Origin of the sequence: Peptostreptococcus porci (assembly GCF_009695815.1) — a bacterium.
Lineage (GTDB): Bacteria > Bacillota > Clostridia > Peptostreptococcales > Peptostreptococcaceae > Peptostreptococcus > Peptostreptococcus porci.
In genome coordinates this window covers 288358-346028 of the sequence record NZ_VUNE01000002.1, presented here as the reverse complement: position 1 = coordinate 346028, position 57671 = coordinate 288358, and the positions used below count along the sequence as shown (strand labels likewise).

Below are 57671 nucleotides of genomic sequence, written 5' to 3'. Positions count from 1 at the left end.
AAGCAAAACAAGATTGATTATAGTTGGAGATGCTGACCAGCTACCTTCAGTAGGTGCTGGGAATGTGCTGGGAGATATAATTTCATCAGATATGATTGAGATTATCAGATTAAATGAAATCTTCCGTCAGGCTCAGGAAAGTGACATCGTTTTGAATGCTCATAGAATAAACAAGGGCAAGGATATTGTTGCAAATAAAGAAGGAACTGATTTCTTTTTCATTAATAGAACTGGAGATAGCGGAATATTGTCGGAAGTAAAGAGCTTGGTAAGTGGGCGATTGAATAGATACTATAACCTTGATTCACTAAAGGATATTCAAGTGTTGGCTCCGATGAGAAAGGGTGATGTGGGGGTTACGAATTTGAACTCAGAGCTTCAAGAGATACTTAATCCACGTAAAAATGAATGGAATGAATTGAAGCTTACGAAGAGAACATTTAGGGTTGGAGATAAAGTAATGCAGATCAAAAACAACTATTCCAAAGAATGGGAAAATGAAAGAGGTACTAATTCTGGCGAAGGTGTATATAATGGAGATATAGGCTATATTTACCATATTGATAAGAGTAGCAAGGAAATGTACATAGTTTTTGATGAATTTAAGATATATAAATACAGCTTTGATGAATTAGACGAAATTGAGCACTGTTTCTGTACAACTATTCACAAAAGTCAGGGAAGTGAGTTTCCTGCGATAATAATACCAATATCTTGGGGGCCACCAAAATTGATGAATAGAAATTTGATTTATACTGCAGTAACAAGAGCAAAAAATCTAGTGGTAATAGTTGGAGAAAAAAAATATCTCGATTACATGATATCTAATAATACTGTAAATGACAGATATACCAATCTTGGATATAGATTGAGGAAATATAGAACGAATAATATGCTAGAGCTTGATTATTAATTTATTGAAAAACTTTTGTTTGGGTGCTTTGTTATGAAATTTTATGATTTAGTAGATTATATTTTGAACATAATTTTACCAGAGAATTTAAATTGTTTTCTATGTGATTTGCCAATTAGCAAAAGCAATTCGTATTCAATATGTAAGAGCTGTTTTTGTAAATTGAACTATATTGAAAATGGGTGCAAAATATGTGGCAAGCCTATTAAATCAGGCAATGCAGAGTACTCAAGTAGGTATTCTGACGATGGAGAATATGATGAAGCACGACAGGGATGCGATTTTTGTAGAAAAAAATCATTTTTGTTTGATAGAAATATTTCTATATTGGAGTATAATGAAACTTCTTCAAGGATTGTGTTCAAATATAAATATGGTAAAAGAACTTTCCTAGCAAGGGTTATTTCTGATATGATGTGTGATATTTTAGATAAAAAATACAGCGATGTTTTGGCTAATGCTGATTTTGTTACATTTGTGCCACTTAGTAAGGAGAGGACAAAAGAGAGAGGATTTAATCAATCTGAGAAATTGGCGAAATATATTTGTAAAAGATATAATCTGGAAGCTGTGGAGCTTATTAAGAGAGTTAAGAATACTAAGAAGCTATACGGATTGAATAGTGCTGACAGAAAAAAAGTACTTAAGAATGCTTTTGTAATCAATCCTGATTACAGAAATAAGCTAAATGGGAAGAAAGTGGTTATAATCGATGATATTTTTACCTCTGGAAGTACAATGAATGAAATTAGCAAGGTTTTGAGGTTAAATGGTGTGTTTGAAATAATATCTATCACTTTTTTGACTGGTGAGTACAAAAAATAGAGTAAAAAATGTTGACATAAAAATGAAATGAATATACAATGAATAGGTAATTAGGTCTGTGATTGAAAGTCCAAGCCAGTCGCGGGCAAAAGGATCCACGTAAGCGCATATAAAAAATAATAAAATAAATGGGAGCGTGAGCATGGCGCGGCTTAGAAGTAAGACCTGCCGATTCATCGAGAGGATTAGTAGTTGATGGCGAAAGTTCCAGCAGGCGAGTGTGGGGTCAAAGATCAGGTCAGCTAAATACACAAAAAGAAGGGTTGGTATGAGAAGATATACTCCATATCGATCTTTTTTTGCGTTTTTATCGAAAAAATGTGAAAAAATGCCAATTATTCTCACTCGGATATGTTCAAAATAAATAATTTATGATAAAATAAACTATGTATGTAGACGAATTGGTATAATTAGTACAAAAAAATAAAAAAAGGAGACGAAGTATGGGGTTTTTAGATGGCCTATTTAATATGGCGGATAAAAAAGATTTGAAGCAATTTAATAAAGTCGTTGATATGATAGATAGTGTCGGACCTAAATATGAGGCGATGACTGATGAAGAATTACAAAATATGACATCAATCTTTAAAGAAAGATTGAAAAATGGTGAAACGTTGGACGATATTTTGGTCGATGCATTTGCTGTTGTAAGGGAAGCATCTACAAGAATTTTAGGGATGAAACACTTTAGAGTTCAGTTGATAGGTGGTATGGTGCTTCACCAAGGTAGAATTGCTGAAATGAAGACTGGGGAAGGTAAAACTTTGGTTGCGACTTGTCCAGTGTATTTAAATGCATTGGAAGGTAAAGGCGTTCACGTTGTTACAGTAAATGACTATTTGGCAAGACGTGACCGTGACCAGATGGCAAAGATTTACGAGTTTTTGGGATTGAGCGTTGGTGTTATCGTTCATGGACAGAATCCAAGAGAAAGAAAGCGTCAGTATGAGTGCGATATAACTTATGGGACAAATAACGAATATGGTTTTGATTACTTGAAGGACAATATGGTTATTCATGAAGAACAAATGGTTCAAAGAGGTCTAAATTTTGCCATAGTCGATGAGGTCGATTCAATATTGGTAGACGAGGCTAGAACACCACTTATTATTTCAGGACCTGGAGACAAGTCTACTCATCTATATTCTGATGCAAATGTATTTATTTTGACTTTAAATGATGATGATTACGAAAAAGAAGAAAAAGATAAGGCTGTTTCTCTTACAGAATCAGGTGTAAGGAAAGCAGAGATATATTTCAATGTCGACAATATCACAACAATGGAGCATACTGAATTATATCATCATATAAATCAGGCATTGAAGGCTCATACGATAATGAAAAAAGATGTCGACTACGTTGTAAAAGACGATGAAATAATCATAGTCGATGAGTTTACAGGAAGATTGATGTTTGGTAGAAGATATTCAGATGGTCTTCATCAAGCGATAGAAGCAAAGGAAGAAATTACTATTCAAAGAGAATCAAAGACTCTGGCTACGATTACATTCCAGAATTACTTTAGAATGTATAGTAAGCTATCGGGTATGACAGGTACTGCAAAGACAGAAGAAGAAGAGTTTAAATCAATTTATAAAATGGATGTTTTTCAGGTTCCAACAAACAAACCGTTATTGAGAAAGGATTTACCTGATTCAGTATATGCGAATCAGCTGGCGAAATTCAATGCAGTTGCCAGAGATATAGTTGAAAGACATGAAAGAAAACAGCCAGTTCTTGTTGGTACAGTTTCTATTGAAAAGTCTGAATTGCTTTCTAGTATCTTGTCTGATTACAATATTCCTCATGAGGTATTAAATGCGAAGTTCCATGAAAAGGAGGCAGAAATCGTCGCTCAGGCTGGTAGATTGGGAGCTGTTACGATAGCTACGAATATGGCTGGTAGAGGTACCGATATACTTTTGGGTGGTAATCCATCTTTTATGGCTCTTAAGGAAATGAAGAGATTAAACTTCACTGATGAGATGATAAATAGAGTAAACTCTGCAAATGAAACTGCTGGAGTAGAACAAAATGAAGAGTATGATGCAGCTAGACAAACATATAAGAAGCTTTATGAAGAGTACAAGGTTATAACTGACGCTGAACAGGAAGAAGTTTTAAAAGCAGGTGGTCTTTGTATTCTTGGTACAGAAAGACACGAATCTCGTAGAATTGACAACCAGCTAAGAGGGCGTGCAGGTCGTCAGGGTGATCCAGGTGAATCAAGATTCTATATTGGATTAGATGACGATTTAATGAGATTATTTGGAAGCGATAGAATTAAGGGTATTCTTGATAAGCTAGGTATGGATGATGAAACTCCTATTGAACATAGAATGTTGACTAAGTCGATCGAAAATGCTCAAAAGAAAGTCGAAGGTAAAAACTTCGGAATCAGAAAGCATGTCTTGGAATATGATGATGTTATGAACAAGCAGAGAGAAATTATATACAAGGAAAGAAGAAGAGTTTTATCTGGTGAAAATCTTCAAGATCAGATTGTAGGTATGATGAAGGATGTAATTACAAATAGTGCTATTTCACACACTAGTGAAAATGGTGATTTCAATGCTGATGCATTTAAACATCATATGTATAGTAGATACCTTCCTGCTGGAGTATTAGATGATATAGAATTGTCTTCAATGAATAATGATGAAGTGACAAATGCTGTGTTTGAAAAGGCTATGTCTTTATATAACGAAAAAGAAGAGTTCATTGGCTCAGAAAGAATGAGAGAAGTTGAAAGAATAATCCTTCTGCAGGCAGTTGATAATCATTGGATAGATCATATTGATGCAATGGACCAATTAAGACAGGGTATAGGTCTTAGGGCAATTGGACAAATCGATCCTGTTATTGCATATAAGATGGAAGGCTTCGAGATGTTTGATGAAATGAATCAGCTAATAGTTGAAGATACTATCTCTTACCTATTCAATATACAGGTAGAGGTTCCAGTAGAGAGAAAAGCAGTGGTAGATGTCGAAAAACTAGAATCTCCTGAAACTGAAGAATCTCATAAAGAAAAAGTGGGAACAAAAATAGCTGAAAAAACCGTTGGAAGAAATGATCCTTGTCCATGCGGAAGTGGTAAAAAATATAAAAACTGTCACGGAAAATAGTATTATTTAAAATAGTATAGTGTTTTGGGTGGAGATATGAGTATTCATATCTCCACAATTGAATGGAGGATTGTTATGGATTTAACTATGATTGCCGAGCTGATTTCAAATATCGACAACCCTGCTATCGTTTTTGATTCTGATGGTGGAATAGTCTGTAAAAATAAGCAATTTGAATATGTTTACGAGTATTTAGATGTAGACGAATTAGAAAGTTTGAGTCAAGTAAAAGTTGTAAGAGATAATTCGGAAAATCCAAAGATTAAGTACTTTAATATAGTTAATACGTATCTTCAGGGTACGGAGTATTTAATAAAAAATGAAAACGGTGAGAGATTCTATCTTTATATTTTTGAGAGAACCTTTATATTGGACGAGATGATATCCAATGTAATAGAGCATATAGATGAAATAGTAGTATTGTTTGATGAAAATGGAACACTTCGAAAAATGAACGGTATTTGTGACGAGCTTCTTCCTTTTAAAAGAAATGAAGTTCTTGGAAAAAATATCTCTGAATTGGTTATTGAAAATAAAGTTGAAAATCCTGTGATTACTGAAATGATCAACAAACGTACAAAGGTTTATAGAGATATCGTTTATTCAGACGGAAGAGTAATTTCTTATACGGCGGTTCCTATTATCGACAAGGATGGTATTTTAAAAGGTGGAGTTTTGACTGGAAGAGATGTTTCTAGGTTGATTAATTTGGCTAAAAAGCAAGAGAAAAAAGATCACTATACGATTGATTATATTAGCGAGAGTCCTCAGATAAAGAAAATAAAGTCGATAATTTCTAGAGTTGCACCATCTGATGCCCCAGTTTTTATCATTGGAGAATCAGGAGTCGGCAAAGAAATAATTGCAAATACAGTTTGGAACCAAAGCAAGAGAAGAGATAAAAGCTTCGTTGCTATCAATTGTGCGTCAATACCAGAGGATCTTATTGAATCGGAGCTATTTGGTTATGAAAAGGGGTCATTTACAGGTGCAAACAAAGATGGAAAAATGGGGTTGATTGAGGCTGCTGACGGTGGTACGATTTTCTTGGATGAAATTGGAGAGTTACCGTTGGAAACTCAGAAGAAATTGCTGAGGGTAATACAGGAAAACGCAATTTTGAGGATTGGAGCTATCAAACCTAAAAAGGTAGATGTCAGATATATTTGTGCAACAAATAAGACAAAGGAAGAGCTAAAAGATCCGAAGATTTTTAGACAGGATCTATATTATCGTTTGAATGTTATTCCTTTGATAATACCACCACTTAGAGAGAGAAAAGAGGACATACTATTGATCAGCGACTTCTATATTCAGCTTTTTAATAAAAGGTATAACAGGAAGATCATAATGACAAAGGATGCCGAAAAGTTGCTTTTGAAAAATAAGTGGGAGGGAAATATACGAGAATTAAAAAACGTTATTGAGAGACTGGTAATTCTATCTCCGCATGAAAATATTTATTCTGAGCAATTGGAGAGGATTTTGACACTTGGGAATATTGATAATATAGACCATGTTGACAATCTATATTCAAGTGAGAATAATGATGAGCTATCACGAAATTCCAATATTGGATTTGAGAGAGCGAGCGAAAGTATCGAAATAAATGATATTTATAGAGAAGAGGGGGAAAAAAATGCCGAAGCTGATGAATTTCCAACTGATTTTGGAGAAAGGATATTGTCTAGGATAAATAACAGTGAAAATATAACAATAGACTTGGCTCATCAGATAATAGAGGAAGAATTATTGAAAAATGCACTATGTAAATTTGGCAATATAAGCGATGCATCTAAATCGCTGGGAATAAATCCTTCGACTGTCTATAGAAAAATAAAAAAGGGATATATAAATTTAGATTAGGCATTCGGTTATTGCATTTAAAATATTTTAACAAAGTAGCCTTTTTGGCATGATTTTTGCTTGATAATAATTTGATTATATTTATTATAGTTAATTTTATCAAGGGGGAATTTAAAAATGAAAAAAGTAAGAAAAGTAAGTTCTATGGCAGCCATTTTTGGTGTTGCTGCGGTACTATTCGGTTCTCACGCTGGTGGAGGCTTTGCTACTGGTAATCAAGAAACTCAATACTATGTACAGTTTGGTTGGACTGCTCCACTCACAGCTGTATTAGCTATGTTACTTCTTACTCTTACAATGAGAGAAGTAATAGTTATGTACAATAATAATGATTGTAAGAATTATAAGGAATTATTTACTGAGCTATGGAGACCATACACAAAGCTGGAATTGCTTTGGGAGATATATTATTATTTGATGGTAATAATGGCTGTTAGTGCCGTTATTGCTGGTGCTACAGCAGTGCTACAGGCAATGGGCATTCCATATGCAATTTCTCTATTGTTGGTAGGAGCAGTTTTGCTTTTCCTAACGATATATGGTGTTATTGTGGTTTCAAGTGCTGCTGGAGCAATGTCAATCGTAATTTTGATTTGCTGTTTGTTGATATTTATAACAGGTATAAAGTTGAGATCAACTGAAATCGGTACGATTTTACAGAACAAAGAATTTTGGGGTCCAAGCTTTTCAAAGCCTTTTATTCTTATATTTACATATGCTGGTTTCCAGTCAGTTGTTATACCATCGTTGGCAGCTAGTTCAAGAGGATTGTTGAAGAACGAAAAAGAAGCTACTGCTTCTATGGCTTTGTCATTTGTTATGAATGCAGTTGCTCTATGTTTGGCAGTTACAATGTTACTTGGTTGGTATCATGAAATAAAGGCCGCTGATCAGCTGACTTTGCCGACTCTTTATGTTGCAATGCAAACTGGAAATACAGCAATATCTGTGGCATATAAGGTTTCGCTATTCCTATGCTTGATTTCTACTGGTGTTACAACTATATTTGGATTGGTAAACAGATTTGAAGATACTCCAAAGCTAATGTCAATTAAATCTCAAAGAACGAGAAGAGCATTGGTGGCTGTGTTGATAATGGTTGTATGTATGATAATATCATTGACAGGACTTACTAATATCGTTAAATATGGATATGGATACTGCGGATATCTTGGGATCGTTGCAATTGTCATACCTTTCCTTACTATTGGGGTTTACAAGAACAGAAAGTTCAAGAGAGAACATCCTGATCATAAATGGGAAGTTGCCAGAAATGAAGAGTCTGATGCGGAACTAGAATAGTTATTTTTGCAAAATGCAAAAATTTGCAAAATGCAAAATTGATAGTTTTTTATTAATGTGAATTGATAGAAAAGGTTTGCAAAATATATTTAATTGTTTGATAAAAAATAAATAAAAAAATAATGAAAAAAGGATGGATATTTGATAATAATCTATCCTTTTTATTTTTTGCAAAATGCAAAAAAAATAAATGTTAAAATTGCTTCTCAAATTATTATTTGCACCGACAAGAAAAAAATAAATTTTATTTGACTAGAAAAAATTCTATTTATTTTCTATATACGATATAAATATCAAAAATACGAACAAAAAAAAGAAAAATTCAGATAATTGACTGAATTCTAATTAATGTTAAAAAGTTGCTTAATTATCAAAATACAAAAAATAGGTATTTTTTATTCCGGAAAAAATAGTAAATTTTTTGTGGTTATTACAAAATTTTCTGAATTTAATGCGAAAAAAATATAGCAATTTTTTTATTTATTTAAAAAAGTTGGCACGTGATTTGCTTATATAATAGTGTATAAAAATTTTAGTGATTTTTACAAAATTATTTTTTAAATGATACTAGGAGGTAGAGTTATGTCAAATACAGGATTACCGTTAAAGGGTATAAGAGTTATTGAGTATGCAAACTTTGTTGCAGCTCCAATATGTGGTAGAGTACTTGCTGATTGGGGGGCAGAAGTAATTAAGATCGAACCTAGCTTCGGGGATTCAATGAGAATAGTCGGTATTCAATGGTGTTTCCCAGCGACTGAGGAAGAAAATCCGATGTTTGAGATAGAAAACTCAGGAAAGAAAGATATAGTAATAGATACAAACACTAAAGAGGGTGTTGAAATAATTTATAAATTATTGGAAGGCGCTGATGTCTTCTTAACTAATACTAGACAGAAAGCCTTAGATAAGAGTGGATTAAACTACGAAGAAGTAAAGAAGAGAGCTCCTCATATTATATATGCTCATCTATTAGGATACGGAGATAAGGGACCTGCAAAGGATAATCCAGCATTCGACTATACTGCATATTTTGCAAGAGGTGGTGTAGCTGCAAGTTTGATGGAAAAAGGAACTTCTCCTGCTAACCCAGTTGCTGGTCTTGGTGATCACTATGCTGGTATGAGTTTGGCTGGTGGTATTATGGCAGCTCTATATAAGAGAAAAGAAACTGGTTTGGGTGAAAGGGTAACAGTATCATTGTTCCATACTGCTGTATTTGGTATGGGTATTATGGTATCAGCTGCTCACTATGGTTACGAAATGCCTATAACTCGTCGTCAACCACCTAACCCATTAAATACAACTTTCAAGTGTGCTGATGATAAGTGGATACAGATAGCATTCTTCCAGTATGACAAATGGTTCCCAGGATTCTGTAATACAGTAATTGAAAGACCTGATCTAATTGGTGGAAAGTATTCTACTTTGAGAAGTGCAGTTAACTATGTAGAAGAATTCGTTGAAATGATGGAAAAGGAATTTATTAAGAGACCGATTGACGAGTGGTGTGAAAGACTTCAGGCTGCTGGTATACCATATGAAAAACTTGCAACTCCATCTGACGTTTTGGTTGACCCTCAATGCTGGGAAAATGATTATCTAATCAAACATACATATGAAAACGGACATGAAGGTGTGATATTCAGTACTCCAGTTATGTTTACAGAAGCTCAGAAGGGTGACTATAGAAGAGCACCAAAGCTAGGTGAACATACAAAGGAAGTTATGGCTGAAATCGGAATCGATGAAAAGCAATATGACGAATTAAAGGAAAAAGGAATAATACTATAAGTTAGGAGGGGACTATCGTGGAAGAAGTAAAAAAAGATGCAAAACAATTAATTGCTGAATTATTGGATGCTCAATATCAAGCTGGATTTAAAGCCAAAGAAGAAGGTAGACCTGTGGGCTGGGCGACATCAGTTTTCCCACAAGAGCTGGCAGAAATATTTGATTTGGTTTTATTATATCCAGAAAACCATGCAGCAGGTGTTGCAGCAAAGAAAGAATCTCAAGAGCTTTGCGAACTATCTGAAGGTATAGGTTACTCAAATGACCTTTGTGCGTATGCTAGAACAAATTTTGGTCTTTTATTAAAGGGTCACTCAGATGCTCTTCCAATGCCAGAACCAGATTTCCTATGCTGCTGTAACAATATATGTGACGAAGTTGTTAAATGGTATGAAAGTATTGCCAGAGACCTTAATATACCTCTAATTATGATAGACACAGCATACAACTATGAATACGAAGTTAGTGATAATAGAATTAAGTACCTAAGAGGACAGTTTGAAGAAGCTATCAAGCAATTTGAAAAAATTTCTGGTAAACCATTTGATCCAAAGAGATTGGAAGAAGTCATGAGAATTTCTTCTGAAAACGGTAAGTTATGGAAGTATTCAATGAGTTTGCCTGAAGGTAACTTCCCATCTCCAATGAATGGCTTTGACTTGTTCAACTATATGGCAGCAATCGTTGCAGCTAGAGGAAAAAAAGAAACAACTGAAGCTTTCAAGCTTTTAATTGAAGAATTAAAGCAAAATGCCAAGGAAGGTAAGTCTTCTTTCAGAGGAGAAGAAAAATATAGAATAATGATGGAAGGTATACCATGCTGGCCTTATATAGGATTCAAGCTAAAATCAACTTCTAAAGCTGGTGTAAATATGACTGGTTCAGTATATCCACACGCTTGGGCTTTAGAATATGAGGTTAATGACCTAGATGGAATGGCTAGAGCATATAGTTCAATGTTCAACAATGTAAACATGGAAAGAATGGTTGAATATAGAGTTAACGCACTTAAGGGTGGAGACTGTGACGGTGCATTATACCATATGAACAGAAGTTGTAAGATGATGAGCTTTATTCAATATGAAATGGCCAGAAGAGTTTATGATCAAACTGGGCTACCTTATACTGGCTTTGACGGAGACCAAGCAGACCCTAGAAACTTTGCAAAGGCACAGTTTGAAACAAGATTAGAAGGTTTGGTAGAAGTAATGGCAGAAAGAAAAAATAAGGGAGGTGCTCAGTAATGACTCTAAATGAAGTATTAGAAAAATTAGAATATGTAGCAAATAATCCTAAAAAGATGTTGCAGGATTATATAAAAAGTGGGAAAAAGGTTGTAGGATGCTTCCCAATGTACACTCCTGAAGAAATTGCACACGCAGGCGGATTGGTTCCAATGTCAATGTGGGGTGGAAATACGAATATAGAAAGAGCAAAAGAATACTATCCAGCATTTGTCTGTTCAATAATCGCTGCAAATGTTGAATATGGATTAAAGGGAAGCTATGATGGAGTTTCAGCAGTAATGATTCCTTGTATGTGTGATACTTTAAGAAGTACAACTCAAAACTGGAAGTCAGGCGTTAAAATTCCTATGGTAGCATTTGCTCATCCTCACAACAGAAAAATTCAAGCTGGTGTTGATTATCTAGTTGAAGAATATGAGTCTGTAAAGAAAAGATTGGAAGATATTTGCGAATGTGAAATAACTGAAGATGCTATGTTAAAGAGTATAGATATCTACAACGAGCATAGAAAGGTTATGCAGGAATTCGTAGAATTAGTTCCAAACTATCTAAACACTATTACTCCTACAAAGAGAAACGCTGTTATAAAGAGTGGAAACTTTATGCTAAAGGAAGACCATACATTGCTAGTTAAAGAGCTAAATGAAATTCTTAAGTCAATGCCGAAGGAAGATTTCAAAGGCAAAAAAGTAATGACAACAGGCATAGTTCTTGATGATAAGGGATTCCTAGACGTTCTTGAAAAGAATAATCTAGCTGTTGCCTATGACAATGTAGGTCAGGAAACTAGACAATTCTCTACATTGGTTCCAGAAGGAAATAGTGCTTTAGAAAGATTGGCATTGCAGTGGTCAAATATTGAGGGATGCTCATTGGCTTATGATCCACAGAGATTAAGAGGCAAAATAGTGGCTGATCATGTGAAGAGACTAGGTATTGATGGAGTAATCTATGGATTGATGAAATTCTGTGATCCAGAAGAATATGATTATCCTATTTTCAAGAAAGACATGGATGAAGCAGGTATTCCTCACTTATATATGGAAATTGAACAAGGAACAAGTAATATCGAGCAAATGAGAACAAGAATTCAGACATTTGCAGATATTATATCTTAATAATCAAATTTGGAGGTTGAGTAATGATATTTAAGAAAGAGCACGAATTAGTAAGAAAATCTATAAAGGATTTTTGCCAGCGTGAATTGTATGACACAGATTTAGCTGAAAAGATGGACAGAGAAGGCGTTGAAATGCCAAAAGAATTATTGGATAAACTTGCAAAGTATAAATTCTCTTGTCCAATAGTTCCTAGAGAATATGGTGGAGCAGGAGCAGACTATGTTTCTTATGCCATAATAATGGAAGAATTGTCAAGAGCTGATGCATCATGTGGTACTTATGTTACTGCAGGGGCTTCTCTAGTTGCGCTACCACTAATTAATTTCGGAACTGAAATGCAAAAAGAAAAATATCTTAAACCATTGGCAGAAGGTACAATGGTTGGTGCGTTCGGTCTTACAGAACCAGGTGCTGGTTCAGATGCTGGTGCAACACAAACTACGGCTGTATTAGAAGGAGACCACTATATACTAAATGGTAGAAAGTGTTGGATAACAAATGCTCCTTTCTGTGACTTTGCCATAGTTACAGCTGTTACTCAAAAAGGAATGGGAACAAAGGGAATCTCTACATTCATTATCGAAACAAAATGGGAAGGATTCTCACATGGAGCTCATGAAGATAAGATGGGTATCAGAGGAACTAGAACTGCAGATTTAATTTTCGAAAATATGAAGGTTCCAAAAGAAAACCTACTAGGAAAAGAAGGTAAGGGATTCAACGTTATGATGAACACACTAGAAGCTGGTAGAATAGGTGTTGCTGCTCAGGCTGTTGGTGTTGCTCAAAGTGCTTTAGATGAAGCTATTAAATATACAAAAGAAAGAGTACAGTTTGGTAGACCACTTGCTGCATTCCAAAATACTCAGTTTACAATAGCAGATATGGCTACAAAGGTTGAAGCTGCAAGATTATTGGTATATCAGGCAGCACAGCTAAAGGATAATGGTCAAAGTCCGGCAATTGCATCTTCTATGGCGAAATACTACGCTGCTGAAATAGCAAATGAAGTGGCTTACAAAGCTCTACAGTTACATGGTGGATACGGATACGTTAAGGATTATAGAATAGAGAGAATCTATCGTGATTCAAGAATTCTATCAATTTACGAAGGTACATCTCAAGTACAGCAGATGGTAATAGCAGGAAAATTATTAAAATAGAAGGTGGTGTGTGATTTGAAAATTATCGTATGTGTAAAACAAGTTCCAGATACAACTGAAGTAAAAATAGATAAGAAAACGAATACATTGATCAGAGAAGGTGTTCCGAGTATATTGAATCCAGATGATGCAAACGCATTGGAACAAGCTTTGGTATTAAAGGAAACTATGAGTGATGTCACAGTTACTGTTATATCAATGGGACCTCCTCAGGCAGATGTAATGCTTAGAGAATGTTTGGCAATGGGCGCTGATGAAGCGTTGCTACTAAGTGATAGAGCATTTGGTGGTTCAGATACATGGGCTACTTCAAACGCTATAGCAGCGGCTATAAGAAAAATTGGTGAATATGACATAATATTTGCTGGTAGACAGGCTATAGATGGGGATACAGCTCAGGTTGGACCTCAGATATCTGAAAAGCTTGGAATACCACAGGTTACATATGTTGAAGATATGGAAATAATTGGTGACAAGGTTAGAGTAAGAAGACAGCTAGAAGATGGTTACGAAATGATCGAAGCCAATATGCCAATATTGTTGACAGCCGTAAAAGAGCTTAACGAGCCAAGACATATGTACATCGACAAAATATTTGATGCGTATCAAAAAGAAATACCTGTACTTACAATAAATGATGTTGATATTACAACTGAAGAAGTTGGTTTGAAAGCATCACCTACAAGAGTATTTAGATCTTTCACTCCAGAAGTTAAGGGTCAGGGTGTTATTTTAGAAGGTACAGAAAAAGAAGTTGCTCAGAAACTAATAGGTGAGTTAAAGGGAGCACACATAATTTAACAAATATTTTAGGGAGAAGAATATTATGCAGATACAAGATATAAATCAATATAAAGACATATGGGTTTTTGCTGAGCAAAGACAAGGCAAAATTACACCCGTTGTAATTGAATTATTAGGTGAAGGAAAAAAATTAGCAAATGTTAAAGGAGTTAGCTTAAATGCTATACTACTTGGTAAGGACGTTAAAAACCTTGCTTCTGAATTGATAGCTTACGGTGCAGAGAAGGTTTATATTGCTGATGATGCACTATTAGAAAACTATACTACAGATGCGTATGCAAAGGTTATAGTTGATTCAATAAACGAAATAAAACCGGAGATAGTTCTACTGGGAGCTACTAACATAGGTAGAGACCTTGCTCCTAGAATTGCATCAAGATTAAATACTGGTTTGACAGCTGACTGTACAAAGCTAGAAATAGATGAAGAAGATGGAAAAATCAAACAGACTAGACCTGCATTTGGTGGTAATATAATGGCTACTATAATATGTCCAGATGTTAGACCTCAGATGTCTACAGTTAGACCTGGTGTTATGGATAAGGCTGAAAGAGATGATTCAAGAGTTGGTGAAGTAATAGAGCTTAACTATGATTTAAAGGAATCTGATATCAGAACAAAGGTTATTGAAATAGTTAAATCAGCTCATGAAAAAGTATCTTTAACTGATGCGAACATTATAGTTTCAGGTGGAAAAGGACTTGGAAATGCAGAAGGGTTTAAGGTGATTGAAGAATTGGCTAGCAAATTAGGTGGTGTTGTCGGTTCATCAAGAGCAGCTGTTGATGCAGGATGGATAGACAGAAGTCATCAGGTTGGACAGACTGGTGTAACAGTTAAACCGAATCTTTACGTAGCTTGTGGTATTTCAGGTGCTATTCAGCATTTGGCTGGTATGAAGGAATCTGATATAATAGTTGCTATAAACAAAGATCCAGATGCACCTATATTCAATGTTGCAGACTATGGAATAGTTGGAGACTTGTACAAAGTTATTCCAGAAATAATAGAAGCATTAGATTCAATCGAAAAATAGTTTGGATTTAATTCAAATTGGCATTGCAGCCATTATGGAAATAATGGCTGATGTCGGTTTGGAAAAATTTGTTGTTAATTTATTAATTGTTCTTGTATTTTTAAAAAGGGGGATAAAGATGAGAATTTTAGCATATCATGTTCAACCATATGAAGAAAAAGCTTTTGTAAACTGGGCCAAAAACAATGGTATAGAAGTTGTTTTGGAAAAAGGGTTGCTATCAGTAGATTCAGTCGATAAGGCGAAGGGATTTGATGGTGTAACAACTCAGCAGGTTATACCAGTTAAGGATGAAGAAATATTTAAAAAGCTAAAAGAATACGGAGTTTCTCAAATTTCTTCCAGAACTGCGGGAGTTGATATGTTTGACGGATTGTTGGCAAAGAATTATGGTGTTGCCATAACAAACGTACCGAGATATTCTCCAAATGCAATTGCTGAATTGGCTGTTTCTCATGCAATGCAGCTACTTAGAAATGTTAAACACATTAATTCAGCTATGAGAAATGGGGATTTTACATGGAATAAGGATCTTATTTCGAGAGAAATTAGAAATTGTACTGTAGGTATTGTCGGTACTGGTAAAATTGGTCTTACTGCTGCAAAACTGTTCAAGGGATTGGGAGCCAAGGTAATTGGATATGATAAGTTTATAAATGAAGAGGCAAAAGAAGTATTGGAGTATAAGGATACTTTGGATGACCTGTTAAAGGAATCGGATGTAGTTTCATTGCACTTACCTCTATTTGATGATACGTATCATCTAATCAATAAAGAAAACATAAAGCTTATGAAGGATGATGCGATTTTAGTAAATACTGGAAGAGGGGCTCTTGTCAACATAGATGATGTAATAGAGGCTCTTGAAAGTGGCAAGCTTTTTGGTGCAGGAATAGACGTTTTGGAATGTGAAACAATGTACGTTAATCAAAAAGTTGATGACGAAAAAATAAAAGGAACTGTAGTTGAAAAGCTGATGAGTATGGATAATGTTGTACTTACAGGGCATTTCGCTTTCTTTACTGAAACAGCAGTAGACAACCTAGTTTCCACTTCACTTGATAACATTAAAAATAGTGTCGAAACTGGTAAATTACAGAATTGTACAAATATGTAAATTTCAAATTATACCCTTTTGGAGGACTGTCAGAACGACAGTTCTCCTATTTTTTTCTCGATATTCAATAATATCAAATTTTGTAAAAAAATATGGTTTTATGGTATAATTAGTATCATTGATAAAAAAAAGAAAGTAGGTGTTTAAGTGCTTAATATTCAAGATTACAAAAATGAATTTGAGACTATAGGTGACAAGGTGAGAGAGCTGGGTGTTTCTCTTTGACCTGGATAGTTTAAGAGCCAGGCAATCAGATATAAATGCATTAATGGAGGATCAGAGTTTTTGGGAAGATAGTGAAAGGTCAAACAAATATCTTCAAGAAAATAAAGCTATTTCAAACCAGATAGAAGATTATGAGGTACTGTTTTCAATGTACGAGGAGATAGGAATATATATTGAACTGAGTATGGAGGCAGAATCGGAAGAACAGGATGATATTGAACGAAATTTGAAGGAACAAATCGAATCCACTCAAAAAAAACTAGATGAGATGACAATGAAGCTTCTATTTAAAGGTGAATATGATGACAATAATGCTATTTTGTCAATTAATTCAGGTACAGGAGGATTGGACGCTCAGGATTGGTCACAAATGATACTTAGAATGTATATCAGATGGGCTGAAGGAAGAGGTTTCACAGTAAAGCTATTGGATTTGATTTCTGACACTGAAGCTGGAATTAAAACTGCAACCCTATTAATCAAGGGGACTCACTCCTATGGTTATCTAAAAAGTGAGAAAGGTGTTCACAGATTGGTTAGGATATCGCCGTTTGATTCGTCTGGAAAAAGACACACATCTTTTGCATCAGTCGATGTAACACCTGAAATAGATGATGATGTAGAAATTGAAATAAATTCATCGGATTTAAAAATTGATACTTATAGAGCTTCTGGCGCAGGTGGTCAACACGTCAATACAACAGATTCTGCCGTGAGAATTACCCATTTACCAACTGGAGTTGTAGTACAGTGTCAAAATGAAAGAAGTCAGCATACGAATAGAGATGTTGCTATGAAATTACTTAAAGCAAAATTAATACAGCTAAAGGAAGAGGAAAAGAAAGAGAAAATTGAGGACCTACAGGGAAAATATAACCAGATAACATGGGGAAGTCAGATTAGATCGTATGTTTTTCAGCCATATAAGCTTGTAAAAGACCACAGGACAAATTTCGACAATACAAATGTCGATTCTGTGATGGATGGAGATTTGGACGGATTTATGTTTGAATATCTAAAGAGTTTGTGATTTTTTCACTTGTGGCTGTAATATAGATTTCATAGATGATATTTGTGGATGATAAACTAGAAAATCGATAATTTAAATAACAGTAAATCAATAATTTAAATAACAGTAAATCAATTTTAATGAACGGTAAATTTAAAAATGATTTGCTGTTTTTTATTGTGTTAAAGTATTACCAAATACTTATGCGATAATAATATTTAAAGAAAACTAAAAAAAGTTAAATTAACACCTATTTTTTTTACAAAAAAATAAATATAATGAGGAAGTAATTGACATGGATAATAGAGTGTGGTATTCTAATTTAGTGAGAATGATAAACAATTGCAGACGATGCAAAGGGGGATTATATGTACATAATAGTTTGTTTAACAATAGTAACATTGCTCAGCTATTTCCTGAGCGATTATATCAAAAAATACAGCATTAATACATACATTGTTGTTTCAACTCTGTCTCTTATGGCAATTATTCATGCTATTTTAATTTTAAATGGAAATTCAATAGAATATGTGGTTGGTCTGAAACAATTGATGAGAGCGATTGACTCTGGTGCAATGGGTGGAGCCGTATTTATTCTAGTTATGTATATGGGTGTCTTTGATATGAAAAAGGCATACCAGAGAAAGCTGAGGGTAATAAGAGCCGAATTATCAATAATAGGTTGTATTATTACGTTTCCTCATAATGTTCACTATTTGTTTTCATTTATAATGAATAGTGGAAGTATAGTAAAGGCAAGGGATTTTACTGTCTGGACAAATTTAATGATGTTTGCGGCAGCCATAATTGCAATTATAATTATGATTCCTTTGTTTATTACATCTTTTAGGTATTTTAGAAAGAAAATATCTGCGAAAGCATGGAAAAATTTGCAAGAGTACGCATATATTTTCTATGCAATGATTTTTATTCAGGTAATGATGGTTTACCTTGGAAGGCCATCAAGTCTTGTTAGAAATCTAAATTTGCTATTTTATTTCTTGATTTTCACTTCATATACTGTTCTTAAAATAAAAATGGTGTGTGAAAAGAGAAGATTAAAAATTGAAAAGTTGGCGGCAAATAAGTATTAGGGCATATTAGGTCAGATAGAATTGGAGAATTTTATGAGGGAAATTTTTATTAAGAAAAAAAAGGAAATTATTACTGGAGGAGCTTGCTTACTGGTAGTTCTAGTAATAGTTGCGGGTTCGAAGGTTAAGGCAAATCCGACACCTATTTCATCAAGTGCCGAAAAATCTAACACTAACGAAATATCTAGAAAACTCAATGATTCTCGATCTGATGCAAGCAAAAATTCAGATTCATCTAAGTCAAATAGTAGTGGCTCTGAAGGTGACACAGCATCTAAAGATCAGTCTAAGAGTGATAATGGCTCATCATCAAATCAAAATGGAGATGGGGCAAGTTCTGGATCAAAGTTTAAGGATGGGTCATTTTCTGGTAGTGCACAAGGATTTAAGGGTGACGTAAAGGTTAATGTAGTTGTTTCAGGTGGAAAAATAACAACTATAGATATTGTTGAAAATTCAGATGACGAAGAGTATTTCAGTAAAGCAAAGGCTTTGATTGATGAAATTATCAATACACAATCGACAGACGTAAATGTCGTGAGTGGTGCTACTTATAGTTCAAATGGAATTATAAATGCTGTTGCTAATGCCTTGAAATAGTGGAGGTAGAAAAATGAAGGCTAAGATTGATAAACTGATTTGCTCAGGGATTATTTTGTCGATTTTTGTAGGAATTACAGGTTATAGTACAGGAATGATCTATGGCAAATCAATCGATGATGAAAATTTGAATAAGTTAAAGAGCCAATTTGAAGAGGAACTTTCAAAAAACAATAGTGATGGGGAAAACTCCAGCGATACAAGTGGTTCAAATGATAGTGGCGATAAAAAGGATAGTAGTGATAGTAAAGGCGGAAATAGTAGCTCTAGTTCTAAAAATAGCAACTCTAGTAAGACAACGAAAACTCCGTCATCAAGTAGAACTAGCCGTCCTTCAGTAAGAAATTCAAATTCGGGTTCTGCAAGTTCACCGGTGAATACATCTATACCTAACAAGCTTAAAGATGGTACATATTATGGTGAGGCAAATGGTTATGCTGGACCAGTAAAGGTTAAAGTAGTTGTAAGTGGAGGAAAAATAAGCGATATATCAGTTGAATCTCACACTGAAACTCCAGGATATTATGAAAAAGGAGCAGGAGTTATATCAAGTATTCTTTCAGCTCAGAATACGAATGTGGACTCTGTGAGTGGTGCAACTTTTACAAGCAATGCAATAAAATCTGCGGTTTCTAGTGCACTGAGAAATGCAGGTGCAAGCTCTGGTGGAACAAGTGGATCTTCAAATAATAGCTCGGATAGTGAAAATCTAAAGAAACAGGTTTCTGATCTTCAAAAAGATAAAGAGTCATTGAAGAAGCAGCTAAATGATGCACTTAGTAATTCCAATGGAATTCCTGGAAAGCTAAAAGATGGTACATATCATGGAGAATCAAACGGCTATGCTGGACCAGTAAAGGTTAAGGTAGTTGTAAGTGGAGGAAAGATAAGCGATATATCAGTTGAATCTCATACTGAAACTCCGGGATATTATGAAAAAGGAGCAGGAGTTATATCGAGTATTCTTTCGGCTCAAAGTACGAAGGTAGATTCTGTCAGTGGAGCAACTCTTACAAGTGGTGCAATAAAATCAGCGGTTTCTAGTGCCTTGAGAAGTGCTGGAGCAAGCTCTGGAGGCGAAGACAACAGTGAAGAAAATAATAGGCTAAAAAGACAGGTATCTGAGCTTCAAAGTGAGAAGGAATCTTTGAGAAAGCAATTGAACGATGCTCTAAGTAATTCCGGTGATATTTCCAACAAGTTAAATGATGGAACATATGAAGGTTCTGGAAGAGGCTTCAAGGGAGATATAAGTGTATCCGTGAAGGTATCAAATGGTAGAATTGAGAGTATAGATGTGACAAATCACAGTGATGATGAGCCATATATAACAGATGCGAAGGCTGTATTATCAAGAATAGTTTCAAATCAGAGCGTTAAGGTGGATTCTGTAACAGGTGCTACATTTAGCTCAAATGGAATAAAGACTGCAGTAAAGAATGCCTTGAAAAAGGCAGGCTCTTCTGGAGATAATTCCGAATTAATAGAAAAGATTGATGCGTTAACCTTGGAAAATGGAAACCTAAAATCTGAAAACAAAAAGTTTGAAAAGATGCTAGAAGAATACAAGGAAAAAATAAAACTGCTGGATCCGAACTTCGGAAAAACAGATGATAGAGAGCCTAATTCAGGAGAAAATACCGACACTACGAAATATGATGGAACATACAAAGGTGAAGCAGAGGCTGTTCAACCAAGTAACATGTCTTGGGGTAACGAAAGCAAGTATACGATAAAGCTAAGTATTACAGTGAAGGATGGTAAAATCACTAAAATAGATGACAGCGAAACCAAAGTAGAATCACCGTTAAATGCTGATTTTTTTAACAAATCTAAAGATGTATATAAACAGTATGTAGGTGAAAGTGTTCATGAGAAAATAAAGCTATTAAGTAAGTTTGACGGTAGTAAAATAAGTGGTGTCGATGTTGTATCTTATGCCACAGTTTCAAGCAATGCAATACATATGGCAATTAAAGATGCACTAAAAAATATTAAACATTAGTAAATTACTGAGATAACAAAAAATAACAAATACAATCATCATAAATCCATAGTTAAAACACAAAATATCATTAGGGTAATTTACTATGTTGATAAAAATGGATTGACCCATAAGGGCAGTATCCAAAAAATGGAGGCGTACATTCAAAAAAAATGAATGTGCAGCCTCCATTTTTATTATAGTTATAAATAAAGTTATAGCCATAAATAAAGCAATACAGATACAGACATATATCAAAAATACTTTTTTGAAAAAGTGTACCATATATTGCAATTTGATATTTAATACTATCTTTTTTTATTTTAAAGTTTTTTCAATGTATTTTAAGGTTCGATAATTATACTTGCATGAAAAGAAAGAGGTGATATTTATGATAATAGCTTCTACTATGATTGTAATAATATTAAGTTATATTTTTTCAAGACAGATTAAAGAGTATAGTGGATCTCTATATCTAATATTTGGATGTTTTTCATTTATAGTTATTTTGCATAGAATACTGATTTTCAATGGGTACTCAGTGGAATATACACCAATATTGGATACGATAGTAAAATCTATTGATTCTGGAGCTTTAGGTGGAGCAATATTTATTGTGGTTATGTATATGGGTGTTTTTAATATGAATAATAATTTTGAAAAAAGATTGAGAAGATTAAGAGGAGAGTTGTCTATTATTGGTACAATTTTTACTCTTCCTCATAATATACATTATTTATTTGAATACATTTTTAACAGCCAGGCTATATTAAATATGAAAACAAGCACAAAAATCATTTGCTTAATAATGTTTATGGCTGGCTTGATAGCAATAATTATAATGATTCCATTATTTATTACTTCATTTATTAAGGTAAAAAGAAGAATACCTGGAAAAACATGGAAGTATATACAGAACTTCGCATATATTTTTTATGCAGCGGTTTTCGTTCAGGTAGCAATGGTATATATTGGTAAACCTTCAAGTTTGGCAAGAAACTTGAGTATGCTGTTTTATATGGTAATATTTATTTCGTATACATATAAGAAATTTATTTTAAATAGTTCAAAAAAATTAATTAGACAAGGAGTATAGAATTATGAGTAGATCTATTAACAAAAAGAAAAATAAAAAAGTAGTAGAAAAAAAAACGATTGTAAGCATTGTTGGATCCTCACTTGCAATACTATTAATGGTAACAGGATGCTCTATAAGCAAGGGTTCAGAACAGAATACTTCAAATGTTACAACTGAAAGCTCTCAATCAGAGTCTCCAAATAATGAAAGTGGTAGTGGTTCTGGGTACAAAGATGGCACATATACAGGAAGTGCTAGTGGATTTAAAGGAGATGTGACTGTGAACGTAGTTGTTAGTGGTGGGAATATTTCGAATATAAAAATAGAAAGTACTAATGATGATAGGGAGTTCTTTCAAAGGGCTGAAAGTGTAATCGATGAAATACTAAATTCTCAAAGTACTGATGTGTCTGTTGTAAGTGGAGCAACTTATAGTTCAAACGGAATAATTGATGCCGTTAATAATGCATTAGAAAGTGCAAAATAAATCGAAGAATTTGATAGATTTTTTAAAATAGCCCTTAAAATATAGTATAATTATAAATGGGTTTCAATAATAAAAACTAGAAAGAGGGTACAAAATGGATATTAATAAAATTTTGGAAAAAGAATTGAATTTAAAGAAATTTCAAATTGAAAATGCTATTAAATTGATTGATGAAGGAAATACAATTCCTTTTATTGCTAGATATAGAAAAGAACAAACTGGAGAAATGAGTGACGTTCAGCTAAGGGATTTTTATGATAGATTGACTTATTTGAGGAATTTGGTAGAGAGAAAAGATGATATAAAAAGACTGATAGACGAACAAGGTAAGCTGACTGATGAGATTGTAACAGCAGTTAATAATGCAAAAACGTTACAGGAAGTTGAAGATATTTACGCACCATACAAGCAGAAAAAGAGGACAAGAGCTACAATTGCCAAAGAAAGAGGTTTGGAATCGTTGGCGATGATGATTTTATTATCGAGAAATGTTGATTTGTCTAAAGAGGCTGAAAACTACATTGATGAAGATAAGGGCGTTGACAGTACAGATATTGCGATTGATGGTGCAAAGGATATAATTGCAGAACAGATTAGCGACGATGCAGAAGTTAGAAAATACATTAGAGAAAATGCACTAAACCATGGATTAGTCGTATCAAAGTCAAAGGATGAGAATGACACAGTCTATAAGATGTATAGCGATTTTACTGAGGCTGTGAAAACAATACTACCGCATAGAACCTTGGCTATTAATCGAGGAGAAAAAGAGGGCATCTTGTCTGTAAAGATTGTCGTTGAAGATGAAAAGATGATTGAATACATAGCAAAAAAATATTCGGGAAAACAAAATGAGGGCAATGAAAATATATTGTTGGAAATAGCTCAGGATTCATACAAGAGACTGATATTTCCATCAATAGAAAGGGAAGTAAGAAACCACTTGACTGATATTGCGCAAGAAAGAGCGATAAAGGTATTTGGTCAAAATCTTAATGGTTTGCTTTTACAACCACCTATCAAGGAAAAGGTAGTGATGGGGTTTGATCCGGCATATAGAACTGGATGTAAGATTGCTATAGTAGATAAAAATGGGAAGCTATTAGATTTTACTACGGTATATCCGACTGAACCGCAGAATAAAATTGATGAATCAAAAAAAATTCTGAAAAAATTGATAGAAAAACACAAGGTGGATATAATATCTATCGGTAATGGAACAGCCTCAAGGGAGTCTGAGAAGTTTGTTGCCGAAATGATTTCTGAAATAGATAGAAATGTGAGCTATGTTATTGTGAATGAAGCCGGAGCATCTGTTTACTCAGCATCGAAGCTGGCAAATGAAGAACATCCCGATATTAATGTTTCAATAAGAGGTGCCATTTCTATAGCGAGAAGACTACAGGATCCAATGGCAGAGTTGGTAAAAATTGAACCAAAGAGCATTGGAGTTGGACAATATCAACACGATGTCAACGAAAAAAGACTGACAGAGGTTCTCGATGGAGTAGTTGAGGATTCGGTAAATAAAATAGGTGTGGATATTAATACTGCATCATTTTCATTATTGGAGCATATTGCTGGTATTTCTTCAGGTGTTGCAAAAAACATCGTGGCATATAGAGATGAAAATGGAGATTTTGGTGGAATAGACGAACTGAAAAAAGTGAAAAGGTTGGGACCAGCTGCATTTAAGCAGTCCGCTGGATTTATTAGAATACCAAATGCTAGCAATCCATTAGACAACACAGGTGTTCATCCGGAAAGCTACGAGGCTTGTGAAAAGATAATAGACCTGTTGAACTATACAATGGATGATGTAAGAGATGGAAAGCTTGATGATATAGATAGCAGAGTGAAAAAATACGGCTTTGTAAAGCTTTGTGAGGATTCAGATGTCGGAAATGCCACTATGAAAGATATCATAGAGGAAATAAAAAAACCAGGTAGAGATATTCGTGATAGCGGAATAAAGCCTATACTGAGAACGGATGTAATGAAATTAGAAGATTTGGAGATAGATATGGAATTATCCGGAACAGTGAGAAATGTGGTGGATTTTGGGGCATTTGTCGATATCGGAATAAAGAATGATGGACTGGTTCACATATCGGAAATATCAAAAAAGAGGATAAATAAGGTTTCTGATGTGTTGACAGTTGGAGATATTGTCAATGTAAGAGTAATAAAAATAGATTTGGAACGTGGCAAAGTTGGTTTATCTATGAAAAATGTGAAGCAACCTAAAGCTGACGTGTAAATTGGTGATGATATGAAGGTATATTCGGTTTATTTTAGTGCAACAGGTACAACTAAAAAAGTTGTCAGTAGAATGGGTAATAGAATTTCTGAGGGTTTGGGAAAAGATATAGTGTATAAGGAGATAGACATTACAAATCCAAGATCAAGGAAAAATAAGTTGATTTTTGATAGCGAAGATATTGTGGTATTTGGTGTTCCGACCTATGCTGGCAGGGTTCCAAACCTGCTTTTGCCGTTTTTAAAAACAATTAAAGGCAATGGTGCGCTTTGCATTCCAGTTGTTCTATTTGGAAATAGGAACTACGATGATTCTCTTATTGAACTATCCGAAATAATGAGGACGAATTTTTTTAGAATAACTGCTGCAGGAGCTTTTGTAGGAGAACATTCGTTTTCGATTGAGCTTGGTAAAGGAAGACCGGATAATGAGGATTTCAAGTCTATTGATAAGTTCGCTATGATGGTTTGTCAGAAGATACTGTCTGGAAGCGTACCACTGAATGGATCTATAAAGGGAGCAATTCCGTATAGAGATTACTTTTCTCCGAGAGATAGATTTGGAAATAAGATAAATTTTGTAAAAATAAAACCGAAAACAACACTAGAGCTTTGCGATGACTGCAAGATTTGCTATGAGGCTTGTCCATTAGGATCAATAGAGTATGACGATGTTTCGGTCGTTTCGGGAAAATGTATGAAATGTTGTGCATGTGTAAAAAAATGTCCAAAAGGATCGAAATTTTTTGATGACGAAGGATATTTATTCCATAAAGACGAACTGGAATATATGTACCATGAGAGAAAAGAGATAGAAGTATTTTTATAGACGAAAATAAAATTATTTTTTGTCAAATATATCGATATTTTTATTGACACTTTTTTGAAACGAGACTATAATAAAGATATAAATTAATAAAAAATCTTCGGGGGTGGGTGAGATTCCCTACCGGCGGTTATAGCCCGCGAGCGCAAGCTGATTTGGTGAAATTCCAAAGCCGACAGTAAAGTCTGGATGAGAGAAGAAATTTAGCGATTCTAATTATCGTGTTGAATTGTAATCCAAATCCTGAAGAAGTTTCTTCAGGATTTTTTTATCCCTCGAACCAATGGAGGTAAAAATATGAGTAAAACAGGTGTACTAAAAAATCAAAACAGTGGAGTATCAACAAATAAGCTGGTAAAGGTATCATTGCTTTCAGCGATATCGTTTATACTGATGTTTGTTGAGATGCCAATACCAGGGCTTTTTCCTGAATTTTTAAAGATTGATATTTCGGATATACCAGCATTAATAGCTGGGCTTTCGATGGGACCTTTGGCAGGTGTGGCTGTTGAAGTAATAAAAAACTTTCTACATGGTATTGTGGCGACAACAACTGGTGGAGTTGGTGAAATAGCAAACATCATAGTAGGTAGTTCTTTTGTTATCGGCGCTTCTTTGATATACAATAGAAAAAGGAATATAAAAACTTTGATCTTGAGTCTAGTAGGAGCTACTTTGCTAATGGTTGTTGTAGGTTCTGTAGTTAATTACTTTTTCTTATTGCCTTTCTATGGTCAGCTGATGGGTATCGATGCTATAATTGGGATAGGAAAGGCAGTAAATCCAAGAGTAAATAATTTGTTAGATTTCGTCCTATGGTTTATCGGACCGTTTAATTTGGTTAAAGGGATTATGTTATCAATATTAATTCTTCCTCTGTACAAAAAAATGGAGGTTTTGATTAGACCGGCAAACTAATATTTACGAAAAATAAATTGCTAGCGTATTATTGGGTTACAAATAAAAAAAACATCACTATATACTAATGTTTAATATATAAAAAGCTAAACCCACCTTGAAATTCAAAGTGGGTTTATTTGTTGTTATAGAGAAAACATTTGCATAAATGAGAGAATATGATAAAATTAGTATTAGTGTAAGGAAAAAAATAAAGCATAAATAATTTAATAAGAGGAGAGAAAATTATGATTAATCAGGATTATTTTGTAAATCTTGCAAAAGAAAAATCAGGAGGAGAAATCCAGACAGTTGCTGTTGCAGCACCTTATGATGAGGCAACACTAGAAGCACTTAGAAATGCCGTAGATCTAGGTTTTGTGAAGGTGCAGCTAGTAGGAGAAGAAAAAGTAATACTTGATGCAGCTAAAAACGCAAATTTAAATATTTCAGATATGGAAATAGTTGACGCACAGGACCTTGCTGATTCAGCTCAGAAGGCAGTGGATCAGGTTAGACTTGGAAAGGCAAGCCTAATAATGAAAGGGCTAATTGACACTTCACTTATATTAAAGGCAGTTGTTAAAAAAGAAAATGAGCTAAGAACTGGAAAAACTTTGAGCTATGTAGGTATATTATTTAATGAAGATAAGGATAAATATTTCTTGACTTCTGACGGAGCGATGCTAATAGCTCCAGATTTGGAACAGAAGAAAGGTATAATTGAGAATGCAGTTGAAGTAGCACACGCTCTTGGAAATGAAGAACCAAAGGTTGCAATGATTTGTGCCAAGGAAAAATATTATGAAAAGATGCCTGCGACTGTAGATGCCACTGAATTACAAAAGATGAATCAAAATGGCGAAATAAAGGGTTGCATTGTCAGTGGACCATTGCAGATGGACAATGCTGTTGATGCTCATGCAGTTGAGGTAAAAGGTATTGATGATCCTGTAGCAGGAAAGGCAGATATACTTATAGTGCCAGCAATAGAGGCAGGCAATGTATTGTTAAAGACTGCGAAGTACCTTGGTGGATGGACATTTGGTGGAGTAGTAGTTGGAGCAAAGGTTCCAATCGTAGTTTGCTCAAGATCTGATGGAGAATCTGCAAAGCTTGTATCAATAGCTGTTGCTTGTATGATGGCTGCAAAAAATAAAAAATAGTTTCTAAATAATGCTCGCACATTCCATTGTTCAAAATGGGTGTTGCGAGTTTTTTTATGCGAATAAGAGTATTTTTTCAATTTTTGACTCATGAATATGTATATTGTTCTGAAATAGTGATATAATATAATTCGTGGTTATTTTTTAAACTAGTTTTGCGGTGAGGTGTAGTATGAAAAAAATTTTTCTTGAAAATGAAGAAAGTACGAAAAAAATTGGTGAGATAATTGGAGAAAAATTGTTTAATGGTGCTATTTTGTGCCTAAATGGTGATTTGGGTGCGGGTAAAACTACGCTTACAAAGAGTATTGCAAAAGCTCTTAGAATAGATGAAGATATAACGAGTCCAACGTTTACTATAGTGAATGAATATACAGAGGGCAGCATACCTTTATATCATTTCGATGTTTATAGAATTGTAGAAGCTGATGAAATGTACGATATCGGCTTTGATGAATATATAAATTCTGATGGGATTTGTATTATTGAATGGTCAAGCATTATTCGAGATATACTTCCGAAAGAAAGATTGGAGATAAATTTAAACTATAGTGGAATGGGTAGAGAAATGGAGATAATATCTTACGGAGATAAATATAAAAAAATAGTTGAGGAGATGAATATTTGATGAATATATTGAGTTTTGACACATCGACAAGGTCGGCGAGTGTGGCTTTGATGATGGATGGCGTTTTGGTCGGCGAAATATTGATAAATGACAAGAGAACTCATTCACAGAAGCTAATGCCTATGCTTGAATCACTTATGAGTTTGGCGGATATAAGTATTGATGATATAGACCTTTTGGCTGTTTGTGTTGGACCTGGGTCTTTTACGGGGATAAGAATTGCAGTTGCAACAGTAAAGGCGATTTCTCATGCAAAAAATCTTCCTATTGTAGCAATTAATTCTATGGAAAATATTGCATTTAATGTAATGGATTCATCAAAAAAGATAATATCAATTTTGGATGCACAAGCCGGAAATGTTTATTGTGGCATTTACAGGTCTGTTGAAGATAACAGTTACTCTGTAGTAGAGGATGTAGATGTGATTGGCTTGGAACAGCTTGCCAATAGACTCGAATACTCATCTGAAAACTATATTATCGTTGGTGAAGCATTAGATAAATATAGGGAAAAACTCGATTTTGATAATGTGGAGTTTGCATCTCCAGATAAGAATGTTTCAAAAGCCTCAGCTCTTTGCTCAATAGCTAAAATAAAGTATGATAAAGGATTGGATGTATTTGACTGCTATACGATTTTGCCAAAATATTTGAGGAAATCTCAGGCAGAAATGCAGTATGATGAAAGACAGAGGAAGGCTAAAGAAAATGATGTATAGAGATATTAAATCAGGCGATATTGACGAGGTATATAAGGTTGAACTATCTGCATTTTCAGAGCCATGGACACTCTCGTCGTTGAGAGAAGAATTGAACAATAAACTTTCAAGATATATAATTGCAGAGGATGAAAATGGCAATATAATAGGCTACATGGGAGCTTGGTTCATTATTGATGAAGCTCATATTACAAAAGTAGCTGTTCACAAGGATTACAGGGGGCTGGGAATAGGAGACGGGCTTCTTAGAAGCTTTGTTGAAAAATGTATGAATGAAAAAATATGCTCAATGACACTGGAGGTTAGAGCAAGCAATATTGTCGCTCAAAATTTATACAAAAAATATGGATTTGTTTTGGGTGGAATAAGAAAAGAGTATTATAACGATAATAAAGAAGATGCGTTGATAATGTGGAAGCAGCTAAGGGAGGTGTTTTAAAAATGAAAGATGTGATAACATTGGCAATAGAAAGCAGTTGTGACGAAACTGCGTGTGCCATTTTGAAAAATGGAAGAGAAGTTTTGACAAATATCATATCAACTCAGATTGAAACTCATAAAAAATTTGGTGGAGTTGTCCCAGAAGTGGCTTCCAGAAAGCATATTGAAAATATTGATGTTGTTGTACAGCAAGCATTAGAAGAGGCGAATCTTGGATTTGGAGATATTACACATATTGCGGTAACATATGGACCTGGACTTGTTGGGGCATTGCTTGTAGGATTGTCATATGCAAAGGCGTTGGCATTTTCGCTTGGAATTCCATTTGTGGGAGTGAATCATATAGAGGGACATTTAAGTGCAAATTATATTGTCGATAATGATTTAAAACCTCCTTTTATTACACTGATAGTTTCTGGTGGACATACTCATTTGGTAGAAGTGAAGGATTATGGTGTATATGAAATTTTGGGTAAGACTAAAGATGATGCTTCGGGTGAGGCGTTTGATAAAATTGCAAGAGCTATGAATTTGGGGTATCCAGGAGGTCCGATAGTAGATAGATTGGCGAAGAATGGTAACCCACATTCAGTTGAGTTTCCAAGAGCTTGCATCAATGAGGATGGATATGATTTTAGTTTTAGTGGATTGAAATCATCAGTTCTAAATCATCTAAATTCGTGTAAAATGAAGGGGATTGAAATAGTACCAGAGGATATATGTGCTTCTTTTCAAGCTGCAGTAGTTGATGTACTGGTCAATAAAACAATAAAGGCATGCAAAGATAAAAACTACAATATTGTGACACTTTCTGGTGGTGTGGCGGCAAATTCAGCATTGAGAGAGAAAATGAAGCAAACTTGTGATGAGAATGGATTAAAGCTGTGCTATCCACCGCTTGTTCTATGTACCGACAATGCGGCTATGATTGGTTGCGCAGGGTACTATAGATATATTAATGGAAGAAGAGATGGAATGGAGTTAAATGCTGTTCCTAATTTAAAGATAGATAAAGGCTAATGGAATGGAGGTGATATGCCTTGATAATACTATCATGTAACAATATAAACAAGAGTTTTGGAGTTGAATCGATATTGGAAGACATATCATTTTCCGTAAATGAGGGTGACAAAATTGGTATTGTAGGTGTAAATGGTACTGGTAAGACTACATTGTTCAAGATAATTACCGGTATATATGGATATGATAGTGGCGACATTTATACAGCAAAAAACTGTAGACTTGGTTATTTGGAGCAAAATACCAATCTGTATTCAGATCGCACTGTATATGAGGAAGTATTAAGTGTATTTTCAAATTTGGTGCAAGCGGAAGAAAATCTGAGAAAGCTTGAACATGAAATATCAGAACACTCGACTACAGAAAATACTGAAGAACTAGAAAATATGATGAATATGTACTCAAAGAAGCTTGAGGAGTTTGAAGAAAATAATGGGTATGGATATAAAAGTGAAGTCATTGGAACTCTGAGAGGGCTAGGCTTTAGAGATGATGAGATGGATAAAAAGGTCAATGTGCTTTCTGGTGGAGAAAAGACAAGGGTACTACTTGGAAAATTACTTTTGAGTAAGCCATCTTTATTGATGCTGGACGAACCTACAAACCATCTTGATTCAGAATCTGTAGAATGGCTAGAAGCGTTTCTCAGAGCATATAACGGAACTGTAATGACAATTTCTCATGACAGATATTTTTTGGATCAATCGGTTAATAGAATTTTTGAAATCAGTAATAGAAAGTTGACTACATATAATGGGAATTATACCGACTATCAAAAACAGTCAAAAATTCAAAAAGAGTTAGAGCAAAAAAGATACGAAAATCAACAAAGAGAAATCAAAAAGCAAGAAGAGTCTATAGAAAGGCTGAAGGCATATGGTAGAGAAAAACATCTAAAGAGAGCCAGAAGTAAAGAAAAAATGCTCGACAAAATCGACAGGTTAGATAGACCCGATGGCGATAAAAAGAGGGCTAAATTTAGATTTCAACGGTCACATCAAAGTGGAAGAGATGTATTACAAGTTGAGGACATATCAAAGTCATATAATGAAAAGAATATTTTTAAAGATGTATCATTTGATATTTACAGGGGTGAAAAAGTAGCTCTTATAGGTCCAAACGGAGTTGGTAAATCAACTTTGTTTAAAATGATAATGGGCGATGAAAAAAAATTGACTGGAGAGATACATATTGGTCAAAATGTAGAGATATCGTATTTTCATCAGGAGCAAAAAACATTGAATTTGAATAATACAATCATTGATGAAATATGGGATTCAAATCCAAAATTGAATCAGACAGATGTCAGAAATTTACTAGGAGCATTCCTATTTTACGGAGAAGATGTATTCAAGGAAATAAAGACATTGAGTGGTGGAGAGCGTGCCAGAGTAGCAATATTAAAGCTGATGTTATCGAATTCTAACCTACTATTGCTAGATGAACCGACAAACCATCTCGATATTGATTCTAAAGAGGTTTTGGAAGAGGCGATTGAAAATTATGATGGAACTGTTTTTACAATTTCACATGATAGATACTTTATCAATAAAATTGCTGATAAAATCCTTGTATTAAACAAAGACGGCATAACTGAATACTTGGGCAATTATGATTATTATCTTGAGAAGAAAAAGCAACAGCAGGAGATGCAAAAAATCGCTGACGATAATAATGTTGTTGGAGAAAAAACGAAAACAAAGATAAAGGAAGAACGAAGAAAAGAAAAGGAAAATAAACAAAAGGAAAATGAGAGGAAAAGGAATCTAAAAAATATTGAAAATGAAATAACAATCTTGGAAAAACAGATAGCGGGATTGGAATACTTGCTATGTGATGAAGAAATATATCTTTTTCCTGAAAAAATTGCAGAAGTTGGGCGAGAAAAAAATGAATACCAGCGAAAGCTAAATGAATTGTACGACAAATGGGAACGAATGATTGAGTAGGAAAGTATTTTGTTAAATTTTTTGTAAATTTTATGAAAACACTCTTTACTAATACTTATCAACTGTTGTATAATATCTTTAATAAAGCTGAATACCGAACTATGGCATAATTCTGTAGTTATAATATTAGTTTTTATAAAGATATTTAATTAACGAAAAAGTAGTTTTGATTTGACTATTTTTTATTATGAAATGATATGAGGACTTTTGATGTTTATAAAGCCTATGATTTGTATCATATGTGTGATAAATATCGAATATGCCAAAAATACTTAAAATATAGGAGGACAATATGGGAAATAAAAATATTTCTATGGCTGTAATCAGGAGATTACCAAAATACTATAGATACTTGGCTGATTTGTTGGCAAAGGATATTCAAAGAATTTCATCAAAAGAGCTAAGTGAAATAATTGGTTTTACAGCTTCTCAGATAAGACAAGACTTGAATAACTTTGGTGGATTTGGTCAACAAGGATATGGATATAATGTAGAAGCTCTACACAAAGAGATAGGGAAGATTCTCGGTTTAGACAGAAATTATAATGCGATATTAGTCGGAGCTGGAAATCTTGGGCAGGCTCTTACAAATTATACTGGTTTCAAGAATGCAGGGTTTGATATCAAGGCCGTTTTCGATGCTAATCCAAAGATGATAGGTCTAAAATTAAGAGATTATGAAATAATGGATTCTGATGAAATGGAAAAATACATCGTTGATAACGCAGTTGATATAGCTATTTTGTGTATTCCAAAAAATGGTGCTCAGGAAGTGGCAGACAAGTTGGTTAAGCTTGGAATAAAGGGAATCTGGAATTTCGCTCCTATAGATCTTGAGGTTCCAAATGACGTAATAGTTGAAAGTGTTAATTTAACAGAAAGTCTGTTTACGCTTTCTTATTTGATGAAGGAAGGCACTGAGATTTAATTTATTGTAAGTGACCTTGAGTTAATAGATATCGATTCTCAATAGAAAATAAAAATTCTGATATTCATAATATTTTAAAATGTTTATTCACTATATAGAGTGTATTTGATAGCTAATAAAAAAAATGATAAATTTTTGAAAAATCAATTGCAAATATTTATATACTTTGCTATAATAGTGTTGTCGATAAAATATTATGAAAAATGGAGGAATTAGATATGGCTTACGTAATTAAAGATACTTGTATTAGTTGTGGTGCATGTGCTTCTGAATGTCCAGTATCATGCATAACTGAAGGAGACATCTATGTAATAGATGGTGGAGCTTGTATAGACTGTGGTTCTTGTGCAGGTGTATGTCCAGTAGACGCTCCTCAGCCAGAATAATTAAGTTTACTAATTATTACCAACATACTCATGTATGTTGGTTTTTTCTTTTTTGTATTTTTTATTCACTTAATAGCTAGTTTTCCCTTTTTGTATTGCTCATTTATTTAATTCTCAGCATATTCTTTTTTACATTTCTATTTCTCTCAATACTCAGTTTTTCCAGCTTTTTTTAGAAATGATTGAGTTATACTTTATAAGAAAAACTTTGAAGTATTATTGACAACATTCGTATTTTTATGAAAATTTTGGCATTATTTTTTCTAAGAAATTTTTTTAAAAAAAATGATTAATATTTACCCAAATTAACAAAATACCAAATTTGATAAAATATTTTTATTAAAGAAAATTAAATACAAAATATAATAAAAAAATAATGGCAAAAACGATTGTTAATTAATAAATTATTGTACACTAATAGAAATAAATGTGCTATAATTACAAGTAGTGGTTAGGAAAATGTTTCTATGTTTCTTTTTTAAAGTTGTGTTAATTCAAATTATCACTATTTTTAGTGTGTTGAGAAATGCGATTTAAAAAGATTTGTTGGAAAATTCTCCTATCAGTACAATAATATTAAATTTAAGAGAACTTAATTCATAAGGAGGCTTACAAATGGCAAATGTATTTGAAATGGCACAGGCACAAGTTAAGAATGCTTGCGATAAGTTAGGAATGGAACCACAGGTTTACGAACTATTGAAAGAACCTAGAAGAGTTATTGAAGTTAATATCCCAGTTAAAATGGACGATGGTTCAATAAAGGTATTCAAAGGATACAGATCTCAGCATAATGATGCAGTAGGTCCAACTAAGGGTGGTATAAGATTCCATCAGAACGTTTCATTGGAAGAAGTTAAAGCTCTTTCTATCTGGATGACATTTAAGTGTTCAGTAACTGGTATACCTTACGGTGGTGGTAAGGGTGGTATCATAGTAGATCCATCTGAATTATCTACTGGAGAACTTGAAAGATTATCAAGAGGATATATCCAAGGTATATACAAATTAATAGGTGAAAAAGTTGATGTTCCAGCTCCAGACGTAAATACAAATGGTCAGATAATGTCATGGATGGTTGATGAATACAACAAGTTAACAGGTGTTTCTGCAATAGGTACTCTTACTGGTAAGCCATTAGATTTTGGTGGATCAGAAGGTAGAAATGAAGCAACTGGATACGGTGTTGCTGTTACTGCTAGAGAAGCTGCAAAGAAATTAGGAATTGATATGAAGCAGGCAAAGGTTGCTGTACAGGGATTCGGTAACGTTGGTGCTTACACAGTTAAGAATATTCAGAAGTTAGGCGGAACAGTTGTTGCTATAGCTGAATGGTGTAAAGAAGCTGGTTCTTATGCAATATACAAAGAAGATGGATTAGATTTCCAGGCTATGATGGATTACAGAGCTGAAAAGGGTAACCTATTAGATTTCCCTGGTTCAAAAGCTATTTCAATGGACGAATTCTGGGGATGCGATGTTGATATCGTTGTTCCTGCTGCTCTTGAAAACTCAATTGACGCTAGAGTTGCTGAATTAATAAAGGCTAAATTAGTTTGTGAAGCGGCTAATGGTCCTACAACTCCAGAAGGTGACGAAGTTCTTAACAGAAGAGGAATCGTTCTTACTCCAGATATCTTAACTAATGCTGGTGGTGTTACAGTTTCTTACTTCGAATGGGTACAGAACTTATACGGATACTACTGGTCAGAAAAAGAAGTTGAAGAAAAAGAAGATGTAGCAATGGTTAAAGCTTTCGAAGCACTTTGGAAGATCAAAGAAGAATACAATGTAACAGTTAGAGAAGCTGCTTATATGCATTCTGTAAAGAGAGTTGCTACAGCAATGAAGCTTAGAGGATGGTACTAAGATTTAAATCTATATTGAAAAAGTAATAAATAAAACAGATATTGGTTTCAATTATCAATAATATATTATTTTTTTACAATTACTTTAAAAGGAGATTGATTTCAATCTCCTTTTATAATGCACAACAAGGGACTTTGAATAATAATTGATTTAAATAGTATATATTTTTATAAAAAAATATTTATAATTATTTCTTTATGCAATTCATCTCGTAAAATTCATCACCTTTAGTTATCAAAGCCACACCTTTTTTGTTTTCTTTTACATTAAATATTATTTTGTGTCGCATTTTATCAATGCATAAAAAAATAAAATTAAAATAGAAAAAGAAATTTTAAAAAAAGAATTTTAAGGTAAGCATGATAATAATTTGTGATAATGTTGGAATGACATGCTTTTATATTCGATATATAAAATTGTAATCAAGCGGAAAATAATTTCAATAATAGATTGACAATGATAATAATTTGCCTTATACTAAAAATGTAATAATAATTTTGTTAAATATATTGGAGGAAAGAGATGAATTTAGCACTTGCACCGACTGGTGTTCAAATGAAAATTGTCAAGATAAAAATAAAAGATGAACAAAAAAAACAGTTAGCAAATATGGGATTTATTGAAGGTGCTGTGGTTTCAGTCGTTTCTTCTAATTCTGGAAACTTAATTGTAAATATCAAGGACAGTAGAGTAGGAATAGGAATGGATATTTCCCAAAGAATCATGGTTTCTCCAATATAGTAATATTGGATATTTTTTATTTTGTAAATGATAAAGAATATCATTATAAATTAAGTAAGTTTGATTTATTCAAACTACAATAAAATTTTTTAATCCATTATATTGTTATCACTAATAATGCTACATATCTAATTGTGTGGTATTTATTGTTATTTATTCGAGCATTATTATTTGGTTTAATATATGGAAATTAAAAAACTATTTAATATGGAGGTTAGGTAATGTTGACGTTAAGGGAATCCGAAGTAGGAAAAACTTACAAGGTAAAGAAAATTCATGGCGAAGGACCTTTAAAAAGAAGAGTTATGGACATGGGAATAACTAAGAATGCAGAGGTATTTATAAGGAAAGTTGCACCCTTGGGTGATCCTGTGCAGATTTCGTTAAGAGGTTATGAATTGACACTGAGAAAAGAAGATTCTTCGTTGGTTGAAATTGAACCAATTGACTAATGGTAATTGACGACATAAGCTGATTACATTTCCAACAAGGTATGTAATTGGTTGTTGCTGTTAATTGATTGAAAATGATAATCAAAATAAATAATATAATATGAAAGGGGAAAAAATGAGTATCACTATAGCATTAGCCGGAAATCCAAATAGTGGAAAGTCAACGCTTTTCAATGCGTTAACTGGCTCAAATCAGTATGTTGGAAACTGGCCTGGAGTAACCGTAGAAAAAAAGAAGGGAAATATAAAAAAGATAAGTCGATAAAAATTACCGATTTACCGGGAATTTATTCACTATCTCCTTATACACTTGAAGAAGTGGTTAGTAGGGAATATCTAATCAATGAAAAACCGGACGTTATCGTGAATGTGGTCGATGCGTCTAATATTGAAAGAAATCTATACTTATCTACGCAGCTATCAGAGATAGGAATACCTGTCGTTATTGCTTTAAACATGATGGATATCGTTCATAAAAACGGCGATAAGATAGATGTCGATAAGTTGAGTAGATTGTTGGGATATCCAATTGTGGAAATTTCTGCATTGAGAAATAAAAACATCGATAAAGTAATTGAAACTGCAATTAGTGTAGCAAAAACTAATCATGTTCATATCAATTCATTTGATGAGGATGTCGAAAAATATATTAAGGAAATTGAGTCACAGGTTTCAAGTGTAAGTATGTCTGAAAATAGTAGATGGTATGCAGTAAAGCTGTTTGAAGAGGATGAAAAGGCGACTGCGAATCTACAAATATCTGATGCAGAGAGAAAGACAGTAGAAGATATAATAAAAAGAGCTCAGGAAGAGTTTGACGATGATGGAGAGGGAATTATAACTGATAATAGATATACATTTATTTCTAGTGTTGTGGCAGATACCGTAAAAAAGGGTAGAAGCGGAATGACAACTAGTGACAAAATAGACAGTATTGTTACAAATAGATTTTTGGCAATCCCAATATTTGCTGCCATAATATTTTTGATATATTATGTTTCGGTAAGAATAGTTGGTGCAGATATTACCGATTGGGTAAATGATGACTTCTTTGGTGAGATGATAGGAGGATCTGTTAAAGCTTATTTGGAAGGCGCTAGCGTTGCACCTTGGCTTACAAGCTTGATTGTAGATGGTGTGATTGCCGGTGTGGGAGGAGTACTTGGTTTTACTCCTATTATAGCGACATTGTATCTATTCCTTTCAATATTGGAAGATATAGGGTATATGTCAAGAATTGCATTTATTCTCGATAGGATATTCCGTAAGTTTGGGCTATCTGGAAAATCATTTATTCCTATTTTGATAGGTACAGGATGTTCTGTTCCAGGAATAATGTCTACAAGAACTATAGAAAATGAAAACGATAGAAAGATGACGATTATAGTTGCATCATTTATGCCATGTGGTGCAAAAACAGATATTATTGCATTGTTTGCAGCCTCTGTTTTCGCTGGAGCCAATGGCTGGTGGTTTGCTCCAGTTTGCTATTTTGCTGGTATTCTTGCAGTTGTTATTTCAGGCTTAATTTTGAAAAAGACAAAAAGCTTTGCTGGAGACCCAGCACCATTCGTAATGGAATTGCCTGAATATCATATGCCGTTGGTTTCTAATGTATTGAGAACTACATGGGATAGAGTAAGAGCATTTATAGTAAAGGCAGGTACAGTTATTCTTTTAGCGACTATAGCAATTTGGTTCCTTCAAAATATATCAACTAGCTTCGAGTTTGTGGAATTTTCTGAGGACAGTAGCTCTATCTTGGAGGCGATAGGTAGAACATTTGCACCAATATTCAGCCCTCTTGGATTTGGAAACTGGGCAGCAACTGTTGCGACAATGACAGGGCTAGTTGCAAAAGAAGTTGTAGTATCTACTTTTGGTGTAGTAGCTGGATTGGGTGAAGTTGGACCAGATACTGATTCAATGATAAAATATGCAGCATCAGTTTTCACTATGGCTTCTGGTCTAAGCTTTATGCTTTTCAACCAGTTGTGTATACCATGTTTTGCAGCTGTTGGAGCAATAAGAGAAGAAATGCGTAGTGCAAAATGGACATGGTTCGCATTGGGATATCAGATGGTGTTTGCATACTCAATATCATTGATGGTATTCCAGTTTGCCAATGTGTTTTTATTAGGCAATCCGGCTACAGTATGGACTTACGTTGCAGGCGCCATATTTGTAGCAATGCTTTACCTAATGTTTAGAAAACCGAAAGAAGCAAAAGAAGGGGCAAAAAGTGCCGTTGCTGAAAGTGGTAAATAGTTTTTAGGAGGCGATAATATGAATTTGCCAACAATATTAGTATTGATAGTCTTGGCTGTTGTGGTTGGCTTTAGTATCAAAAAATTAAGAAAGAGCGGAGGATGCTCCGGTTGTAGTAAAAGTGGATGTGGATCCTGCTCAAGTGGCAAAGGCAACCATTAATATAGTAGTATCAATAATAAAATACAAAAACAGCAGCATATAGGCTGTAGAAATTTAGCGTTGATGATAATTTTCATACTTTATCGAAGGATGAGTGTGGAAATTTAATCAACGCTATTTTTTTTATTTTTGTAAACAATAAAAATAATGATTGACAAAACCACCAAAAAAATGATAATCTTTCTAAGAAGATATTTATTCTGTATTTTAATTTGGTCCCGTGAGGCCAAAAAGGAGGAAAATATGAAAAATAAACATTTAGTAAAGCCAGATGATTTCACAGTCGAAGAAATCGACTCAATAATTGAACTTGGTATGCAAATTAAACAAAATCCAAGAGAATATATAAAGGTATGTGAAGGATATTTAATGGCTACTTTATTCTATGAACCGTCAACGAGAACTAGACTTAGCTTTGAATCTGCTATGAGTAGATTGGGAGGGAAGATAATAGGCTTTTCAGATCCAAATGCTTCATCTGTTTCAAAGGGAGAAAGCTTGGAAGATACGATTACGACGGTATCTAAATATGTGGATATTATTGCGATGAGACATCCACAATCTGGTGCTGCTCAACAGGCAGCTTCAGTCAGTAGTGTTCCATTCATCAATGCTGGTGATGGAGGAAATCAACACCCAACTCAGACTTTAACAGATTTACTTACAATAAAATCATGTATGAAAAGGCTAGACAACCTTACAATAGGAATGTGTGGCGATTTAAAATACGGAAGAACAGTACATTCTTTGGCAAAGGCGATGTCGAGATACAAAAACATCAAATTTGTGTTTATTTCTCCGGAAGAATTAAAAATGCCCGAATACGTATTGAATGATTTGGGCGATACTCAATTCATTGAAACCAATAGTTTAGACGATTCAATTGCAGAGCTGGACATACTATATATGACAAGAATCCAAAGAGAAAGATTTGAAGATAGAGATGAATACGAAAGATTGAAAGACGTATATATTCTTGATTCAAAAAAAATGGAGAATGCAAAGTCAGATATGATAGTAATGCATCCACTACCTAGAGTCAATGAAATTTCGACTGATGTTGATATCGATAGCAGGGCGATGTATTTTGAGCAAGCTCAGTATGGAATGTATGTCAGAATGGCATTGATAATGAAGCTGCTTGGTATAAGTAAGTAAGGAGATAGATTGAATGATATATAATGTTTTAGACAATAAATATGTGGGCGAAGGAATGTTTCACATAAAGATTGAGGGCTCGTTTGAGGCAAAGATGGGTCAATTTTTTATGCTAAGAGCTTGGGACAAATATCCGTTACTTTCTAGACCAATAAGTATATATGATATAGATGAGGAGGGCATTAGCTTTCTCTATAAGGTCGTAGGTGAGGGAACAAAAATAATCTCAAATCTCAAAAAAGGCGATGAAATTGAATTACAAGGTCCGTATGGAAACGGATTTGAAAAAGTAGGTGGAAGAGTTGCTTTGATAGGTGGTGGTGTAGGAATCGCACCACTCTACATGGTTGCAAAAAATATTCCTAACTGCGACGTTTATTTAGGATTTAGGGAAGATAGAATTGCTGTCGACGATTTTGAAAATGTATGTGATAATCTTTTTACGACTGTAGGGGATACATTTATTACAGATATTATCGATTTCAATAAATACGATCATTTAATTGTTTGTGGTCCAACTCCAATGATGAAAAAAATTTTGGATTTGACGAAGGATACGAATGTAAGGGTTCAGGTATCTCTGGAAAATCATATGGCTTGTGGCGTAGGTGCGTGCTTGGTGTGTACTTGCAAAACAAAAGATGGAAATAAGAGAACTTGCAAAGATGGACCGGTATTTTGGGGAGAGGACGTGATATTATAATGGCTGATTTAAAAGTAAATTTATGTGGAATAGAGTTAAAAAATCCCATCATCATGGCATCTGGAACGTTTGGATTTGGTAGAGAATATGGAGAAATCTATGACGTAAATTCTCTTGGCGGAATAAGTTCAAAAGGGCTTACATTTGAAAAACGAGATGGCAATAACGGGCTTAGAGTATATGAAACGCCATCTGGAATGATGAATAGTGTTGGTCTTGAGAACCCTGGTGTCAAAGGCTTTATCAAAAACGAGCTGCCGTCTTTTTCAAAGCTTGATACTTGTAGGATAGTAAATCTAGGCGGTGGATGCGAAGATGACTATGTAGAAGGCGCAAGGTTGCTGAATGACAAAGATTTTGATATTGTGGAATTGAATATATCATGTCCCAATGTAAAACATGGAGGAATGGCTTTTGGAATAAAATCAGAAGTAGCCAGAGAAGTTGTAAGAGCAGTTAGAAAAGCTACTTCAAAGCCTCTTATTGTCAAGCTATCACCTAATGCAGAGGATATAGTTGAAATGGCAAGGGTGTGTGAAGAAGAAGGTGCTGATGGAGTTTCACTGGTCAATACATTCAAGGCTCTTGCAATTGATGTGGAAAATAGACGACCTGTCTTTGAAAATATTACAGCAGGGCTTTCAGGACCAGCAATCAAGCCTATTGCGTTAAGAATGGTATATGAAGTGAGTAAGGCTGTAAAAATTCCGGTAATCGGTATGGGTGGCATTATGAGTGCCAGAGATGTAATAGAATTTATTATGGCTGGAGCAGCCTGTGTTCAAATAGGTACTGCAAATTTTGTCAATCCAACTATCGGAAAAGAAATAATAGATGAACTGAATTACTATATGGATTCAAGAGGAATAAAATCACTTGATGAAATTCGAGGAATAATATAAGGAACAATATAAGGGATAATATAAGAAATAATATATAGAAAAAGCAATTGGAGGATATAATGGAAAATAAGATAGATGTAATTGAAATACTAAAAGAATGTGATGCGCTATTAGAAGGACATTTTTTGCTTTCATCTGGAAAGCATTCAAATAGATATGTTCAATGTGCAAAGGTGCTAAGATTCCCAGACAAAGCTGAAAAAATACTTAGCCTGGTAGTAGAAAAGATTAAGGATTTGGATATAGATTTGGTCGTTGGTCCTGCAATGGGAGGCGTTATCGTTTCATATGAGCTAGGAAGACAGTTAGGAAAAGAAACTGTATTTACAGAAAGAAAAAATAATATAATGGAGCTTAGAAGAGGATTTGAAGTAAAACCAGGAGCTAGAATAATAATAGCCGAAGACGTGGTAACTACTGGTAAGTCTACAATTGAAACAAAAAAGGTTCTTGAAGGACTTGGTGGAAATGTAATCGGTGTTGCATGTATTGCAAATAGAACAAAGGATGATATTGGAATGCCTATATATAGTGCTATTGATATAGATATACAGGTGTATGAATCTGATGATTGTCCGTTATGTAATGAAGGAAAAATAGATTTGGTAAAGCCTGGAAGTAGAGAATTTAAAGATAATAAATAAGTCTTTTTATAGATTGATAAAATTGGAATGTAAACAATGGCGAGAGTATTCTCGCCATTGTTTTTTTCACATTCTATTCACACTCTAAAAGAAAAACAAGTCTTCTAAATTAAAAATGTAAAAGCAGAAAAATAAAACATAAAAAATACAAATTGTTTTGCAAATAAATATAGAATATATTTTTATCTATATTGTTTTTTAAATAAATTTAGTATATAATAAAAATGTTTGATTTTTATAACTTAAATATTAGATTTTATGAAATGGAGAATTAATTATGAGAAAAAAGCGAGGCAATATATATGCATATATATTGATGGCATTTGTATTTTTATTAGGGGAATGTTTATCTGCTTTTGCAGACACTTCTAATAGTAGTTCAAGTAGTAGCATAACCAATATAACAAATCCTAATGGAACTACAACTACTATCACTAAAGAAGAATCTATTTTCAAGTATATTTTTGATCCAATAACCATAAAAATACCGGGTGTTACCAAGAATTATAATCAAGATGGTGCATTAAAAAAGAAAGAGGTCGTTGTAAATGATTCCACAGGAGAAACCAAGATAATATGGGAATATCAGACGACAATAGATGGTGTCGGCAATTATATAAACAGTATTGAAAATAATTTTATGGCGTCTGAAAGCTCCGATCTTGGTGAACCTAAAATTATATCTATAAAGAAAGACGGAGTAGAACTATCGGATAAGACAATAACGAATTTTGCTACATCGGATTTCAAGTCCGCAACTAGTAAGCTACCAATCCAAAATGGAACATATACATATCTAATAGAGACTCCGATTAAAGTTCCTGGAAACCAATACACATTAGATTATAATTCAAAAGTAACGTATCAAGCAACTCCAGGCACAACTTTGGTCAGTAATGGTGAACAGTCTATAATAAATACGAATGAAGAAAAAGAAATACTGACGTCAGGTAGTCTAACGCAACCCATAGGTGCAGGAGATGTCTTGCATAATCTAAAAATGAATACAGTCAATACTACAAATGATTCAAGGGTCAGTGGAAAGTATCGTGATTCCAATGACAGAGTCATAGAATGGACGAAGTCAAGACTAAATACGTCTACATCAAATCAAAACTATGAGTTTGATGTAGCTGTCGATTCATCTCAATCCGTTCATGAACACAAGATGATGATATACCAGCTTGGAGCAGATGGTGGTTATACATTGTTGTCAGAAAAAACATATTCACAAAGTCAAGTATCAAACAATAAAATAACAGTCGATAATGTTCCATCAGGAGCAGAGGTGGTCGTAAAGACGATAACAAATGTATCAAATGAAAAGAAAAACCATACTATTACAGGAGCAGAGTTGGAAGCATTAAAGGGCGATTTGATAATAAATAAAAATTGGGCAACGGGAACTACTCCAGTAGAGGTGTTGTTTACAGTTAATGGTGGATCGTTTAATAATGTTAAAAAAAATCTATCTGTTGGTCAAACTACAATTTCAATACCAGATGTTCCAAAATTTGAGGGAAGTGGCTCAATAGCTACAAAGAAACGTATATCATATGAGGTAGAAGAAGACATACAATCAGGTTATATGCTTTCATCAGCGGAGTTCGATTGGGAAAATTTGAAATATACATTTAACAATAAAAAAGACGAAACAAAATACACACCTCCAGCATCTGGTCAGTATGGTATAACATCTATTGAGCCAGTAGATATTAACTATATAAAATATCAAAGTGGAAGCACTGTTTGGGGTGGATTCAGTGGGCATTTAAAAATGGCTTTTAAGATACCTCCATATGCAAGAGAGGGAGATAGCTTTACGGTGGAGATTCCAGCAGATTTAAAGCTTGACCACTCTGCCAATCCTAATAAAGAGTGGACACCTGTTGTGGATCCTAATACAGGCAAAACAATTGCAAAGGTATACCATACAGAGGATAGAAAAATAAAATTTGTTTTGACAAAAGATGCATACTCAGTTCAAGAATATGATGGTTGGTACACTATTGGAAATAATTCAGGAAATATAATTCAGAAAAATAATGATACATCATTTAGAGGTCCATATTTGACCGGTGTGGCTCCAAATCTACCTGAATGGTATGCATGGGAAAACACCAAGTCTACAATTATAAATAAAAATTTATCGTTTAAAACGAGTTATGTAGGTGGAAGTATTAACAGTGAAAGTACAGTTGAGACGAATGGACGCTTAAACGCTACGAACAATGGATCAAATCAAGGAGATTTACACGAGTTTGACGGTGTTAATAAATATGAGTATGCACAAACTGAAGATTCTATAACATGGGATTTGATGTACAACACAGGTGGTAGTGACATAGGAAATAAATCAAACTATTTTTGGGATTTGATTCATCCTCAAATGAGTCTATATACTTATGGTAATGTTGACAGAAGTATTCCAGAAGATATAGAATTTTATATTGCAGATGCCACTGCAGCAGCATCATATACCAATCCAGTAAAGATGAAGTTTAAAGGAACATCGCAGAAGAGTGGTAGGACACAGTATCACTATTTCCTTCCACGTGCTGACGGAAGAGAATATGGAGTTGCTGTATTTATCAAACCTGAAAATACATCCAACCCAAGCTTTGATGGGTTCACATCAAATAATACATTAGAGTTTTACTATGAGAACCTTCAAAATAAGGCATTGGTCGCACGTATTAAGATGAGAAAAGGTTCCTTAACAAATGGATATTTTTATTACAATGCTGCGCAAAAAGCGCATTACAGTGGTGTTGGTGGATCACAAAAAATATACCGTCGTGCCACTGATACTGGCGCTATGGGTGGTGCGTATCCAACCGACTGGTATTCAGTAAAATTCAAAAAAATACACACATCAAATGGAGTGAAAAGACCTCTAGTTGGAACTATATTTACCATTTACAAAGACGGAAACCCATACAGTACAGTTCATTCAGATGAAAATGGTATAGTTCAGTTTGATAATCTATTTGCTGGAACATATACCTTCAAAGAAGTAGAAGCGAATTCTGGATATATGTTAGATCCGACTGTACATACTCTTACTATCACTAACAGTCAAAATATAACGATTGATGGAAATAAATACGATGAAAATAACATTCCTGAAATAGACAATAAGAAGTTGACGAGTCTACGTGTAAATAAGTATAGTCAAAAAGATATGAACATACTTAAGGGCGCAGTATTCAGGTTAAAAAGCAAGGATAGTGATAAGTATAATGTGACTGTTGGAGAAAATACAGATGTAAATTCATTTGTATTCCCTAACCTAGACAGAGGTAGATACATATTGGAGGAAATCAGTTCTCCATTGGGACACAAAAAAATATCTCCAATCGAAGTTGAAGTCTATGAAGAAAATGGAACGTTAAAAATACGAAAAATTTCGGATCCAAACAACACATTAACCAGCAATTTGACGGAGAAAAATGGATCGTTTAGTATAGATGTTGTCGATGAAGTAAAACTTGCAAAGTTTACAGTATCAAAGCGTATAAATGGAATTGAAAATTATGGTAGATTTATAAATGGAGAAATGGAGTTTAGACTGACTAAAGTTGGAGATGACACTTTTGAGCCAAGAAAAATTAGACAAAATGCAAATGAAAACTTTACTTTTGAATTATTGCCAAAGGGAGAATACCTATTGGAGGAAGTCAATGCACCAGAAGGATATGTAGAGGACAAAAATGCAATTTACAAAATTATAGTTGATGATGATGCCAATATTCATTTCTTCAAATTATCCTCTGCAAATACCAACTATGTGATTGCAGATTCATCAAAGAGTCTGATAAAGCATCAGCTATTGAGCCAACATCCTGATAGCTCAACTGACAACAATGCTATAGATGGAAATTTGAATACATCTTCTATATGGAATAATACCGATCCAAACAACACACTGGGCGGAAATGGTACAGACAATATAAGAGTTGGAACATACGTTGGAATAGATTTGGGCAGTGCAAAGTTGGTAAGTGCGGTTAAATTCTTGCAAGGACAACCTTCTAACAACAATGATAGAATGCAAGAGTTCAGTATGGAATATTCGCTGGACAATGCTAATTGGCAAGTGTACAAGCGATACAACAATGACAACTCACGTCAAGGTGATGTCAGTGAAAATGATTTGGCTATATACGCTAGATATATCAGGTTTGTAAATAATAAGGAAGTCTTGAATAAATGGTTTGCAATCAAGGAGATAAGTGCAAAAACTTATAACAATGTAACAAATACGATTACGCCTTCGATGCAAGAAAATACAAATTCTGATAACAATATAGCTCTTGTAGGCAATATTCAAAATCCTTCTTTGATATTGGAAAAAGTTGATACAAATAAAAATCCAATAAACGATAATAATCAAGGAAAAGAATATAATGCAAAGTTTAATCTGTATAAAATACCGGATAATGCTAGTAGCGTAACGGAAGAACAGATTCATTCATTAGTACCTGTTCAAGAGTTTACATTAAATCATGGTAGGGTAGAGTTGCCACAACTGGCAGACAAGCTAGGTCGTTATGCTTTGGTTGAGATTGAAGCACCTCAGGGATATACAAAGGTGGATACAATATTGTTGGATCTGGTTGAAACTCAGCAAGAGCATGGTGGAGGAGTAATGAAGAATACAACTGCTTGGAAGGTTGTTGGAAACTCCACTTTGGTAGGTAATTCTAATGCAAATACGTCAGGCGGATTTCCTATATATTCAGGGTCATCTGAAACAAACAAAATATTTGTAGACTATAGCCAGCTTTCTTCAAACAAAATCACTTTAAAAGTGAAGAATGAAAGAAATGCGAAAAAGGTAAAATTAAAAATACAAAAAATCAACAAGAATGGAGATCCGATTGTTAGAAGAGATTCTATAAATTCTGCAAGACTAATGATAACTAAAGATCCTGATATAGCTACGGAAAATGGTGCATATAATGGTCAAATAGCGAACTTGAGTTCAGAGGATGCCAGCTTCACATTTAATAATAAGAACGACAATTTTGAGAGTGGATTGTACTATTTGAGAGAGTTGAGAGCTCCAACTGGGTATAAGTTGCTAAATAAGGCAATACCATTCTATATTGAGAGCAGTGGAAATATCATTATTCCAGCAAAGTTGAAAGATGGATCAACCACTGAATATGTTGTTGACAGCAATTTTTCTCTGGCTGATAAGGTCAAAATAGTGAAAGCTGTTGAAAGTGATGTAGTGCAAATACAATTGGTAAATGATGAAGGCACGTATCCAAAAACTGGAGGCGACGGAGCTTTGAAATTTATATTTGTAGGAGGTCTGTTGATGGTATTTGCTGTCATTGGATTATCAAGACATAAACGATACAGCTAAAAAATAATAGGACCTCATTTAATATGAACCGACTCTCAAAAGTTAGAGCCCAAAATCTAATGATTGAGAGATCGGTTCTTTATTTTCATTATATGGTATACTAGTGTATCAAGTTCTTGTTAAATTTCTAATAATAATGTATAATATATATGATAACGATATCATAATAATATTTTTAATGGAGGTCTTCATGTCGTTTTTAACAAATCACTATGTACTATCATTTATTAAGTTTGCTATTCTCGCAACTTTGGGTGAGATTATTGCATCTAGTATAAAAAGTAAAAAAGTGACGATTCCACACTCAATTGGATATAGAATGCTTATTTGGGGATTGCTTGGAGTGTGGATAGCATTTATGATGGGAATATTTGCTGAATCTATGACTGCAAAGCTTTCGAAGGCAGGTAGTCCAATATTACATTCAAAGCTTGCATTCGCATTTTTAACATCTGTGTTGATGAATACATCATTTGGTCCGTTGTTTATGGTTTTCCACAAACACACAGATACATATTTGGATATCAGATATGAAAATAGGTTATCAAATATCACTGAAAAGATAACATTAAGAGATGTATGTGGCAGAGTGGATTATTACGCATATGCGAAAAATGTTTTGATTGGAACACTACCTACTTTTTGGGTACCAGCTCATACGATAACATTTTTGCTTCCAGGAGAATATAGAGTGGTATTTGCAGCATTGTTGTCCATATGCTTAGGTATAATATTATCTCTGAAATCATAAATTTTTATATACTTAATTATTATTGAGCTATCACATTTTTCTTTTAATGTGGTAGCTCTTATATAAAATTTTTTTATACTGAATTATTTATTGTGTTGACAGGAGTGTGAGTTGATGATTACAAAATATTTAAGAGGATTTTTCATAGCATTGACAATATGTATTTCAATTATTGGATTATTTGGGTGTAGTAAAAACGAGAGTTCCAAACAATCATCAGAAATTAAGACGACTGATATCAATAAAAATAAAAAAAGCAAAGATAAAAACGAAAATGGCGATATAGTAAAGAATGATGGTGATAAACCATCAGAAAATAGTATCACCAGAGTAAAGCATGTTGTGGTAATAGATGCAGGGCATCAACAATATCCGATTAATGAGCATGAAAGCATTGGTCCTGGTTCATCGGAAACAAAGCCAAAACTATCATCAGGAACTTCAGGTATAACGACTGGTATCAATGAGTATCAATTGACTCTAGATGTTTCATTAAAGCTGAAGGATGAGTTTAATAGCAGAGGATATGAGGTTGTGATGATAAGAGAAAATAATGACTGTCCGCTGAGCAATAAAGAAAGAGCAGAGATTGCCAATAAATATGATGGTGTTTTTCTAAGGATACACGCAAATTCCGATCAAAATAGTTCAACTAGAGGAATGCTTACATTGGCACCTAGAGCAGATAATCAGTTTATGACGAGCGAAAATATTAATGAGAGTCAAAGGCTGTCAAAGAACGTTTTGGATTCTATGGTTTTGGAAACTGGAGCAAAGAATAGAGGCGTTATAGATACAAACAGTATGACGGGTATAAACTGGTGTAAGATTCCTGTAACAATTGTAGAAATGGGATTTATGTCAAATCCAGAAGAGGACCTTTTGATGCAAAATAATGAGTATCAACAAAAAATAGTTAAAGGGATAGCAAATGGTGTCGATAAGTTTTTCGATGAAAGTAATTAGCATACCGTATTGAGAAAGAAATTAAGAAACAAAATAGAAAAACAAATATAGAAAATATAAATAGAGGAAACAAAATATAGAAGTAAATAAAAAAACATAAAAATATTATCGCCGTTGTTTAAACAACGGCTTTTTTGTTTTGGTATGGTTATAATAAATATATAAGTAATAGATTACATACGATGGATTACCTAAGAAATAGAAAAAGTAGTCTGGGTATAGATTAGTGAAATTTATTGTAAAAATTAGAAAATATAAGATAAGTAATGAAATTTGGAGGTATTGAAATGATAACAAAAGACATGATAATAGGAGAAATAATGAAGAATTATCCAGGTGCAGATAAAATATTGATGGGAGTTGGAATGCATTGTTTGGGTTGCCCATCTTCTCAAATGGAAACTCTTCAGGATGCTTGTATAGTGCATGGACTAGATGTGAATTTTGTGCTAGAGCAACTAAATAAATAATTGGGAAGAGGTGTTATTATGAGTGCATTTTTGGGAAATATCCATTATTTACTGTACAACAAAATAAAATTTCAAAGCGATTTCTGCGATTATTTATTGAATGTGATGAAAGAAATGAATATTGATGATAAAATAAAATTAGAAGTAATAAGTAACGTTGAAGCCAATACTGTCAATTTGAAGGATGGAGATTTGCAGGATATAGTTGACTTATCCAACATACATGGTTCACTTCAACAGATGATTATTGAAGTTGAAACAAAGCTAGCATATATTGTTGATCAAATTGATAGAAATGAAATAATGAATATAGAAAATATATCGAAAATAGGATTTGAATTTGGTGTTAAGAACAGATTGGAAGGACAGCATAGTCCTATTGACGTATATTCGATGATTACTGGAAAAATTTTAAATGGAATGCCATGCGATAGAGTTCAGACTTTGTTGGAAAGCGAGGATTCCTATGTGAAGTGGATTGATAGAATAGATATTCATGAGAATTTCTGGAGTGCTTTGGGAAGAAGCTCTGATGATTTTTATCAGATTAGAACGGAGATTATTAAAGGGCTGATTTCTAATATTGATGTGGAGTTTAAAGAGTTAGAGGAAAAAGTGTATATGCTTTTTAAAGTTGAAAATTAATGTTAATTACTGTGAAGTAGGTTTAATAGTTTTGAATAAATTTAATCTAGGATAGTGGAATTGAGGTAGTTATGAACGGAATAGAGTTATTGGTTGATGAACATAAAAATTTCTGCAATTGATGTTGTGAGAAGAAAAAGCATAGAGATAGTGAATGGTGGAGAGGTAGATATAGATTTTTTTGAGCACTTTATAGATTTTGCTAGAAATTATGCAGACAAGTATCACCATGAAAAGGAAGAAAAAATTCTTTTTAAAGTTATGACAGAAAAACTTGGAGTTGTGGCAGATAAATTGATAAGACAAGGAATGTTGGTGGAGCATGACTTGGGTAGACTTTATATATCAAATTTGGAAGACGCTCTTAATAGATACAAGATTGGCTCTGATGATGAGTCAAAAATTGACATTATTTCCAATGCGGTTGGTTATGGAAACCATCTAAGAAGGCATATTGACAAGGAAGATAATGTTGTATATACGTTTGCGAATAGAGAGCTACAACCAAAAGACATTGAATTTGTAAATAGAGAGACAGAATGCTTTGAATTGGAGAATGAAAAGTCAAGAACACATTACTTAGAATGGTTGGAAGAAATAAAATAATACCTACCACCTATATCTATAAAATGACCATATATTGAGAACCTGTATACATAGGTTCTTTTTTTTTATATACTAAGCATAAAGCAAGTAGTAAAGAAATAATCGACGTTGGATAGGAGGTGACCATAGTGGAAATTGAGGTAAAAATTGATAATAAATGCAGCGATACAAAAGTAGTAATTATAACGAATAAAATTACCGATGAAGTAGATTATATAATCAACACCATTTCAAATCATTCTCATAGGAGAATTGTGGGTGTGGAAAATGAGAAAATAACTATTTTGGAACCGACAGAAATAGTACGAATTTATTCTTCATCTGGGAAAGTTTTTGCGTGTTGCACTTCAAAGGAATATACATTGAAATTGAGATTGTATGAATTAGAAAAAATTCTAGACCAAAATAATTTTGTTAGGATTTCAAACTCGGAAATTGTAAATTTGAAAAAGGTAGACAAATTTGATATTAGATTTAATGGTACAATATGTATTATTTTTTTAGACGGAACTATCACATATGCATCGAGAAGATATGTAAAAAAAATAAAAACAATATTGGGAATATGAGGTGAATATAATGAGAAACAGTATAATAAAAAAAATATTCGTGGGATTTTTTATTGGAGTTGGTATTTCTACTATAGTATCGATTTTTATTTCGATTACAATCGGAAAAGGAATCTATTATCCTGTTAATCCACAGTTGATAAGTGAGTTTGGTGGGGAGCTTAGAAGTGTTATAATACAGTGTGTACTTTCCGGTATACTTGGTGCAATATGGAATTGTTTATCAACTGTATTGGAAAATGAAAATATGAGCTTATTAAAGAAAACCTTAATACACTTGTTTACAGGTTATGTGTGTACTTGCTTTGTTGCATATATATTGAATTGGACAGAAAGAAGTATATTGGGTATACTATTATTCTTTGTAGCCTTCATTGTAGTATATGCGTTAGTATGGATTTTTGAGTATTACTTATACAAAAAAAATATTAATAAAATAAATTCAAAATTAAAAAATATGTAGTTAATTAATTTAGATTTTTTAAGTGATACCTGATGATTTTTGTTTTGAAAATATTACGTTGTAAATAATGAACATCAACGCTATTTAATACGAATCTTATTACTAAATATTGAAAATACTATACTTTAATGTTATTATTTTATGTGGGTAGCATATTTATTAATTTTATGAGAAGGAGATAACATATGATTAGAAAAGCCATTAATGATGACATTGAAATAATACTAAAGATATTTGATGTGTCTAGAAATTATATGAAAAATAATGGAAATCCAACTCAATGGCCAGATAGTAATTATCCAAATATCGATATTATAAAAGTTGATATTCTAAATGGAAATTTGTACATTGTCGAAAGAGAGGGCAAGGTGGCTGCGTGTTTTTCTTTTATTCTTGGCGAAGATTTGACCTATACAAATATTTACGGTGGTGAATGGCTTAATAATAACGCATATGGAACAATACATAGACTGGCTAGTCTTGGAATATCAGGTGGTATTTTTGAAGAGGTATTCAAGTATTGTGCTGATATGATGGATGAAATTAGAGTTGATACCCACAAAAATAATGCTAAATTGAGAAAAAAATTGATTGAAAATGGATTTTTAGAATGTGGAGTTATATTTGTGGAGGATGGTACAGAAAGAATTGCATATCATTATTCAAGGTGTAATTCGAGCAATAAATAGCTACCATAAAAAATTATAGAAAAAAATATTGTTAAAAAATATAGTAAAAAATTATCATAACAAAGATTGTCATGAAAGCTGATTTTTATAAAAAATTGTTTTGGAGGTATTATGAAAAAGATAGGTAAATTGATTTTGGCTGCAATTGCATTGGTAATGGTGAACCCATTGAGAGGTAATAGTGAAGAAAAAAATTATTTGATAGCAAATGCGGAGAAAAATAATTCTGCTGTTCAAATATTTAGATATTATGGTAACGATAGATTTGAAACATCAACGATATTATCAAACCTCTTATCTGTTAGAGGATCAGAGCATATTTTTTTAGTAAATGGTGAAAATTTTGCTGATGCATTGTTTTCAGGACCACTTGCGTCAGTATCAAATTCTCCAATACTTCTGACAAAGAAGGGGGAATTGCCAAAGGTTGTAGAGAATAAAATTGCAGAGATGAAGGTAAAAAAGGTCACGATTGTAGGTGGCTTAAGCTCAGTTTCTGTAGATATTGAAAATAAAGTAAAAAAGATGGGAATTGTTGTCGATAGGATATCAGGTTCTGATAGATTTGAAACTGCAAAAAAGCTATCGGATGCCAGAGCCAGCGTACTAGGTTCGAAATCAAGTGAAAAAATTGCTTATGCGAGTGGTACAAATTTTGCTGATGCACTATCTGCGACTCCATTTATTTACTATGATGATGTCGCAAATATTTTGCCACAAAATAATAAACCTATTGTTGAGTACATTCCATATAAAAATGAGAGCAATAAGGGGAATACATTGTATATTTTTGGTGGAATAAACTCGGTCCCACAAAACGTAAATTCAGAGTATGTAACAACACGCTTTTCTGGCGCTGATAGGTACGCAACATCTGTTGAAATTGCAAAGGAGTGTGAAAAGAAACTAAACAGCAAAATCAATACGGTATTTATAGCATCAGGCGAAGATTTTCCTGACGCATTGTCTGTGGGACCAATTGTAGCAAGACATGGATCGGTTGTTCTGCTGACTGAAAAAAATACACTGAATTCCGAAGTTGCCAGATTTATCAGCGAAAGACAAATTGATAGAATAAATATAATCGGTGGTGAGTCAACAATATCAAAAAATGTAGTAAATGAAATATTGGAGCTTCATAAAATTCAGAAATGATAATTGAATAAATAATAAGGTAAGATAATATAACCACAAATAATGTAACGATAAATATATAAATGAACAAAAAATAATAGTTACGCAAACAGTATGACAGAACAGGCATTAAATAATGTTATTATAATGAAAAAATGTAATATATCGTAGTAATGTTATGCAATAGTGGAATTTTGAAAAAATTGAAACTATTAAAATCAATTAAAACTATATGAAATAATTTAACCTCGTGAAACGCTATTTATTAGCTGATTTGCGAGGTTTTATTTATTTTATTATCGTTATGTATGAACGTGAACAAAAAATAATAAAAATAAAAATATTAATGATTGACATTATCAATTGACTATGATATTCTAAGAAAGAAGCGATAAATTATCATATGAAAATCGCATTTTAATGAAAAATATTTTACAAAATTAATTTCTAAATAAACGGGGGGAGAATTCATGAAAAAGTTAGACAAAATGATTTTGCTATCATTGTCACTTACATTATTGCTACAATCAAATGCTTTGGCAGAAGAGAAGAAGATTGAAAGAATCTATGGTAAAGATAGATACGAAACTTCAATCAAAGTAGCAGATGCATTATCAAGTTCATTTGAAAAGGTTATCATGGCAAGTGGTGAAATGTTTCCAGATGCACTAGCCGGATCAGTTTTAACTAGTGGGAAATATCCAATAGTACTAGCATCAAAGGATAAGTTAGAACCATCAGTAAGAGCAAAAATATCAAAGGCAAAGGAAGTATATATATTAGGTGGAAGTGAGACTATATCTTCTGCAGTCGAGAATGATATTAAATCATTGGGTGCCAAAGTGTCAAGATTATCTGGTATGGATAGATACGAAACGTCTGTAAAAATAGCTCAGGTAACTGGAAGTAAGGATCTAATATTGGTGAATGGCGATTTATTCCCTGATTCACTTACAGCATCAGGTATTGCACTTCTTAACAATAGATCAATATTGTTGGTGAAATCTAATGAAATACCTCAGAGCGTGAAAGACTATATTAAGAAAATAAACCCAAACTCTATAACTATTATTGGTGGAAACAAGTCAGTTGATGATAGTTTGGAAAAAGACTCAAAGCTATTTACTAGTAACGTAAAGAGAATATCAGGTAGAGATAGATATGAGACTTCATTGGAGGTAGCTAAACACTTTACGAATTTGAAAAACTTGGTAGTTGCGTCAGGCGATAATTTTACTGATGCATTATCTGCGTCATCAATTGCCGGAAAACTCAAAGCTCCAATGTTATTGGTTGATGGTAAGAAGGGTACAGCAACTATTGACTATATAGAAAAGAATAAGAAAAATATTGATAATATAAAGGTTATAGGTGGTCCTAACACAGTGTCAGATAGTACTTTTAAGAGTATTTCAAATGTTGTTGAAACAAAAGATTCGAAAAAAGAAGAAGACAAAAAGGTGCTGGGAACTGTCATTAAACCGAATAAAGAAAAGCCAAATCCAGAAAAACCAAATCCAGAAAAACCTCAGTTGGCTGATAAACCAGCGGATGGTGTTTGGTATGGTACTGCATTTGAAGGGTACGGAACAAGTCAAAATGGCGCTACAATTGTCAAAGTAAAGATATCTGATGGTAAAATTGAATCTGTTGAACCTATCAAGCATGGCGGTGAAGGTGAAGAGTATATAAAAAAATCAAAGAATATATTGAGTATGTTAAAGGGAACAATTGAAACTGATTTGGTTAAAATAGCAGAAGAACTTTCACATGGAGATTTACAAAATAAGGGTAAATATGCTGATGTAGTAACTACTGCAACAAAGACAGCAAAAGGATATGTAAAAGCCTCAGAAAAAGCGATTGAAAGAGCGAAAAAATATAAAGATGACAAGAAAGATCAGAAAGTAGCTTACATTAAGATTGCTGGAAACAATGAATTTGATCCAAGTAAAGATAGAGTTAGAGTTATTAATAATACAAAGCTAGAAAATAACAAGGCTGCTGATTTTAATTTTGTTTTATATGATATTGGAATGTCAGATGGTAGAGTCATTCAAAATGTTAAATTTTCCGATCTTGAAAAATATGGTATAACTTCAAATTATAAGCAAGGTCAAATTCTGAACATTGATAACAATAAGTACTTCATTGATCTTGAAGTGAAAGATGAATCAGGATATGCGATGGAAAAAATAAACTTGAATGTTGCAAAAGGTCCTGAAAAGAAAAAAGTTAGACCTGATTATATATTGGTTACCTTTAAAGATAAAAGTAACAAAAAAATAAATATAACAAGTGAAATTCAATATGATGAGTCTTTTGATAAGGAAATAGAAAAAGTAGAGTTATATAAAAATGATAATGTTATAAGTACAGGCGAGTATAATGACAGAACAAATTATTATAAGCTTGAAAAATTTAATAATAATTATAAACTTGGAGAAGATGAAACATGGGAGTCTTCAATCTATAGATTAATAGCAAGAAAAATTGAAAAGCCAGTCGATGCAAGTGCACCTCATAAAGTTTTAATAAAATCAAAAGATGGTAGTATTGTGAAAGAGGTACATATAAATGCAAGCGATTGGGAAAAAAATAATAAGAATCTTGTGATGAGTAATTTGGAGTTACCTAGTGACTATGAAAAGAAACTTGGAGAGCTAAATTTAGAGGTATTTAATGGTAAAAATGAAAAAATAGAAGCTACTGTTAAAATATCAGATGATTCTATAAAAATTGATTTTAAAGATTCAGATAATACGTATATTAAATTTGATAATTTCAAATTTATTAAAATAACAGATTATATTCCTGCAAAAATAGTTGTGAAACCAAATGATGGAAGTGAGGTTTTAGCAGAACTTAAAATTGGTGAAGAAGAATGGGCTGATGGTAAGACTGTAGTAAGACGATTAGATACACCTATTTCTGAAAAATATAAAATGTGGTCAAAGGATTCATTTGATATAGATGTTTTAAATAAATCTGGACAAAAGCTTGAGCATGAGATAACTAGATCAGGGTCGGTATTTACTGTAAATGTGTATGATAAGAAATTATATACTGGAAGAGCGATAAATATAACTT

48 protein-coding genes, 1 pseudogene and 1 riboswitch (2 of these 50 only partly in view) are annotated in these 57671 nt (G+C 33.4%); all 49 genes and pseudogenes read left to right on the top strand.

The window, feature by feature from the left end; genetic code table 11:
• Positions 1-913, top strand: the final stretch of a protein-coding gene (recD2, locus tag FYJ71_RS05625) for an SF1B family DNA helicase RecD2 (RefSeq protein ID WP_154537834.1). The gene continues 1313 nt to the left of window position 1, outside the view; the window shows 913 of its 2226 coding nt (coding positions 1314-2226); the start codon falls outside the window, past its left edge; it ends in the stop codon at positions 911-913.
• Positions 914-946: 33 nt separating this feature from the next.
• Positions 947-1738 (top strand): ComF family protein, encoded by a 792-nt coding sequence (locus FYJ71_RS05620; protein WP_154537833.1) that lies wholly within the window; start codon positions 947-949, stop codon positions 1736-1738.
• A 443-nt stretch (positions 1739-2181) separates the two neighbouring features.
• The gene (secA, locus tag FYJ71_RS05615) at positions 2182-4866 is read left to right on the top strand and encodes a preprotein translocase subunit SecA (protein ID WP_154537832.1); all 2685 of its coding nucleotides are present in this window, start codon (positions 2182-2184) and stop codon (positions 4864-4866) included.
• 75 nt (positions 4867-4941) lie between these two features.
• Positions 4942-6732 (top strand): sigma-54 interaction domain-containing protein, encoded by a 1791-nt coding sequence (locus tag FYJ71_RS05610; protein ID WP_154537831.1) that lies wholly within the window; start codon positions 4942-4944, stop codon positions 6730-6732.
• Positions 6733-6849: 117 nt separating this feature from the next.
• Positions 6850-8034 (top strand): YkvI family membrane protein, encoded by a 1185-nt coding sequence (locus tag FYJ71_RS05605; RefSeq protein ID WP_154537830.1) that lies wholly within the window; start codon positions 6850-6852, stop codon positions 8032-8034.
• Positions 8035-8616: 582 nt separating this feature from the next.
• Positions 8617-9828 carry a CaiB/BaiF CoA transferase family protein gene (locus FYJ71_RS05600; protein ID WP_154537829.1) on the top strand — a complete coding sequence of 404 codons (1212 nt, stop codon included), beginning with the start codon at positions 8617-8619 and terminating at the stop codon, positions 9826-9828.
• A gap of 17 nt (positions 9829-9845) precedes the next feature.
• Positions 9846-11072: a (R)-2-hydroxyisocaproyl-CoA dehydratase subunit alpha gene (gene hadB / locus FYJ71_RS05595; RefSeq protein ID WP_091995022.1), complete on the top strand. Its 1227-nt coding sequence runs from the start codon at positions 9846-9848 to the stop codon at positions 11070-11072.
• Positions 11072-12193 (top strand): 2-hydroxyacyl-CoA dehydratase subunit D, encoded by a 1122-nt coding sequence (locus tag FYJ71_RS05590; protein ID WP_154537828.1) that lies wholly within the window; start codon positions 11072-11074, stop codon positions 12191-12193. The genes hadB and FYJ71_RS05590 overlap by 1 nt, the downstream gene beginning before the upstream one ends.
• A 23-nt stretch (positions 12194-12216) precedes the next feature.
• Positions 12217-13359 carry a putative isocaproyl-CoA dehydrogenase AcdB gene (gene acdB, locus FYJ71_RS05585; RefSeq protein ID WP_154537827.1) on the top strand — a complete coding sequence of 381 codons (1143 nt, stop codon included), beginning with the start codon at positions 12217-12219 and terminating at the stop codon, positions 13357-13359.
• Between the two features lie 15 nt (positions 13360-13374).
• Positions 13375-14160: an electron transfer flavoprotein subunit beta gene (gene etfB, locus FYJ71_RS05580; RefSeq protein WP_154537826.1), complete on the top strand. Its 786-nt coding sequence runs from the start codon at positions 13375-13377 to the stop codon at positions 14158-14160.
• Positions 14161-14185: 25 nt separating this feature from the next.
• Positions 14186-15199, top strand: coding sequence for an electron transfer flavoprotein subunit alpha/FixB family protein (locus tag FYJ71_RS05575; RefSeq protein WP_154537825.1), 1014 nt, complete (start codon positions 14186-14188; stop codon positions 15197-15199).
• Position 15200: 1 nt separating this feature from the next.
• A complete protein-coding gene (locus FYJ71_RS05570) occupies positions 15201-16316 on the top strand; it encodes a D-2-hydroxyacid dehydrogenase (protein ID WP_235899077.1) in 1116 nt (371 codons plus the stop codon).
• Positions 16317-16463: 147 nt separating this feature from the next.
• Positions 16464-17571, top strand: a protein-coding gene (gene prfB / locus FYJ71_RS05565; RefSeq protein WP_328597746.1) for a peptide chain release factor 2 whose coding sequence is annotated in 2 segments (ribosomal slippage) — positions 16464-16538 and positions 16540-17571 — 1107 coding nt in all. Because the reading frame shifts where the segments join, the coding sequence is not laid out codon by codon here.
• Positions 17572-17918: 347 nt separating this feature from the next.
• Positions 17919-18644 carry a ferric reductase-like transmembrane domain-containing protein gene (locus FYJ71_RS05560; protein ID WP_154537823.1) on the top strand — a complete coding sequence of 242 codons (726 nt, stop codon included), beginning with the start codon at positions 17919-17921 and terminating at the stop codon, positions 18642-18644.
• A 33-nt stretch (positions 18645-18677) separates the two neighbouring features.
• A complete protein-coding gene (locus FYJ71_RS05555; protein WP_154537822.1) occupies positions 18678-19244 on the top strand; it encodes an FMN-binding protein in 567 nt (188 codons plus the stop codon).
• A gap of 13 nt (positions 19245-19257) precedes the next feature.
• On the top strand, positions 19258-21249 hold the full coding sequence (locus tag FYJ71_RS05550; RefSeq protein WP_154537821.1) for an FMN-binding protein: 1992 nt from the start codon (positions 19258-19260) through the stop codon (positions 21247-21249).
• A 370-nt stretch (positions 21250-21619) separates the two neighbouring features.
• Positions 21620-22324: a ferric reductase-like transmembrane domain-containing protein gene (locus FYJ71_RS05545; protein WP_154537820.1), complete on the top strand. Its 705-nt coding sequence runs from the start codon at positions 21620-21622 to the stop codon at positions 22322-22324.
• Positions 22325-22328: 4 nt separating this feature from the next.
• Positions 22329-22793, top strand: coding sequence for an FMN-binding protein (locus FYJ71_RS05540; RefSeq protein WP_154537819.1), 465 nt, complete (start codon positions 22329-22331; stop codon positions 22791-22793).
• Between the two features lie 94 nt (positions 22794-22887).
• Positions 22888-25053: a Tex family protein gene (locus FYJ71_RS05535; RefSeq protein WP_154537818.1), complete on the top strand. Its 2166-nt coding sequence runs from the start codon at positions 22888-22890 to the stop codon at positions 25051-25053.
• A gap of 12 nt (positions 25054-25065) precedes the next feature.
• The gene (locus FYJ71_RS05530; protein WP_154537817.1) at positions 25066-25881 is read left to right on the top strand and encodes an EFR1 family ferrodoxin; all 816 of its coding nucleotides are present in this window, start codon (positions 25066-25068) and stop codon (positions 25879-25881) included.
• A gap of 89 nt (positions 25882-25970) precedes the next feature.
• Positions 25971-26083, top strand: a riboswitch (FMN riboswitch).
• 92 nt (positions 26084-26175) lie between these two features.
• The gene (locus FYJ71_RS05525; RefSeq protein WP_154537816.1) at positions 26176-26796 is read left to right on the top strand and encodes an ECF transporter S component; all 621 of its coding nucleotides are present in this window, start codon (positions 26176-26178) and stop codon (positions 26794-26796) included.
• A 227-nt stretch (positions 26797-27023) separates the two neighbouring features.
• Positions 27024-27941, top strand: a complete 918-nt coding sequence (locus FYJ71_RS05520; RefSeq protein WP_154537815.1) for a bifunctional enoyl-CoA hydratase/phosphate acetyltransferase — start codon at positions 27024-27026, stop codon at positions 27939-27941.
• Positions 27942-28113: 172 nt separating this feature from the next.
• Entirely contained in the window at positions 28114-28569 is a 456-nt protein-coding gene (gene tsaE / locus FYJ71_RS05515) for a tRNA (adenosine(37)-N6)-threonylcarbamoyltransferase complex ATPase subunit type 1 TsaE (RefSeq protein WP_154537814.1), read from the top strand.
• Positions 28569-29288: a tRNA (adenosine(37)-N6)-threonylcarbamoyltransferase complex dimerization subunit type 1 TsaB gene (tsaB, locus tag FYJ71_RS05510; RefSeq protein WP_154537813.1), complete on the top strand. Its 720-nt coding sequence runs from the start codon at positions 28569-28571 to the stop codon at positions 29286-29288. Before tsaE ends, tsaB begins: the two co-directional genes overlap by 1 nt.
• On the top strand, positions 29248-29727 hold the full coding sequence (rimI, locus tag FYJ71_RS05505) for a ribosomal protein S18-alanine N-acetyltransferase (protein WP_331468035.1): 480 nt from the start codon (positions 29248-29250) through the stop codon (positions 29725-29727). Before tsaB ends, rimI begins: the two co-directional genes overlap by 41 nt.
• Positions 29728-29729: 2 nt before the next feature.
• Entirely contained in the window at positions 29730-30749 is a 1020-nt protein-coding gene (tsaD, locus tag FYJ71_RS05500; protein WP_154537812.1) for a tRNA (adenosine(37)-N6)-threonylcarbamoyltransferase complex transferase subunit TsaD, read from the top strand.
• 20 nt (positions 30750-30769) lie between these two features.
• Positions 30770-32698, top strand: a complete 1929-nt coding sequence (locus tag FYJ71_RS05495) for an ABC-F family ATP-binding cassette domain-containing protein (RefSeq protein ID WP_154537811.1) — start codon at positions 30770-30772, stop codon at positions 32696-32698.
• A 292-nt stretch (positions 32699-32990) separates the two neighbouring features.
• Positions 32991-33626, top strand: coding sequence for a redox-sensing transcriptional repressor Rex (locus FYJ71_RS05490; protein WP_154537810.1), 636 nt, complete (start codon positions 32991-32993; stop codon positions 33624-33626).
• Between the two features lie 218 nt (positions 33627-33844).
• Positions 33845-34012, top strand: coding sequence for a DUF362 domain-containing protein (locus tag FYJ71_RS05485; RefSeq protein WP_091994965.1), 168 nt, complete (start codon positions 33845-33847; stop codon positions 34010-34012).
• A gap of 615 nt (positions 34013-34627) precedes the next feature.
• Complete coding sequence (gluD, locus tag FYJ71_RS05480; RefSeq protein WP_154537809.1) at positions 34628-35881, top strand: NAD-specific glutamate dehydrogenase; 1254 nt, start codon at positions 34628-34630, stop codon at positions 35879-35881.
• Positions 35882-36403: 522 nt separating this feature from the next.
• Positions 36404-36622, top strand: a complete 219-nt coding sequence (locus tag FYJ71_RS05475; protein WP_154537808.1) for a FeoA family protein — start codon at positions 36404-36406, stop codon at positions 36620-36622.
• 221 nt (positions 36623-36843) lie between these two features.
• Positions 36844-37074 (top strand): FeoA family protein, encoded by a 231-nt coding sequence (locus tag FYJ71_RS05470; protein WP_154537807.1) that lies wholly within the window; start codon positions 36844-36846, stop codon positions 37072-37074.
• A gap of 115 nt (positions 37075-37189) precedes the next feature.
• Positions 37190-39342, top strand: a pseudogene (gene feoB, locus FYJ71_RS05465) (ferrous iron transport protein B).
• Between the two features lie 18 nt (positions 39343-39360).
• Positions 39361-39504, top strand: a complete 144-nt coding sequence (locus tag FYJ71_RS05460; RefSeq protein WP_154537806.1) for a FeoB-associated Cys-rich membrane protein — start codon at positions 39361-39363, stop codon at positions 39502-39504.
• 243 nt (positions 39505-39747) lie between these two features.
• Positions 39748-40662: an aspartate carbamoyltransferase gene (pyrB, locus tag FYJ71_RS05455; protein ID WP_154537805.1), complete on the top strand. Its 915-nt coding sequence runs from the start codon at positions 39748-39750 to the stop codon at positions 40660-40662.
• A 13-nt stretch (positions 40663-40675) separates the two neighbouring features.
• The gene (locus tag FYJ71_RS05450) at positions 40676-41365 is read left to right on the top strand and encodes a dihydroorotate dehydrogenase electron transfer subunit (RefSeq protein WP_154537804.1); all 690 of its coding nucleotides are present in this window, start codon (positions 40676-40678) and stop codon (positions 41363-41365) included.
• Positions 41365-42267, top strand: a complete 903-nt coding sequence (locus tag FYJ71_RS05445) for a dihydroorotate dehydrogenase (RefSeq protein WP_154537803.1) — start codon at positions 41365-41367, stop codon at positions 42265-42267. Before FYJ71_RS05450 ends, FYJ71_RS05445 begins: the two co-directional genes overlap by 1 nt.
• A gap of 59 nt (positions 42268-42326) precedes the next feature.
• The gene (gene pyrE, locus FYJ71_RS05440) at positions 42327-42911 is read left to right on the top strand and encodes an orotate phosphoribosyltransferase (RefSeq protein ID WP_154537802.1); all 585 of its coding nucleotides are present in this window, start codon (positions 42327-42329) and stop codon (positions 42909-42911) included.
• A 277-nt stretch (positions 42912-43188) separates the two neighbouring features.
• On the top strand, positions 43189-48288 hold the full coding sequence (locus tag FYJ71_RS05435) for a SpaA isopeptide-forming pilin-related protein (protein ID WP_154537801.1): 5100 nt from the start codon (positions 43189-43191) through the stop codon (positions 48286-48288).
• Positions 48289-48478: 190 nt separating this feature from the next.
• Complete coding sequence (locus FYJ71_RS05430; protein WP_154537800.1) at positions 48479-49039, top strand: Mpv17/PMP22 family protein; 561 nt, start codon at positions 48479-48481, stop codon at positions 49037-49039.
• Between the two features lie 114 nt (positions 49040-49153).
• Positions 49154-50005, top strand: a complete 852-nt coding sequence (locus FYJ71_RS05425; protein ID WP_154537799.1) for an N-acetylmuramoyl-L-alanine amidase — start codon at positions 49154-49156, stop codon at positions 50003-50005.
• Between the two features lie 287 nt (positions 50006-50292).
• On the top strand, positions 50293-50475 hold the full coding sequence (locus tag FYJ71_RS05420) for a DUF1858 domain-containing protein (RefSeq protein ID WP_154537798.1): 183 nt from the start codon (positions 50293-50295) through the stop codon (positions 50473-50475).
• Positions 50476-50493: 18 nt separating this feature from the next.
• Complete coding sequence (locus FYJ71_RS05415) at positions 50494-51120, top strand: hypothetical protein (RefSeq protein ID WP_154537797.1); 627 nt, start codon at positions 50494-50496, stop codon at positions 51118-51120.
• Positions 51121-51216: 96 nt separating this feature from the next.
• Positions 51217-51726 (top strand): hemerythrin domain-containing protein, encoded by a 510-nt coding sequence (locus FYJ71_RS05410; protein WP_235899076.1) that lies wholly within the window; start codon positions 51217-51219, stop codon positions 51724-51726.
• Between the two features lie 128 nt (positions 51727-51854).
• Complete coding sequence (locus FYJ71_RS10095; RefSeq protein WP_328597745.1) at positions 51855-52295, top strand: LytTR family DNA-binding domain-containing protein; 441 nt, start codon at positions 51855-51857, stop codon at positions 52293-52295.
• A gap of 10 nt (positions 52296-52305) precedes the next feature.
• Complete coding sequence (locus tag FYJ71_RS05400) at positions 52306-52758, top strand: DUF3021 domain-containing protein (protein ID WP_154537796.1); 453 nt, start codon at positions 52306-52308, stop codon at positions 52756-52758.
• A gap of 185 nt (positions 52759-52943) precedes the next feature.
• Complete coding sequence (locus FYJ71_RS05395; RefSeq protein WP_154537795.1) at positions 52944-53447, top strand: N-acetyltransferase; 504 nt, start codon at positions 52944-52946, stop codon at positions 53445-53447.
• Between the two features lie 111 nt (positions 53448-53558).
• A complete protein-coding gene (locus tag FYJ71_RS05390) occupies positions 53559-54602 on the top strand; it encodes a cell wall-binding repeat-containing protein (RefSeq protein ID WP_154537794.1) in 1044 nt (347 codons plus the stop codon).
• Between the two features lie 449 nt (positions 54603-55051).
• A protein-coding gene (locus FYJ71_RS05385) for a cell wall-binding repeat-containing protein (RefSeq protein ID WP_154537793.1) crosses the window boundary here: on the top strand, positions 55052-57671 show its 5' portion. It continues 659 nt past the right edge of the window; 2620 of the gene's 3279 nt are visible here — the first part of the coding sequence; it begins with the start codon at positions 55052-55054; its stop codon lies beyond the right edge, outside the window.

What these genes read in the sequence shown, in the direction of transcription:
- FYJ71_RS05475 (WP_154537808.1), top strand. Translation starts at nt 36,404, where the DNA reads ATGAATTTAGCACTTGCACCGACTGGTGTTCAAATGAAAATTGTCAAG.
- FYJ71_RS05605 (WP_154537830.1), top strand. Translation starts at nt 6,850, where the DNA reads ATGAAAAAAGTAAGAAAAGTAAGTTCTATGGCAGCCATTTTTGGTGTT.
- FYJ71_RS05620 (WP_154537833.1), top strand. Translation starts at nt 947, where the DNA reads ATGAAATTTTATGATTTAGTAGATTATATTTTGAACATAATTTTACCA.
- FYJ71_RS05415 (WP_154537797.1), top strand. Translation starts at nt 50,494, where the DNA reads ATGAGTGCATTTTTGGGAAATATCCATTATTTACTGTACAACAAAATA.
- FYJ71_RS05460 (WP_154537806.1), top strand. Translation starts at nt 39,361, where the DNA reads ATGAATTTGCCAACAATATTAGTATTGATAGTCTTGGCTGTTGTGGTT.
- FYJ71_RS05445 (WP_154537803.1), top strand. Translation starts at nt 41,365, where the DNA reads ATGGCTGATTTAAAAGTAAATTTATGTGGAATAGAGTTAAAAAATCCC.
- FYJ71_RS05525 (WP_154537816.1), top strand. Translation starts at nt 26,176, where the DNA reads ATGAGTAAAACAGGTGTACTAAAAAATCAAAACAGTGGAGTATCAACA.
- FYJ71_RS05560 (WP_154537823.1), top strand. Translation starts at nt 17,919, where the DNA reads ATGTACATAATAGTTTGTTTAACAATAGTAACATTGCTCAGCTATTTC.
- rimI (WP_331468035.1), top strand. Translation starts at nt 29,248, where the DNA reads ATGATGAAAGACAGAGGAAGGCTAAAGAAAATGATGTATAGAGATATT.
- FYJ71_RS05470 (WP_154537807.1), top strand. Translation starts at nt 36,844, where the DNA reads ATGTTGACGTTAAGGGAATCCGAAGTAGGAAAAACTTACAAGGTAAAG.
- FYJ71_RS05490 (WP_154537810.1), top strand. Translation starts at nt 32,991, where the DNA reads ATGGGAAATAAAAATATTTCTATGGCTGTAATCAGGAGATTACCAAAA.
- FYJ71_RS05390 (WP_154537794.1), top strand. Translation starts at nt 53,559, where the DNA reads ATGAAAAAGATAGGTAAATTGATTTTGGCTGCAATTGCATTGGTAATG.
- FYJ71_RS05545 (WP_154537820.1), top strand. Translation starts at nt 21,620, where the DNA reads ATGATAATAGCTTCTACTATGATTGTAATAATATTAAGTTATATTTTT.
- FYJ71_RS05600 (WP_154537829.1), top strand. Translation starts at nt 8,617, where the DNA reads ATGTCAAATACAGGATTACCGTTAAAGGGTATAAGAGTTATTGAGTAT.
- FYJ71_RS05555 (WP_154537822.1), top strand. Translation starts at nt 18,678, where the DNA reads ATGAGGGAAATTTTTATTAAGAAAAAAAAGGAAATTATTACTGGAGGA.
- tsaE (WP_154537814.1), top strand. Translation starts at nt 28,114, where the DNA reads ATGAAAAAAATTTTTCTTGAAAATGAAGAAAGTACGAAAAAAATTGGT.
- secA (WP_154537832.1), top strand. Translation starts at nt 2,182, where the DNA reads ATGGGGTTTTTAGATGGCCTATTTAATATGGCGGATAAAAAAGATTTG.
- FYJ71_RS05550 (WP_154537821.1), top strand. Translation starts at nt 19,258, where the DNA reads ATGAAGGCTAAGATTGATAAACTGATTTGCTCAGGGATTATTTTGTCG.
- FYJ71_RS05450 (WP_154537804.1), top strand. Translation starts at nt 40,676, where the DNA reads ATGATATATAATGTTTTAGACAATAAATATGTGGGCGAAGGAATGTTT.
- acdB (WP_154537827.1), top strand. Translation starts at nt 12,217, where the DNA reads ATGATATTTAAGAAAGAGCACGAATTAGTAAGAAAATCTATAAAGGAT.
- FYJ71_RS05610 (WP_154537831.1), top strand. Translation starts at nt 4,942, where the DNA reads ATGGATTTAACTATGATTGCCGAGCTGATTTCAAATATCGACAACCCT.
- FYJ71_RS05410 (WP_235899076.1), top strand. Translation starts at nt 51,217, where the DNA reads ATGAACATAAAAATTTCTGCAATTGATGTTGTGAGAAGAAAAAGCATA.
- pyrB (WP_154537805.1), top strand. Translation starts at nt 39,748, where the DNA reads ATGAAAAATAAACATTTAGTAAAGCCAGATGATTTCACAGTCGAAGAA.
- gluD (WP_154537809.1), top strand. Translation starts at nt 34,628, where the DNA reads ATGGCAAATGTATTTGAAATGGCACAGGCACAAGTTAAGAATGCTTGC.
- FYJ71_RS05435 (WP_154537801.1), top strand. Translation starts at nt 43,189, where the DNA reads ATGAGAAAAAAGCGAGGCAATATATATGCATATATATTGATGGCATTT.
- FYJ71_RS05540 (WP_154537819.1), top strand. Translation starts at nt 22,329, where the DNA reads ATGAGTAGATCTATTAACAAAAAGAAAAATAAAAAAGTAGTAGAAAAA.
- FYJ71_RS05485 (WP_091994965.1), top strand. Translation starts at nt 33,845, where the DNA reads ATGGCTTACGTAATTAAAGATACTTGTATTAGTTGTGGTGCATGTGCT.
- FYJ71_RS05590 (WP_154537828.1), top strand. Translation starts at nt 11,072, where the DNA reads ATGACTCTAAATGAAGTATTAGAAAAATTAGAATATGTAGCAAATAAT.
- tsaB (WP_154537813.1), top strand. Translation starts at nt 28,569, where the DNA reads ATGAATATATTGAGTTTTGACACATCGACAAGGTCGGCGAGTGTGGCT.
- FYJ71_RS05530 (WP_154537817.1), top strand. Translation starts at nt 25,066, where the DNA reads ATGAAGGTATATTCGGTTTATTTTAGTGCAACAGGTACAACTAAAAAA.
- FYJ71_RS05420 (WP_154537798.1), top strand. Translation starts at nt 50,293, where the DNA reads ATGATAACAAAAGACATGATAATAGGAGAAATAATGAAGAATTATCCA.
- FYJ71_RS05395 (WP_154537795.1), top strand. Translation starts at nt 52,944, where the DNA reads ATGATTAGAAAAGCCATTAATGATGACATTGAAATAATACTAAAGATA.
- FYJ71_RS05400 (WP_154537796.1), top strand. Translation starts at nt 52,306, where the DNA reads ATGAGAAACAGTATAATAAAAAAAATATTCGTGGGATTTTTTATTGGA.
- pyrE (WP_154537802.1), top strand. Translation starts at nt 42,327, where the DNA reads ATGGAAAATAAGATAGATGTAATTGAAATACTAAAAGAATGTGATGCG.
- tsaD (WP_154537812.1), top strand. Translation starts at nt 29,730, where the DNA reads ATGAAAGATGTGATAACATTGGCAATAGAAAGCAGTTGTGACGAAACT.
- FYJ71_RS05520 (WP_154537815.1), top strand. Translation starts at nt 27,024, where the DNA reads ATGATTAATCAGGATTATTTTGTAAATCTTGCAAAAGAAAAATCAGGA.
- FYJ71_RS05425 (WP_154537799.1), top strand. Translation starts at nt 49,154, where the DNA reads ATGATTACAAAATATTTAAGAGGATTTTTCATAGCATTGACAATATGT.
- FYJ71_RS05575 (WP_154537825.1), top strand. Translation starts at nt 14,186, where the DNA reads ATGCAGATACAAGATATAAATCAATATAAAGACATATGGGTTTTTGCT.
- FYJ71_RS05535 (WP_154537818.1), top strand. Translation starts at nt 22,888, where the DNA reads ATGGATATTAATAAAATTTTGGAAAAAGAATTGAATTTAAAGAAATTT.
- FYJ71_RS05430 (WP_154537800.1), top strand. Translation starts at nt 48,479, where the DNA reads ATGTCGTTTTTAACAAATCACTATGTACTATCATTTATTAAGTTTGCT.